At 63.3% G+C, this 55,248-nt stretch carries 54 protein-coding genes and 1 pseudogene (2 of these 55 running past the window's edge); 23 read left to right on the forward strand and 32 right to left on the reverse strand.

Annotation, left to right across the window (positions count from 1 at the left end; all coding sequences use genetic code 11):
- Positions 1-153 carry the 5' end (the start) of a hypothetical protein gene (locus tag ACN9MY_RS24470; RefSeq protein ID WP_426318931.1) on the reverse strand. Its footprint begins 210 nt before the window's first position, so the window shows 153 of its 363 coding nt (coding positions 1-153); its start codon is at positions 151-153; its stop codon lies beyond the left edge, outside the window.
- 21 nt (positions 154-174) lie between these two features.
- A complete protein-coding gene (gene rpiA / locus ACN9MY_RS24475; protein WP_426163610.1) occupies positions 175-852 on the reverse strand; it encodes a ribose-5-phosphate isomerase RpiA in 678 nt (225 codons plus the stop codon).
- 67 nt (positions 853-919) lie between these two features.
- On the opposite strand from rpiA, the gene ACN9MY_RS24480 reads away from it, so the two are divergent.
- The 3 genes from ACN9MY_RS24480 to ACN9MY_RS24490 are packed head-to-tail and all read left to right on the forward strand — an operon-like array spanning position 920 to position 2,870.
- Positions 920-1,285, forward strand: a complete 366-nt coding sequence (locus ACN9MY_RS24480; protein WP_426163613.1) for a response regulator — start codon at positions 920-922, stop codon at positions 1,283-1,285.
- 2 nt (positions 1,286-1,287) lie between these two features.
- Positions 1,288-1,917, forward strand: coding sequence for a chemotaxis protein CheC (locus ACN9MY_RS24485; protein WP_426163617.1), 630 nt, complete (start codon positions 1,288-1,290; stop codon positions 1,915-1,917).
- Positions 1,914-2,870: a diguanylate cyclase domain-containing protein gene (locus ACN9MY_RS24490; protein WP_426163620.1), complete on the forward strand. Its 957-nt coding sequence runs from the start codon at positions 1,914-1,916 to the stop codon at positions 2,868-2,870. Before ACN9MY_RS24485 ends, ACN9MY_RS24490 begins: the two co-directional genes overlap by 4 nt.
- A 14-nt stretch (positions 2,871-2,884) precedes the next feature.
- Here ACN9MY_RS24490 and ACN9MY_RS24495 read toward each other — a convergent pair whose 3' ends face one another.
- From ACN9MY_RS24495 to edd, 10 genes are all read right to left on the reverse strand, one after another.
- Entirely contained in the window at positions 2,885-3,235 is a 351-nt protein-coding gene (locus tag ACN9MY_RS24495) for a DUF3147 family protein (RefSeq protein WP_426336265.1), read from the reverse strand.
- A gap of 9 nt (positions 3,236-3,244) precedes the next feature.
- Complete coding sequence (locus ACN9MY_RS24500; RefSeq protein ID WP_426336266.1) at positions 3,245-3,625, reverse strand: hypothetical protein; 381 nt, start codon at positions 3,623-3,625, stop codon at positions 3,245-3,247.
- Complete coding sequence (locus tag ACN9MY_RS24505) at positions 3,622-4,677, reverse strand: acyl-CoA dehydrogenase (RefSeq protein WP_426336267.1); 1,056 nt, start codon at positions 4,675-4,677, stop codon at positions 3,622-3,624. Before ACN9MY_RS24505 ends, ACN9MY_RS24500 begins: the two co-directional genes overlap by 4 nt.
- On the reverse strand, positions 4,671-6,005 hold the full coding sequence (locus ACN9MY_RS24510; protein ID WP_426336268.1) for a hypothetical protein: 1,335 nt from the start codon (positions 6,003-6,005) through the stop codon (positions 4,671-4,673). Before ACN9MY_RS24510 ends, ACN9MY_RS24505 begins: the two co-directional genes overlap by 7 nt.
- A complete protein-coding gene (locus tag ACN9MY_RS24515) occupies positions 6,002-7,240 on the reverse strand; it encodes a DUF3667 domain-containing protein (protein WP_426336269.1) in 1,239 nt (412 codons plus the stop codon). The genes ACN9MY_RS24510 and ACN9MY_RS24515 overlap by 4 nt, the downstream gene beginning before the upstream one ends.
- Before the next feature lie 22 nt (positions 7,241-7,262).
- The gene (locus tag ACN9MY_RS24520; RefSeq protein ID WP_426336270.1) at positions 7,263-7,820 is read right to left on the reverse strand and encodes a cysteine hydrolase family protein; all 558 of its coding nucleotides are present in this window, start codon (positions 7,818-7,820) and stop codon (positions 7,263-7,265) included.
- A gap of 93 nt (positions 7,821-7,913) precedes the next feature.
- A complete protein-coding gene (locus tag ACN9MY_RS24525; protein WP_426163635.1) occupies positions 7,914-8,522 on the reverse strand; it encodes an RDD family protein in 609 nt (202 codons plus the stop codon).
- Between the two features lie 26 nt (positions 8,523-8,548).
- Positions 8,549-9,061: a Rhs element Vgr protein gene (locus tag ACN9MY_RS24530; protein WP_426163637.1), complete on the reverse strand. Its 513-nt coding sequence runs from the start codon at positions 9,059-9,061 to the stop codon at positions 8,549-8,551.
- Positions 9,061-9,681, reverse strand: a complete 621-nt coding sequence (gene eda, locus ACN9MY_RS24535; protein WP_057261271.1) for a bifunctional 4-hydroxy-2-oxoglutarate aldolase/2-dehydro-3-deoxy-phosphogluconate aldolase — start codon at positions 9,679-9,681, stop codon at positions 9,061-9,063. The genes ACN9MY_RS24530 and eda overlap by 1 nt, the downstream gene beginning before the upstream one ends.
- Before the next feature lies 1 nt (position 9,682).
- A complete protein-coding gene (edd, locus tag ACN9MY_RS24540; protein WP_426318941.1) occupies positions 9,683-11,605 on the reverse strand; it encodes a phosphogluconate dehydratase in 1,923 nt (640 codons plus the stop codon).
- A 187-nt stretch (positions 11,606-11,792) separates the two neighbouring features.
- Here edd and pgi point away from each other — a divergent pair, with 187 nt between their 5' ends.
- From pgi to ACN9MY_RS24565, 5 genes are all read left to right on the forward strand, one after another.
- The gene (gene pgi / locus ACN9MY_RS24545; protein WP_426337662.1) at positions 11,793-13,442 is read left to right on the forward strand and encodes a glucose-6-phosphate isomerase; all 1,650 of its coding nucleotides are present in this window, start codon (positions 11,793-11,795) and stop codon (positions 13,440-13,442) included.
- Positions 13,439-14,332: an SMP-30/gluconolactonase/LRE family protein gene (locus tag ACN9MY_RS24550; RefSeq protein ID WP_426336271.1), complete on the forward strand. Its 894-nt coding sequence runs from the start codon at positions 13,439-13,441 to the stop codon at positions 14,330-14,332. The genes pgi and ACN9MY_RS24550 overlap by 4 nt, the downstream gene beginning before the upstream one ends.
- A 32-nt stretch (positions 14,333-14,364) precedes the next feature.
- Complete coding sequence (zwf, locus tag ACN9MY_RS24555; RefSeq protein ID WP_426163646.1) at positions 14,365-15,837, forward strand: glucose-6-phosphate dehydrogenase; 1,473 nt, start codon at positions 14,365-14,367, stop codon at positions 15,835-15,837.
- On the forward strand, positions 15,837-16,691 hold the full coding sequence (locus tag ACN9MY_RS24560; RefSeq protein WP_130310897.1) for an SIS domain-containing protein: 855 nt from the start codon (positions 15,837-15,839) through the stop codon (positions 16,689-16,691). The genes zwf and ACN9MY_RS24560 overlap by 1 nt, the downstream gene beginning before the upstream one ends.
- 92 nt (positions 16,692-16,783) lie before the next feature.
- Positions 16,784-19,450 carry a polysaccharide deacetylase family protein gene (locus tag ACN9MY_RS24565; protein WP_426336272.1) on the forward strand — a complete coding sequence of 889 codons (2,667 nt, stop codon included), beginning with the start codon at positions 16,784-16,786 and terminating at the stop codon, positions 19,448-19,450.
- Positions 19,451-19,549: 99 nt separating this feature from the next.
- Here the strand turns inward: ACN9MY_RS24565 and ACN9MY_RS24570 are convergent, their stop codons facing one another.
- Positions 19,550-19,954, reverse strand: a complete 405-nt coding sequence (locus tag ACN9MY_RS24570; RefSeq protein ID WP_426336273.1) for a hypothetical protein — start codon at positions 19,952-19,954, stop codon at positions 19,550-19,552.
- Between the two features lie 72 nt (positions 19,955-20,026).
- Between ACN9MY_RS24570 and ACN9MY_RS24575 the strand changes: the two genes are divergently transcribed.
- On the forward strand, positions 20,027-20,977 hold the full coding sequence (locus tag ACN9MY_RS24575) for a diguanylate cyclase domain-containing protein (protein WP_426318945.1): 951 nt from the start codon (positions 20,027-20,029) through the stop codon (positions 20,975-20,977).
- Here the strand turns inward: ACN9MY_RS24575 and ACN9MY_RS24580 are convergent.
- The 3 genes from ACN9MY_RS24580 to ACN9MY_RS24590 form a co-directional block, all read right to left on the reverse strand.
- Positions 20,974-21,249, reverse strand: coding sequence for a DUF4242 domain-containing protein (locus ACN9MY_RS24580; RefSeq protein ID WP_426163655.1), 276 nt, complete (start codon positions 21,247-21,249; stop codon positions 20,974-20,976). The two genes, ACN9MY_RS24575 and ACN9MY_RS24580, sit on opposite strands and share 4 nt — an antisense overlap.
- Positions 21,250-21,326: 77 nt before the next feature.
- Positions 21,327-22,583: a D-amino acid dehydrogenase gene (locus ACN9MY_RS24585; RefSeq protein WP_426336274.1), complete on the reverse strand. Its 1,257-nt coding sequence runs from the start codon at positions 22,581-22,583 to the stop codon at positions 21,327-21,329.
- A 15-nt stretch (positions 22,584-22,598) separates the two neighbouring features.
- Complete coding sequence (locus ACN9MY_RS24590) at positions 22,599-22,973, reverse strand: hypothetical protein (RefSeq protein WP_426163659.1); 375 nt, start codon at positions 22,971-22,973, stop codon at positions 22,599-22,601.
- A 117-nt stretch (positions 22,974-23,090) separates the two neighbouring features.
- Between ACN9MY_RS24590 and tal the strand changes: the two genes are divergently transcribed.
- From tal to ACN9MY_RS24620, 6 genes are all read left to right on the forward strand, one after another.
- Positions 23,091-24,020 carry a transaldolase gene (gene tal / locus ACN9MY_RS24595; RefSeq protein ID WP_426163661.1) on the forward strand — a complete coding sequence of 310 codons (930 nt, stop codon included), beginning with the start codon at positions 23,091-23,093 and terminating at the stop codon, positions 24,018-24,020.
- A 130-nt stretch (positions 24,021-24,150) separates the two neighbouring features.
- On the forward strand, positions 24,151-25,344 hold the full coding sequence (locus tag ACN9MY_RS24600; RefSeq protein ID WP_426163663.1) for an efflux RND transporter periplasmic adaptor subunit: 1,194 nt from the start codon (positions 24,151-24,153) through the stop codon (positions 25,342-25,344).
- Between the two features lie 12 nt (positions 25,345-25,356).
- Entirely contained in the window at positions 25,357-28,503 is a 3,147-nt protein-coding gene (locus ACN9MY_RS24605) for an efflux RND transporter permease subunit (protein ID WP_426163665.1), read from the forward strand.
- Complete coding sequence (locus ACN9MY_RS24610; RefSeq protein ID WP_426336275.1) at positions 28,500-29,999, forward strand: efflux transporter outer membrane subunit; 1,500 nt, start codon at positions 28,500-28,502, stop codon at positions 29,997-29,999. Before ACN9MY_RS24605 ends, ACN9MY_RS24610 begins: the two co-directional genes overlap by 4 nt.
- Positions 29,999-31,072 carry a patatin-like phospholipase family protein gene (locus ACN9MY_RS24615; protein WP_426163669.1) on the forward strand — a complete coding sequence of 358 codons (1,074 nt, stop codon included), beginning with the start codon at positions 29,999-30,001 and terminating at the stop codon, positions 31,070-31,072. Before ACN9MY_RS24610 ends, ACN9MY_RS24615 begins: the two co-directional genes overlap by 1 nt.
- A gap of 89 nt (positions 31,073-31,161) precedes the next feature.
- Positions 31,162-32,949, forward strand: a complete 1,788-nt coding sequence (locus ACN9MY_RS24620) for a methyl-accepting chemotaxis protein (protein WP_426163671.1) — start codon at positions 31,162-31,164, stop codon at positions 32,947-32,949.
- Positions 32,950-32,961: 12 nt separating this feature from the next.
- Here the strand turns inward: ACN9MY_RS24620 and ACN9MY_RS24625 are convergent, their stop codons facing one another.
- The 4 genes from ACN9MY_RS24625 to ACN9MY_RS24640 all read right to left on the reverse strand — a co-directional run bounded on the left by ACN9MY_RS24625 (position 32,962) and on the right by ACN9MY_RS24640 (position 36,644).
- Complete coding sequence (locus ACN9MY_RS24625; RefSeq protein ID WP_426336276.1) at positions 32,962-33,597, reverse strand: hypothetical protein; 636 nt, start codon at positions 33,595-33,597, stop codon at positions 32,962-32,964.
- Between the two features lie 191 nt (positions 33,598-33,788).
- The gene (hemW, locus tag ACN9MY_RS24630) at positions 33,789-35,024 is read right to left on the reverse strand and encodes a radical SAM family heme chaperone HemW (RefSeq protein ID WP_426336277.1); all 1,236 of its coding nucleotides are present in this window, start codon (positions 35,022-35,024) and stop codon (positions 33,789-33,791) included.
- Positions 35,021-35,608, reverse strand: a complete 588-nt coding sequence (gene rdgB / locus ACN9MY_RS24635) for an RdgB/HAM1 family non-canonical purine NTP pyrophosphatase (protein WP_426318951.1) — start codon at positions 35,606-35,608, stop codon at positions 35,021-35,023. The genes hemW and rdgB overlap by 4 nt, the downstream gene beginning before the upstream one ends.
- A 31-nt stretch (positions 35,609-35,639) precedes the next feature.
- Positions 35,640-36,644: an NADP-dependent oxidoreductase gene (locus ACN9MY_RS24640; RefSeq protein WP_426336278.1), complete on the reverse strand. Its 1,005-nt coding sequence runs from the start codon at positions 36,642-36,644 to the stop codon at positions 35,640-35,642.
- A gap of 99 nt (positions 36,645-36,743) precedes the next feature.
- Here ACN9MY_RS24640 and ACN9MY_RS24645 point away from each other — a divergent pair, with 99 nt between their 5' ends.
- Positions 36,744-37,625 (forward strand): LysR substrate-binding domain-containing protein, encoded by an 882-nt coding sequence (locus ACN9MY_RS24645; protein ID WP_426336279.1) that lies wholly within the window; start codon positions 36,744-36,746, stop codon positions 37,623-37,625.
- Between the two features lie 59 nt (positions 37,626-37,684).
- Here ACN9MY_RS24645 and rph read toward each other — a convergent pair whose 3' ends face one another.
- The 3 genes from rph to ACN9MY_RS24660 are packed head-to-tail and all read right to left on the reverse strand — an operon-like array spanning position 37,685 to position 40,352.
- A complete protein-coding gene (gene rph / locus ACN9MY_RS24650; RefSeq protein WP_426163683.1) occupies positions 37,685-38,413 on the reverse strand; it encodes a ribonuclease PH in 729 nt (242 codons plus the stop codon).
- Between the two features lie 7 nt (positions 38,414-38,420).
- Positions 38,421-39,353: a PP2C family protein-serine/threonine phosphatase gene (locus ACN9MY_RS24655; protein ID WP_426163685.1), complete on the reverse strand. Its 933-nt coding sequence runs from the start codon at positions 39,351-39,353 to the stop codon at positions 38,421-38,423.
- Between the two features lie 12 nt (positions 39,354-39,365).
- A complete protein-coding gene (locus tag ACN9MY_RS24660; protein ID WP_426172292.1) occupies positions 39,366-40,352 on the reverse strand; it encodes a serine/threonine protein kinase in 987 nt (328 codons plus the stop codon).
- 97 nt (positions 40,353-40,449) lie between these two features.
- Here ACN9MY_RS24660 and ACN9MY_RS24665 point away from each other — a divergent pair, with 97 nt between their 5' ends.
- Positions 40,450-41,340, forward strand: a complete 891-nt coding sequence (locus ACN9MY_RS24665) for a YicC/YloC family endoribonuclease (protein WP_426163688.1) — start codon at positions 40,450-40,452, stop codon at positions 41,338-41,340.
- A gap of 84 nt (positions 41,341-41,424) precedes the next feature.
- Here the strand turns inward: ACN9MY_RS24665 and ACN9MY_RS24670 are convergent, their stop codons facing one another.
- Entirely contained in the window at positions 41,425-42,726 is a 1,302-nt protein-coding gene (locus ACN9MY_RS24670) for a M20/M25/M40 family metallo-hydrolase (protein ID WP_426318954.1), read from the reverse strand.
- Positions 42,727-42,777: 51 nt separating this feature from the next.
- Here ACN9MY_RS24670 and ACN9MY_RS24675 point away from each other — a divergent pair, with 51 nt between their 5' ends.
- Positions 42,778-43,527: a DUF72 domain-containing protein gene (locus ACN9MY_RS24675; RefSeq protein WP_426318955.1), complete on the forward strand. Its 750-nt coding sequence runs from the start codon at positions 42,778-42,780 to the stop codon at positions 43,525-43,527.
- On the opposite strand, the gene ACN9MY_RS24680 is transcribed toward ACN9MY_RS24675, so the two are convergent.
- Together ACN9MY_RS24680 and ACN9MY_RS24685 are read right to left on the reverse strand one after the other, a co-directional pair.
- Positions 43,524-44,408, reverse strand: a complete 885-nt coding sequence (locus ACN9MY_RS24680; protein WP_426163695.1) for an alpha/beta fold hydrolase — start codon at positions 44,406-44,408, stop codon at positions 43,524-43,526. The genes ACN9MY_RS24675 and ACN9MY_RS24680 overlap by 4 nt on opposite strands.
- Positions 44,405-44,986: a TetR/AcrR family transcriptional regulator gene (locus tag ACN9MY_RS24685; RefSeq protein WP_426163697.1), complete on the reverse strand. Its 582-nt coding sequence runs from the start codon at positions 44,984-44,986 to the stop codon at positions 44,405-44,407. The genes ACN9MY_RS24680 and ACN9MY_RS24685 overlap by 4 nt, the downstream gene beginning before the upstream one ends.
- Positions 44,987-45,108: 122 nt before the next feature.
- On the opposite strand from ACN9MY_RS24685, the gene gmk reads away from it, so the two are divergent.
- From gmk to ACN9MY_RS24700, 3 genes are read left to right on the forward strand one after another with little or no spacing between them, the layout of a single operon-like run.
- Complete coding sequence (gene gmk / locus ACN9MY_RS24690) at positions 45,109-45,750, forward strand: guanylate kinase (protein WP_426163700.1); 642 nt, start codon at positions 45,109-45,111, stop codon at positions 45,748-45,750.
- Between the two features lie 40 nt (positions 45,751-45,790).
- The gene (rpoZ, locus tag ACN9MY_RS24695; RefSeq protein WP_005665923.1) at positions 45,791-45,994 is read left to right on the forward strand and encodes a DNA-directed RNA polymerase subunit omega; all 204 of its coding nucleotides are present in this window, start codon (positions 45,791-45,793) and stop codon (positions 45,992-45,994) included.
- Between the two features lie 24 nt (positions 45,995-46,018).
- A complete protein-coding gene (locus ACN9MY_RS24700) occupies positions 46,019-48,298 on the forward strand; it encodes a RelA/SpoT family protein (protein WP_426163704.1) in 2,280 nt (759 codons plus the stop codon).
- Between the two features lie 6 nt (positions 48,299-48,304).
- Here the strand turns inward: ACN9MY_RS24700 and ACN9MY_RS24705 are convergent, their stop codons facing one another.
- The 6 genes and pseudogenes from ACN9MY_RS24705 to greB all read right to left on the reverse strand — a co-directional run bounded on the left by ACN9MY_RS24705 (position 48,305) and on the right by greB (position 53,533).
- Entirely contained in the window at positions 48,305-48,940 is a 636-nt protein-coding gene (locus ACN9MY_RS24705; RefSeq protein WP_426163706.1) for a transposase, read from the reverse strand.
- 110 nt (positions 48,941-49,050) lie between these two features.
- Positions 49,051-50,274, reverse strand: a complete 1,224-nt coding sequence (locus tag ACN9MY_RS24710) for an ABC transporter permease (RefSeq protein ID WP_426163708.1) — start codon at positions 50,272-50,274, stop codon at positions 49,051-49,053.
- A 178-nt stretch (positions 50,275-50,452) separates the two neighbouring features.
- Positions 50,453-50,911: pseudogene (locus ACN9MY_RS24715) on the reverse strand (ABC transporter ATP-binding protein); the annotation flags it as partial.
- 32 nt (positions 50,912-50,943) lie between these two features.
- A complete protein-coding gene (locus ACN9MY_RS24720) occupies positions 50,944-52,161 on the reverse strand; it encodes an efflux RND transporter periplasmic adaptor subunit (protein WP_426318957.1) in 1,218 nt (405 codons plus the stop codon).
- 7 nt (positions 52,162-52,168) lie between these two features.
- Positions 52,169-52,849 carry a YIP1 family protein gene (locus tag ACN9MY_RS24725; protein WP_426318958.1) on the reverse strand — a complete coding sequence of 227 codons (681 nt, stop codon included), beginning with the start codon at positions 52,847-52,849 and terminating at the stop codon, positions 52,169-52,171.
- 120 nt (positions 52,850-52,969) lie between these two features.
- Positions 52,970-53,533 carry a transcription elongation factor GreB gene (gene greB, locus ACN9MY_RS24730; protein ID WP_426318959.1) on the reverse strand — a complete coding sequence of 188 codons (564 nt, stop codon included), beginning with the start codon at positions 53,531-53,533 and terminating at the stop codon, positions 52,970-52,972.
- A gap of 39 nt (positions 53,534-53,572) precedes the next feature.
- On the opposite strand from greB, the gene ACN9MY_RS24735 reads away from it, so the two are divergent.
- Together ACN9MY_RS24735 and ACN9MY_RS24740 are read left to right on the forward strand one after the other, a co-directional pair.
- Complete coding sequence (locus ACN9MY_RS24735; protein WP_426318960.1) at positions 53,573-54,154, forward strand: hypothetical protein; 582 nt, start codon at positions 53,573-53,575, stop codon at positions 54,152-54,154.
- A gap of 14 nt (positions 54,155-54,168) precedes the next feature.
- On the forward strand, positions 54,169-55,248 hold the 5' portion of the coding sequence (locus tag ACN9MY_RS24740; protein WP_426172293.1) for a histidine kinase. The gene runs 12 nt beyond the window's last position; only the first 1,080 of its 1,092 coding nucleotides appear in the window; it begins with the start codon at positions 54,169-54,171; its stop codon lies beyond the right edge, outside the window.

Genomic DNA, 55,248 nt, shown 5'->3' on the forward strand with positions numbered 1-55,248 from the left:
TTCCACCGGCACGCCATCGATCATCGATCGCTTGGCAATAGCTTCCGCCTCCAGCACAGATTTACGCTTCACAGGCGCCTGGGCCACCTGTTTTTTGGTTGCACAAGCACTCAGTACACCAGCAGCAAGCAATAGCAGGAACAGTCGTTTCATGGGTTCTTTCTAAGGGAAGAATCAGTATTTGACGGTGCGCACGCCGTCGGGAGTACCCAGCAGGCACACATTGGCGCCACGGGCAGCGAACAGGCCAACGGCGACCACGCCGACGATCTGGTTGATACGGGTTTCCAGCGCGACCGGATCGGTAATCGACATGCCTGCTACGTCGATGATATTGCCGCCATTGTCGGTCACGAAGATCTCGTCGGAACCGGCCTTGGTACGCACCTTCGGCTGGCCGCCCAGGGCCGCCAGCTGGCGCATCACCGCGTTACGGGCCATCGGCAGCACTTCCACCGGCAGCGGGAACTTGCCCAGCGTTTCTACCAGTTTGGAACCATCGGCGATGCAGACGAATTGCTTCGATACCGAGGCCACGATCTTTTCGCGGGTCAATGCCGCGCCGCCGCCTTTGATCATGTGGCCTGCCGCATTGATCTCGTCGGCGCCGTCAATGTACACCGCGATTTCCGAAACCTCGTTAAGATCGTAGACAGGAATGCCGTGACCGGCCAGGCGCGCTGCAGTCGCTTCCGACGAGGCAACAGCCCCCTTGATGCGGTGCTTGATCTTGCCCAGTTCATCAATGAAGAAATTCGCAGTGGAACCGGTGCCAACGCCGATGATTTCGCCGTCGATCACATACTCGATCGCCGAAATAGCAACAGCCTGTTTCAATTTGTCTTGCGTCATAGTTACAATGGATTCAATAAAGGTTGCCTATTTTATCCGAACTGCCAACTAAGCCGGGAAAAACGACATGAAGCCAAGTACCGTATTAATCGTGGATGACAGCCGCGTGTCGCGCATGCTGACGCGCCAGCACATCCAGGTGCGCCATGCCGACTGGGTGGTGGAAGAAGCCGCCAACGGCGACGAAGCGATCGCCAAGGCCCAGGGATTGCAGCCCGACCTGGTCTTGCTGGACGTGAACATGCCGGGCATGAATGGCGTTGATGCCGCCGCCGCGCTGCGTGCCATGCTGCCCAATGCCCACATTTCCTTGCTGACTGCCAATGTCCAGGCCGCAACCCGCCAGCGGGCGGAAGAAATCGGCGTGGGTTTCATGGAAAAACCGATTACCGCCGAGCGCATTGCGCAGCTGATTGCGCCGCTGGAAGCCTGACCATGGTCCGGCTCACCGAACTGGAGCACGACGCCCTCGTCGAGCTGTTCAATATTGGCGTCGGCCAGGCTGCTGCCGCCATGAGCGAGATCGTCAACGAAACGGTCACCATGTCGGTGCCTGCCATCAGCTTCCTCACCCGTGCCTCCGCCGCCAAATTGCTGGCCAGCCGCAGCACCGGCAACGGCCGCCTGTGCGGCATCAGCCAGCACTACAGCGGCGCCTTCGACACCGAAGCGATCCTGATGTTCCCGGAAGAGAAGAGCCAGGAAATCGTGCGCCTGATGGTGGGCGAAGCGATGCCGCTGGCTGAACTGTCGGCCATGGAACAGGAGGCGATGAGCGAGATCGGCAATATCCTGCTGAACAGCTGCGTCGGGTCGCTGGCCAACCTGCTCGGCCACGAGCTGCATGGCTCGCTGCCGGATTACCACCTCGGCTACGGCGAAGAGATCCTGGCGCTGGCCGGCAGCGGCGAAACCGCGGTGCTGATGCTGCATATCGAATTTGTCATCGAGCGCCAGCAGATTGCCGGGGACGTCGCCTTCATCATGGACATGACGGCGCTGCACGACCTGAAGCAGCATGTGGCAAACTTCCTCGACCGGTCCATCGGCGGAGCGCAGCCATGAAATCTTCGATCGAGTCCCTGCCGCTCCTGCAGGGCGTTATCGATTGCATCGACGTGGGTACCCTGGTCCTCGACGCCAGCGAACGCGTAGTGTTGTGGAACCGCTGGATGGACCAGCACTCCGGCGTATTGGGCCCCGAAACGCTGGAACGCAGCTTCTTCGACCTGTTCCCCGAGCAGCGCGGCAAGCGGCTGGAGGCGGCCATCGGCCAGGCGCTGCGCAACAACCTGCCTTCCCTGCTGTCGCAAACCCTGAATCGCTGGCCATTGCCGCTCTACGCCAACAAGTCCGCCGCCGAAAAAGGCGAGCGCATGCAGCAGCAGATCACGGTCACGCCGCTCAACCTGGGCAACAACGAACGCTATTGCCTGATCCAGGTCAGTGACGTGACAGCCGCGGTACAGCGCGAGAACCTGCTGCGCGAACAGGCCGTAGCCTTGCGCTCGCAAACCTTGCTGGACGACCTGACCGGCGTCGCCAACCGCCGCCACTTCGACATGGCGATCGACCGCGAAACCCGGCGCGCGCGGCGCATGGGCACGCCGCTGTCGCTGATGATGCTCGACATCGACTATTTCAAAGCCTATAACGACCATTACGGTCACCAGCAAGGCGATGCCTGCCTGGAAGCTGTGGCTTCCGCGCTATCGACCATGCAGCAGCGCCCGGCCGACCTGTTCGCGCGCTACGGCGGTGAAGAATTCGCGGTAATCCTGCCCGACACGCCCGCCGATGCAGCGGTGATGATGGCCAACGCCATGTGCCGCAAAGTGCGCGACTTGCGCATTCCGCACCAGGCCTCGCGCACGGATGAACGCATCGTCACCATCAGCATCGGCGTTGCCAGCAGCGACAGCAGCAATGCCGGCGAAGTGTATGACCTGATCAACGCAGCCGACCGCGCCCTCTACCAGGCCAAGGCATGCGGCCGCAACCGGGTGCACTCGTTATGAGCGCATCGGCCTGATCAGAGCAGTTCGATGCCGAAGCGCCGCACGCACGCGGCAAACAGGGCAAAGCAGGCAATCGTCAGCAGCACGCTCGCGCCCAGCGTCGGCCAGAACCCCAGGCGCGGCAGCAGCCACGGGAAGACCAGGAACATCGGCAGCGTTGGCACCACATACCAGAAGGTGTACCAGGCGTGGTTGGCGATCTTTTCCTGCGGTTGCCGTTCAACGTACAGCCAGACCAGCGCCAGCACGGTCACCATCGGCAGCGCAGCGATCAAGCCGCCCAGGCGGTCGCTGCGTTTTGCAAACTCCGACACCGCAACCACGACGCCTGCCGTGACCAGGTATTTGAAGATCAGCCAGGCCATGATGCCCTCCTACCGTGCAAAAACAAAACGAACCAGCGCCAGGGACAGCGCAAAGACATAGCCATATGCGAAGCGGTCGATGCGCAGCAGGGTGTCGCCGCGGCGCACGCGCCAGGCCCCCATCAGGCACATCAAGCCGCCGGCAGCCAGCGGGGTGACCAGCAAGTTAACCTTGCGCAGGACTTCGTTGCGTACCAGGTGATCCGGCAGCAGCCAAAGCGTTATTCCGCCGGCAATGGCGCCGAACAAGGCATAGCCAACGCCTGCCAGCCACGGGTTGGCCTTGTAGCTGCGCGCATCGGACAGCGAATGCATGCCTGCCTCCGCTGCCGCTTCGGCGATGAACTGGACGATGATCTCGCCAATCAGCTCAAACAGGAACTCGATCATGGTGTGAACAAGGCATGCTGGCTGGCGGTATGAAAATCGCGCCAGACGCGGTTGATGTCGGAGTCTTCTTGCGCGGCACGCAAGCCGCAATAAGGATAAGTATCGCCCACCGACCGGCGCGCAGAAAGCACCAGCGCCATCGATGCCTCGCGCAGCTGGGCGTCAAGCTCCCCGGCAATGCTGCCTATCTCGCCCTCTGCCTGCGCCCAGGCCTGGTCAAGCAGGGCGTACATGCGTTCACGGGCGCCTTCCAGCGCCACGGCAGCTTGCGCCACCGCGTCCTGCGCACTGGCCGACGGCTGGCGGCGCGCAGCAACGGTCTCCTGTGCCAGCTGCAGGAAGTGGCGCGCCAAGCCGGACAGGTTGGCCGCCAAAGTCACCCACGCCAGCAACATGAAGGGGAAGCGATACAGGGTACCTGGCGCCGTTGCATGAGCGGGATCAATCGTGAAGCCGGAGCTTGCCGGCACCCAGGCCCCTTCGACGCGGTAGCTGTGCGACGCAGTGCCCTTCATGCCAAAGCTGCGCCAGGTCGGCTCAACCACCACTTGCGCGGCAGGCACGATAAAAGCGCGTATCCGCGGCGCACCATCTTCCCCGGCCAGAGCCTGGCCGTTCTCGCGCAACACTGCATTGAGCGTGAAATGCGTCGCCATTGGTGCTCCGCTGGCGATGTCCCAGCGCCCGGCAATGCGATAACCTTCGCCTTCCTTGTCGGCGAAACCGGTCGGTGCGCCGCTGCCTGCGAGGCAAACATCCGGGGTCGAGATGATTTCGCGCGCCGTTTCGGGCGGCAGGAAGCCGGCAAACCAGCCGGCGCCGGCGCACAGGGTGACCACCCACCCCATGCTGCCATCCGCTTCCGCAATCGCCTCTTCCAGTCGGACCACTTGCGGCAAGGGCATCTCCGCCCCACCCGCGGCGCGCGGCGCTAGCATCTTCAGCCAGCCCTGCCGGTGGACCAGCGCCTGCTGGCCGGGCAGCAGGAACCCAGCTGCTTCAGCGCCGGCGGCATCGCCGGCAATCAAGTTCTTCTGCTGCTCATTCAACATTTCGCGATTAAATCCAGCTCGTAGTGCAAGACGTCCCTGCTTCCGTCAAACAGCCGTTCCAGCGCTTGCACCATTCCGGGGGCGAGCAGGCGATCTCGCTGCCGCTCGTCCGGGCGCTCGTAAGAATGGCCGGCATGCGCCAGCCAACGCACCATATTAATATGCAGCGCGTCCCACGCCATGCTTCCTCGCTCGGCTTGCGCCGCCTCAAGCGCAATCGTCTCCAGCCAATCCCACTTCCTCAGGCGCGCAAAAGCCAGCAAGATTGATAGATCCGCCTTGTCGCGCAAGACTTCCTTTACTCGTTCAAAGGGAACGTACGCGCCTTGCCGTGTCGCCATCTGCGCCGCCAGCCTGCGATTCGCGCGCCCCTCGTCAGAAAGCGCCGCAAGCGCGATTGCATCCTTGTCAGAGGGGGCCAATTTCAGCCACGCGAGAAATGCAGCGCCGCGTATCGATGGGAACGGCGACTCGCTCATCTCCCGCAACAAGGCGATATCCCCCGCCCCTCCCATGCTTCCCAGTGCGGCAAGGGCCATGCAGGCCTGATTGGTCCTGGCGTGCCTGTCCTGCAGGAGCTCACGATAATAAGGCGCGAGATCCACTCCATTGCTGCGCAAATAGTACTGGGCGAGAGACCTTGCCGACCCTTGCGGGTCCAGCAAAGCGCCGCGGGCAATTTCCGCCGCGTCGGGAGCACACCCCAGCAGGCCGCGCAAGGCATGGGTGCGGACCACGCCGAAATGGGATTTCATGCCGCCCCGCAAGACGGCAATCCGGTCTTCTTCTAGAAGCGACAGGGCCAACACGGCAGCCTGGCGCGACATGACGATGTCCTTGCCCGATTCGACAGCAAGGGTCAACAGTTCAACGCGCGGGATGAGTTCACGCTCCAGGAGCATGAAGAAACTGCCGCGAGCGACCATGGGATGGCGCGAGCATAAGGCTTCACGCAATTGATCGAACGTGAGCCGGCGGGCAAGTTCGGCCTGCGCGCTGGAAATCCAGGCAGAATGATTCAGCCTTGAGAAATGGCGTAACCGCCATGTGAATCCGACGACCGCCAGCAAGTCTTCGTGTCCGGCGGATGGCAGTAAGGCCTGTATAGCCCGGCGTGCAGCGGCGCGTACCTCCGGCACGAAATCGTTCAAACGGGGCATGATGGCCGGTATCGCACCGTCACCGCCTAAAGCCATCACCCTGTCAATCGCAGCTTCGCGCGCATACCCCGATCGCTGGGCCAGCAAAGCCTTCAATTCTTCAAGGCTGGTGCAAGCGCTGGCCTGAAGTACCGGATCGTCGCGCTGGAGTGTCGTAAACAGGCTCACGTTGCAGACAGCGCCAACACGACCAGGGCGTACATGGTCAGCACAATGACTGTCATGAACAGCAGGAAGCAGGTGCGCCACAAGGCGCCGTAGCGCGACAGGCCGTAGGCGCCACGCAATTGCAGGAACATGTGCACCGGCGGGATGAAGGCGAACAGGCAGCCTGCCAGGCCGCCGAATTCAAAGTAGCTCAGGGTCGCGACAAGGGTGAACAGCAGCGACATGAACGACAGCGAATACAGCGAGAACACGGCGTGGTCATACATCGTGACGCCACGGCGCCAGAAGAACATCAGCCAAAGGAATGGTAGCGAGATCGGCACCAGCAGGAAGGAGTATTTGTAGGCCGCGTTCTTCAGCTTGTACTGGGCCAGTTCAGGATTATCGACAGCGTGCCGGATGCCCTTGCCGATCCAGCCGGAGCTCGAATGCCTGGCGTCCTTGCCGCCAGCCGCATCCGCGTCGGTCATCCCTTTGGTAACGTCCTGAACTATTTCCTGAATGATGCCCGGCTCTTTCGTATCCGCGCTTTCCTTACCCTCGTCGCTCGCAGCCTCCTTGCCGGTATCCCTGGCAGCGGGCTTGATCGTTTCAGTAAACTTGGCGGTGCCGGTCATGGCAACTTTGCCGGCTGCCAGGGCGCTATTCAGGCCGTCGAGCGTTTTCTTCGCTTCATCAAGCCGGTGTTGGGCCTTCGGCACCTCCGCCGTGCCTGGCTCAGCTTCCTTGAGTTCTTCCTCTGCTTCGGCGATCAGCTGTTTCTGGTCGGAGATCTTTTCATTCATCTTCTGCTCGAATGCGGCCTTGCCATTCTTGCCTTCGACGACCTTGCCCGTACTCGGACCGGAGCTGGTGCCCATCGTCAGCGAGAAGACGAAGAACATGAAGAACATCATGAACAGGAACAGCGCCAGCGGCGATACAAAGCGCGTCCGCTGGCCGTCGATGTAGCGGCGCGTCAGCTGGCCCGGGCGGGCAACCAGCAAGGGCAAGGTGCGCCAACCCTTGGTATCGAAGTGAAGCAGGCCATGGATCAACTCCTCGCCCAAATGCAGCACGGATTTGTGCAGGTGGCCCTTCTGGCCGCAGTTGCCGCAATAATTGGCGGTGACTGGCGTGCCGCAGTTGGCGCATGCTGCGCCGTGGGCGTGCTCGCCGGTCTTGCCGGCATCGCCTTCAACTTCCCTGGCCGCCAGGCTGGCTGTCACCAGGTCGCCTGCTGCTTCGATCTCCATCCCCATCGTTTTCCCCGCTCGCTTATTTGAATAGTAATTGTGAAATGGCGTCCCGCGCCTGGATGACGGTGGCATATTCCCCGTGCAGGTTGGACAAGGCCATTGCATGAACTTCCTGCGGGCTGCGCCGCACGCCGTCGAAATCGGTCTGTGCATAGGCATAACAGCCATCTGCTGCAACATACGTCTTGAAGCCGAGGTTGCCCGCCGTACGCGCTGTCGCTTCTACCGAATTATTGGTGCTGACGCCAAGCACCAGCACGGACGAAATGCCGCGCGCATGCAGCCAGCGTTCCAGCCCGGTATTGATAAAGGCGTCCGGCACATTCTTTTCCACGATGTGTTCGCCCGCAACCGGGGCCAGCGCCGGCTGGAATTCAGCTCCTCGCTGGCCCGGCCAGAATGGCGATCCCGGAGTGCGCGACATATGGCGGATATGGACTACCGGGGCGCCGTGCTCGCGCCACCGCCCGAGCAGGCCGGCGATGACCTGCTCCGCCTGATGGTTGTTACGCTCGCCTGGCGCCGGCCAGCTCATGCCGACCTGCATGTCGACGATGATCAGCGCAGTGTTCTGCATTGAGAGTGATGTGGAATCTACGGGGCAATAAAGATATCACATCATTGGCAAATCAACAGCCCCGGGGGCCGGCGGCGGCAATCCAATCGCTCATCAGCTCTTTCGCTCCAGTTTCACGACGACGGTGCCGGCCAGGAAGTCATGCACGGCGCGGCGGCGCGAATTCAGCAGCATGACGATTGCACCAAGCCAGGTCCATCCCTGCATGCTCCAATTGACCGCCGTCAGCCAGCCAGGGCCCGATGCCATCAAGGCTTCGCTGCGCGCCAGGAAGCCGTAGTTCAGGTAGGTGGCGTCATCCATCGACAGGGCCGAGAGGCCAAGGCCCAGATTGATCACGGCACCCAGAAGCATCACCGGTGCTTCCCGAATCAACGCTGCCGTAAGCGAGACTGGCGCACCATCTTTCATCTGGACGCGCAACTTCATCACGAGCTTGCCTGGCGTGCCGCCATAGCGACGCACCAGGTAGACCGAGTAGAGAAGGCCGGTAACGATGCCGGGAACGATCCAGGACAGGTAGAAACTGCGAGAAATGGTGCTGAGCCAATACGTCAGCCCAACCAAGGGCAGCATGATGACGAAGTCCAGAAGCTTGGCAGCAACGCGCAGCCAGAAGCCGCCAACCTGCGGGTCTGCATTGCTGCCGTCTTGCACAGGGAGATCGAGGTTGGCAACTGGTGCCTGGTATGGATTGGTCATGGCTGGTAACGTGTGCTTTAAAGCAACTACGATAGCACACTGTTAGCAAAAAATATACGCGGCAGGTTGTCGCGGGATGAGGGATCGCGCAGGAAATCGCGCAGCATGTCGCGATAAAGGCCGGCCTCCTGTTTGTGCAGGCAGGCCATGGCGAAGTAGTCGGCCAGAATTTCGGCCTGCGCCTCCATATTGAAGTCGCACAAACGCCGCTCGGGCGACACTTCGTAGTCATAGCTCAGGCCAAGCCGGATCGCGCCGCGCCACATCACGGGGTAGCCAAGCTGGTATTGCCATACGTGGGCCATCTCGTGCATGAACCAGTGCTGTTCCGCCTCGGTAGCGAGCGAGAAGTCCGGGCGGTAGCGGGAGATATGGAAATACAGTTCGCCGTTGGGCGTGATGCAGACGTCTTTACGCTGCAGGAAAGGAATGAAGCGGGTGTTGTGGATGCGCACCCGCTGGTAGTCGATCGCGCCGCCGAACACCAGCCGGGCCAGCGCGATCTCACCCGACGTCAACGGCCGGGCGATGACTTCCATCAGTGGCGCAGTGCGCTGGCCGCCTTGGCGATGGCGGTGATGCGGTCCCAGTCGCCCGCCTGCATGGCGTCCTTCGGCGTCAGCCAGGAACCGCCCACGCAAGCCACGTTCTTCAGCGACAGGAAGGCAGGCGCCGTATCTTGCGAAATGCCGCCGGTCGGGCAGAACACCACGTCCGACAACGGGCCGGCAATCGCATTCAGCATGCCGACGCCGCCGGCCGGAACCGCCGGGAACAGCTTCAGTTGCTTGAAGCCCTGCTCGCGCGCCTTCATCACTTCCGAGGGGGTCATCACGCCCGGCAGCAGGGGCAGACCGCTGGACTTGGCGGCGCCGATCAGCGCATCGGTCAGGCCCGGCGACACGCCGAACACCGCACCCGCATCGCGCGCAGCGGCAAATTCCTCAGGCTGGGTCAGCGTGCCGACGCCGACGATGGCGCCCTCCACCTGGCTCATGGCGCGGATGGCGCCCAGGCCGTGCTGGGTCCGCAGGGTCACTTCCAGCACGCGGATGCCGCCTGCCACCAGGGCTTTCGCCAGCGGCACGGCGTGGTCCGGGTCGTCAATCGCGATCACAGGGATCACGGCCGAAGTACGCATAATCTCGAGCAGGGTCATATCAGGCTTTCTTTGCGAGGAAATCTTCATCGGAACCGGGCATGGTGTTGCCCACATTGTCTTCGCCGTGCAACGGCACGGTCGTCTGGATCGGCGACGGCAGCGGGAAGCTGGTCGCGCCCTGCTCCGCTGCGCACACGGTATTGCGGAACATGGAGAACAGTTCGCGGCCCATGCCGATCTGGTTTGGCGACAGGTCGGCTTGCGCCATCGAACGGCCATGCCAGACATCGGAGGAAACCAGCGCTTCCAGCGTGCCCGAGGCAGCGTCGAGGCGGATGATGTCGCCGTCGCGCACCAGGCCCAGCGGACCGCCCGCCAGGATCTCGGGCGAAACGTGGATCGCGGCAGGCACCTTGCCCGACGCGCCGGACATGCGCCCATCGGTCACCAGCGCCACCTTGCGGCCGGCGTCCTGCAGGTTGGCCAGCGCCGGGGTCAGGGCGTGCAGTTCCGGCATGCCGTTGGCTTTCGGCCCCTGGAAGCGGATTACGGCCACAAAGTCGCGATCAAGCTTGCCGGCCTTGTAGGCTGCCATGAAGGCTTCCTGCGAATCGAACACCAGCGCCGGCGCTTCCACCGTGCGGTGCTCTTCCTTGACGGCGGACACCTTCATGATGGCCCGGCCCAGGTTGCCCTGCACCAGCACCATGCCGCCATCTTTCGAGAACGGGTCGGCGGCGCCGCGCAATACTTTCTCGTCGGCGCTCTTCAGCGGGGCTTCCTTGAAGATCACGCCGGATGCATCGTCGTTCAGGAACGGCTCGGCGCAGTGCGCGCGCAAGCCCTTGCCCAGGATGGTATTCACATCGTCGTGCAGCAGGCCGGCATCCAGCAGTTCGCGGATCACAAAACCGGTGCCGCCGGCAGCGTGGAAATGGTTCACGTCCGCATCGCCGTTAGGATAGATGCGGCACAGCAGCGGCACCACGGCCGACAGTTCGTTGAAATCGTCCCAGTCGATCACCACGCCGGCCGCCTTGGCAATCGCCACCAGGTGCAGGGTGTGGTTGGTCGAACCGCCGGTGGCCAGCAGGCCCACCACGGCGTTGATGATGGACTTCTCGTCCACGATATGGCCGACCGGGATGTACTCGCTGCCCATCTCGGTGATCTGCGCTGCACGCTGTGCGGCGGCGGCCGTCAGCGCATCGCGCAGCGGGGTGCCCGGATTGATGAAGGCGGCGCCCGGCAAATGCAGGCCCATGATCTCCATCAGCAGCTGGTTGGAGTTGGCAGTACCGTAGAAGGTACAGGTGCCGGCGCCGTGATACGACTGGGCCTCCCCTTCCAGCAGTTCTTCGCGGGTCGCCTTGCCTTGCGCGTAGCGCTGGCGGATCGCCGCCTTCTCCTTGTTCGACAGGCCGGAAGTCATCGGGCCGGCCGGCACGAACACCGCAGGCAGGTGACCGAAGTGCAACGCGCCGATCAAGAGGCCCGGCACGATCTTGTCGCATACGCCCAGGTACAGCACCGAGTCGAACATATTATGGGACAGGCCGATCGCCGCCGACATCGCAATCGCATCGCGCGAGAACAGCGACAGTTCCATGCCCGGCTGGCCCTGGGTCACGCCATCGCACATGGCCGGCGTGCCGCCCGCGTACTGCGCCACCGCGCCAACCTTGCGCACCGCATCCTTGATGATGGCGGGGAAGGTTTCGAACGGCTGGTGCGCCGACAGCATGTCGTTATAGGCGGAGATGATCGCCACGGAAGGCTGCTTCACCTCTTTCAGGATCAGCTTATCGTTCGCCGGGAACGCGGCAAAACCGTGCGCCAGGTTGGTGCAGGACAGGGTTCCGCGCTGGGTGCGGCCTTTGACGCGGGCCGCCTGGAGGTGCGCCAGGTAGGCCCCGCGGGAAACGCGGCTGCGCTGGATGACGCGTGCGGTGACTTTTTCCAGGACTGGATGCAACGGCATGATCGTTCCTTTTCAATGAATTTACGGAAATTTTACTACAAAATTTCCGACTGCGAGCGCTCCCATCGCGCCCATTCACGCTCAAAAGCCCCGCAATTGACCAGCGCGACAAAAGATTTGTAGTGAATTTACCTGTTTTTGCTGTATAGTTAAACACAATTCATAAAACCATATGCCACCGGACATTATGCGCTTGCCCGCCCTGACTTCCACCGCGGCCTACCAGGCCCTTGAAATCCACGCCCACGACGCCCGCGACTGGCAGATGCGCCAGTTGTTCCAGAAAGACCCCGGCCGCTTCCCGCGCATGACGGTCGATGCGGCAGGCCTGTTCCTGGATTACTCCAAGAACCGCGCCGACGACGAGACCATCAGGCTGTTGGTGCACCTGGCCCGCACGCGCGGCGTGGTGGAACAGCGCGATGCCATGTTTGCCGGTGAAAAAATCAATATTACCGAACGCCGTAGCGTACTGCACACCGCCCTGCGTATGCCGCGCGGCAAGGCGCAGAAGGTCGACGGCCAGGACGTGAATGCCGACGTGCACGCAGTGCTGGACCGCATCAAGGCCTTCACCGACAAGGTGCGCAATGGCGGCTGGCTGGGCCACACGGGCAAGCCGATCACCGATGTGGTGAATATCGGCATTGGCGGCTCCGACCTGGGTCCGAAAATGGCCGTACTGGCCCTGCGCTCCTACTGCCACCCGCGCCTGAAGATGCACTTCGTCTCCAACGTGGACGGCCACGATATGGACGCCGTGCTGGCGCAAGTGAATCCCGAAACCACGCTGTTCATCGTCGCATCGAAAACCTTCACCACCGCCGAAACCATGCTGAACGCGCAGACTGCGCGCAACTGGTTCCTGGGCCGCGCGCGCGAGGCTGACTTGCCGCGCCACTTTGTCGCCGTATCCACCAATACCGATGCCGTGCGCGCCTTCGGCATCGATCCGGAAAACATGTTCCCGTTCTGGGACTGGGTCGGCGGCCGCTATTCGGTATGGTCGGCCATCGGCCTGTCTGTTGCGATCGCGATCGGCTTCGGCTACTTCCAGGCCTTCCTGGAAGGCGCGCACGCCATGGATGAACACTTCCGCGAAGCGCCGCTGGAAGCGAACATGCCGGTGCTGCTGGCCCTGATCGGTTTCTGGAACCGCCAGTTCCTCGGCGCCAGCTCGCTGTCCATCGCCCCTTACCACCAGGACCTGAACCGCTTCCCGGCCTACCTGCAGCAGCTCGACATGGAAAGCAACGGCAAGCGCGTGACCAGGAACGGGCAGCCGGTGGACACGCCGACCTGCCCCATCGTCTGGGGCGAGTGCGGCACCAACGCGCAGCACGCCTACTTCCAGCTGCTGCACCAGGGCACCGACGCGACGCCGATCGATTTCATCGCCGCCTTGCGCGCAACCCACGACCTGCCGGGCCACCACGACGCCCTGCTGGCCAACTGCTTCGCCCAGTCGGAAGCCTTCATGAAAGGCAAAACCGAAGACGAAGTGCGCGCCGAGCTGAAAGGCGCCGGCCTGCCGGCTGCGGAAATGGAGGAAATGGTTCCGCACAAGACCTTCCCCGGCAACCGCCCGTCCAACACCATCCTGATGGACCAGCTCACGCCATCCACCCTCGGCGCCCTAATCGCGCTGTACGAACACAAGACCTTCGTGCAGGGCGTGATCTGGAATGTCGCCAGCTTCGACCAGTGGGGCGTGGAACTGGGCAAGGTACTGGCCAGGAAGATCCAGGCAGAACTGACCGGCAAGGTCGATCCGGAAGCGCATGACAGCTCGACCAACGGCCTGATCGTGATGGCCAAGGCGGTGCAAATCCAATGAACAGCTACCAGATCGAAGTCGCCTGCGACGCCACCATGACCGTGGGCGAAAGCCCGTTGTGGGCGCCGGACGAGAAAGCCCTGTACTGGGTCGATATCGAAGGCTTTGCCATCCACCGCCTGTGCACGGCTACCGGCCAGCACGAACAGTGGAAGGTCGACAGCGAGGCATCGTCGCTGGCGCGCGCCGCGAAAGGCGGCCTGATGGTCGCGCAACGCCGCGGCTTTTCCCATTTAAATCCCGATACCGGCGAATTGAAGCTGGTGGCCGAAGCGCCGTTCGACCAGTCCACCACCCGCTTCAACGACGGCAAGTGCGACGCGGCGGGCCGCTTCTGGTGCGGCACCATTTACGAGCCGCGCGACAAGCCGGCGGCGGAAATGTACGTGCTCGAACGCGGCCAGGTGCGCAAGGTCTGGTCCGGCGGCATGGTCAATTCGAACGGCCTGGGCTTCAGCCCGGACAACAAGACCATGTTCCACGCCGAAACAGCCAGCCACCGCGTGACGCGCTTTGCCTTCGACCTGTTGTCCGGCACTGTCAGCGACGAGCGCGATGTGCGCCGCTTCAGCACCGACAAGTCGGCAGCCGATTACGGCGGCCGTCCGGACGGCGCTGCAGTCGACAGCGAAGGCAATTACTGGATCGCCATGTTCGAAGGCGGCCGCATCCTCAAGCTGTCGCCGCAGGGCGAGCAGTTGGACGAGATCCGCCTGCCCGTGCGCTGCCCGACCATGGTGGCGTTCGGCGGCTCCGACCTGCGCACCCTGTACATCACCACGGCCGGCAAGCGCCCGGCCGAGGAGCTGGCGGCCCACCCGCTAAGCGGCAAAGTGCTGTCGGTGCGCATGCCGGTGGCCGGCCGCATCGAACCTGCTTATGTAGACTGAAGTAAAACCCTGTAACTCACCTGAAGACGATTATGGCTCTCTCTGATTTCGACCTGGTTCTGTTTGGCGGCAGCGGCGACCTCGCAATGCGCAAATTGCTGCCTGCTATGTTTAGCCGCGATATTTGCGGCGACCTGCCGCCGACCGCGCGCATCGTCTGCGTCGGCCGCCAGGAGAGCACCCAGGATGAGTTCATCAATATGGTGACGACCACCTCGCGTCCCCATATCAAATCAGCCAAGGCCACCGACGAAAACTGGGACCGCTTCATCGCGCGCATCGTCTACGTGTCGCTGGACGCCACCGATTCCGCCACCTACAAAGGCCTGGTCGAAGCCCTGCGCACCGATCCCGCCATCACCCGCGTCTACTATCTGGCCACACCGCCGGCCCTGTTCTCGCGCATCTGCGACAACCTGAAGGACAACGGCCTGGCCACCGCCAACTCGCGCGTGGTGCTGGAAAAGCCGCTGGGACGCGACCTGGCGTCGGCCAAGCAGATCAACAAGGAAGTGGGCAAGGTCTTCGAAGAACAGCAGATCTACCGTATCGACCACTACCTCGGCAAGGAAACCGTACAGAACCTGCTGGCCCTGCGCTTCGGCAACATCCTGTTCGAACCGCTGTGGCGCCGCGAGTGGATCTCCGACGTGCAGATCACCATCGCCGAGAAGCTGGGCGTGGGCAACCGCATCGGCTACTACGATACCTCCGGCGCGCTGCGCGACATGCTGCAGAACCACCTGCTGCAGCTGCTGTGTATCGTCGCCATGGAACCGCCGACCTCGATCGCGCCGGACGCAGTGCGCGACTCCAAGCTGCAGGTGCTGCGTTCCCTGAAGCGCTTCACCCCGACCACGCTGGCGCAGAACATCGTGCGCGGCCAGTACCGCGCCGGCCACGTGGAAGGCAAGGCCGTGCCAAGCTACCGCGACGAACCGGAAGCGCCGCAGAACTCGAAGACCGAAACCTTCGTCGCCATGAAAGTGGAAATCGACACCTGGCGCTGGGCCGGCGTGCCGTTCTACCTGCGCACCGGCAAGCGCATGGCCGACTCGCTGGCCGAGATCGTGGTGCGCTTCAAGCAGATCCCGCACTCGATCTTCAACCAGCCGACCTCCAGCTTCCAGCCGAATTCCCTGGTGATTCGCCTGCAGCCGGACGAAGGCCTGCGCATGAACCTGATGGCCAAGACCCCGGGCGAAGGCATGCGCCTCAAGCCGGCGGAGCTGGAACTGGACTTCCGCGAAACCTTCAAGATGCCGCGCATGGACGCTTACGAGCGCCTGCTGCTGGACGTGCTGCGCGGCCAACTGACCCTGTTCATGCGCGGCGACGAACTGGAAGCGGCATGGGATTGGGTCGAACCTATCCTGAACAACTGGGAGCAGGACGATTCCGCGCCGCTGCCATACGCCTCCGGCACCTGGGGCCCGGCTGCCGCCAGTGCCCTGATCGGCCGCGACGGGCTACAATGGCGTGAAGAAGCCTTGCCTGAAGACTAATGCTGCTCGACTCCATCCGCACCCAGCTCGACTCGCTCTCCAAATCGGAGCGCAAGGTCGCGCTGGCCGTGCTCGACAACCCGGCCCGCACGGTGGGCGCCAATATCACGGCACTGGCCAAGAGTGCGCAAGTGTCGGAGCCGACCGTGGTGCGCTTCTGCCGCACGCTCGGCTACGACGGCTGGCATGAATTCAAGCTGAAGCTGGCGCAGGGCCTGGCCCTCGCCCTGCCCGGCCTGAACGACCAGCCGGCGCAGGACGACCTGGCGTCCGACCTGGTGAACAAGATCTGCAGCCGTTCCATCAACACGCTGCTGGACTTGCGCAACAACCTGAATGCGGAACCGGTGCAGAAAGCCCTCGACATCCTGTCGCGCGCGCGCAAGATCGAGTTCTACGGCCACGGCACCTCCGGCATCGTGGCGGCAGACGCGCAGCACAAGTTCTTCCGCTCCGGCGTGCCCACCGTGGCCTACGCCGACCCGGCGATCCACAGCATTTCAGCAGCCCTGCTGCACGAAGGCGATGCGGTCGTGGCGATTTCCCAGCGCGGCAACAGCCCGGCTCTGGTGCGCTCGGCCAAGCTGGCCAAGGAAGGCGGCGCCGACGTCATCGTGCTCGCCCCCTCCGGCACGCCGCTGGCGGAAACGGCCACGGTACTGATCCCGATCGACCTGATCTTCAACACCGACCCCTACACGCCGATCTCCGCCCGCCTGGCCTACCTGGTGGTAATCGACGTGCTGGCCGTTGGCCTGGCCCTGAAACGCGGCCCCGAATTCCGCAAGAAAATGCAAAACGCCCAGAAAGCGCTGCAGGAATTCGACATGCAGTTCGACTCCTTCATCGGCTGACGCTGCATTGCGGCCGAGGCAGAATGCCGCGCAAATGGGCGTCGGCGACGCCGATGGGCTAGAATTGCATAATTGCAATTAATTTCCCAAAAATGAAGCTTTCCAAACCCCTGCTGGCCGGCGCTGGCCTCATCGCCTTGGCAGCGGCAGTCGGCGCTGTCTATTTCAAACCAGGCACGCAACCGCGCGGCACTCCTGCGGCAGCCAGCGCTGCCGCTCCCGTCGAGGCGCATGCGCCGCTGCAGGCCGAGATGAAAGAGATCCTGGCCAATTACCGCAAGATCATCATCCTGCTGGCCGACGAACAATCGATGTCGGCGCTTGACCGCAAGGCCGCTGGCCAGGTCGGCCAGTTGCTGTTCCACGAGAACGTCGAACGCCTTGGCAAGGCGCGGCAACTGCTGGCCCAGCTGCAGCAAGCGCCATCGGCCCAACGCGATGCGGCCTACGACACCCTGCTCACATATATCGAATCCGCCTCCGACCTGTTCGACGCCGACCGCCTCGCCTTTCGCGAATTGCTGGTCGAAATGAAGGCGCAGGCCGCCGCCAACCAGACCCTGCCCGGCATCAAGCTGCACAAGCGCGTGAGCGAAGACCTGACCGCGCTGGAGGACATTGAGCGCCAGTACGACAAGGAGTTGAGCGGCATCTTCGCCCGCTTCGACCAGCGCGCCATCCTGCCCAAGCGCGAGCGCTGGGAAGACTATGTCGCACACCTGAAGCAGCTGTTCAGCCGCGACCAGATCATGAAGGACTACGGCGTGATCGTGCCGTATCCCGAAAAGCCAGGCGCCGACGAAGCGGAGAAAGAGATCTTCGGCAAATCGCTGCCGCCAAAAACCGTGGTGCTGACCTTCGACGACGGCCCGCACGCCACCTATACCGATGAAGTGGCGGCCATCCTCAAGCAGTACGGCGTGCCGGGCGTGTTCTTCCAGGTCGGCAAAAACCTCGGTGAAGTCAGCGCCCAAGGCAAGGAGGCACTGAACAAGCAGTCTGCCGCCAGCCGCCGCCTGCTGGAAGGCGGCAACGTCCTGGCCAACCACAGCTACAGCCATGCCCTGCTCTCGAAGGAAAAAGGCGAGCAGTTGTACGGCGAGATCGCCCAGGCCGACCAGTTGCTGAAGGCGGTCGACGCGCGCCGCTCGGCATTGTTCCGCTTCCCCTATGGCGCGCACAATGCCGAAGGCCTGGAATTGCTGAAGAAACTCGGCCTGCGCTCGGTGATGTGGAATATCGATTCGCTGGACTGGGCCGACCCGGTGCCGACCTCGATCGCCAACCGCGTGCTGGGCTCCCTGGAAAAGGAAAAGCGCGGCATCATCCTATTCCACGACATCCACGAGCGCACCGTCAAGACCCTGCCGCTGGTGCTGGACAAGCTGGTCGCCGACGGCTACAGCTTCGCCACCTGGGATGGCAACGACTTCACCATCGCCAAGGCCGGCAAGCCGGAACCGGACAAGGTTGCCATCAGCACCGGCTATGCCAACAGCTACGCCGTGGTCATCGGCATCAACGACTACCAGAAATGGCCCAAGCTGCAGTATGCCGTGCAGGATGCGAAGGCGATCCGCGACACCCTGGTCAGCCGCTTCGGCTTCGATGGCGCGCGCGTGTTCACCCTGACCAATGGCGATGCAACCCGCAACAACATCCTCGCGCTGTTCCATGACAAGCTGGCGGAAGCCAAGCTGAGAAAGGACGACCGCATCTTCGTCTTCTTCGCAGGCCATGGCGCAACACGCCAGCTCAGCTCCGGCCGCAGCCTGGGCTACATCATCCCGGTCGACTCCGACCCGCAGCAAGTGAGCGTGGACGCGATTCCGATGACGGATTTGCAGAACATCGCCGAAAGCCTGGATGCCAAGCACCTGCTGTTCGTGATGGATGCCTGCTACAGCGGCCTGGGCCTGACACGCGGCGGCGGCACCACCGCCTTCCTGCGCGACAATGCACGCCGCATCGGCCGCCAGATGCTGACCGCCGGCGGCGCCGACCAGATGGTGGCCGACGGCGGCCCGAACGGCCACTCGGTCTTCACCTGGACCCTGCTGCAAGCGCTGGGCGGCAAGGCCGACCTGAACGGCGACGGCATGATCACCGCCACCGAGCTGGCCGCCTACGTGGCGCCCGCCGTGTCCAGCGTATCGCAGCAGACGCCGGCCTTCGGCAGCCTGCCCGGTTCCGAAGGCGGCGAATTCGTCTTCCAGCTGCCTGCCGAAGCGGAATTCCTGAGCGAGAACAGCACCCAGCTGTCGCAGGACGCGATCGCCCTCAACAAGAAGCTCGATTCCGGCCGCAATAGCCAGGCCGAAGGCAACGCCACGGTCGTGAAAGACCTGCAGGGCGAAGAGCAGAAGCTGGCCGCGCCAAAGCCGGTCGACGCTTCCAGCCGCCAACTGGCCCAGCGCGCCAACGACCGCGGCCTGCAGCTATATAAAGAAAAGCAGTACGCGCAGGCAGAAGCAGCCTTCACCGAAGCGTTGAAATACCGCCCCGACTTCGGCCTGGCCGCCAACAACCTCGGCTTCATCTACTTCAAGCAGGAGAAATACGCGGAAGCCGCGCGCTGGTTCGAAAACACCATCCAGATCGACGCCTCCCGCGCCATCGCCTACCTGAACCTGGCAGACGCGCGCCAGCGGCAGGGCGAGCAGGAAAAGGCCAGGAAAGCCTACACCAGCTTCCTCGAGCTGGCGCCGAACCACCCGAACGCCGCCTATGCGCGCGAACAGTTGAAAAAATTGGGGTAATACATACCCGCCCGACCACAACCGGTGCGTGCATTGGGCACACCGGAAGGCGGAGCGCTGACCGCCGTAAAGGCAGTCAGCGTGAACGCGACAGTCCTGTCAGAGGCCTTCGCGCAGCATCTTCTCCATTGCCGCGCGCGAAACGTGCGGCGTGTCCTTGCCGGCTTCCACCGACCACTGGCCGCCCTTCTGCAGCACCACATACTCGACTTGCGCGCTGCCGCCTTTCGGATGCGGCACGGCCTGCTCCATGTCGAGGCCCGTGGTCGGGGTATAGGTAAAGGTGACGGTTGCCTTGCAGCGCGCGCCGTCGCAGCTCACGGCGTCGGTCCTCCAGCCGTCGACCAGGTGAACCTGTTCGTAATAGCCTTCCGTATCGTTGTGGAGGCGTCCGCCATCCAGTTCGAACTTCAGGAATTGATCGAGCGCCGCTTGCGGCGTGGCTTCCGCGGCGTGCGCGGAGATGGCGGCGCACAGCGCGGCCAAAATAGTAAGTTTTTTCATACCGGTATTATATTTTTCTGTAGAGCAATCACTCAACACGAAAATCCGACGCAAGGCTCTAAAATCCATATAATGCCTTTCATGCAAGAATCGACACTATCCGGGCGCATTCTCGGCCTCGCCAACCTCGGCTTGATGGTACTGGATGCCGACCAGCGCATCATTTTCTGGAATCAATGGCTGGCCAGCCGCTCCGGCATGGCTGCCTCCCGCGTGCAAGGACTGACCCTGGTGGAAGCTTTTCCCGAGCTGTCCGGCAAGCGCATCGAGCAGTCGGTGCACACCGCATTGGCCAACAACCTGCCATCCGTGCTGCCGCAAAACCAGGACCGCACGCCTTTCCCGCTATTTGCCGCCGGCACCTGGGGCGGCGAACGGATCGAGCAGGCTGTCAGCCTGACGCCTTTCAACGAAGGCAAGGAACGCTTTTGCCTGGTCGAAGTGGCGGACGTCAGCAACACCGTGGGCCGTGAACGCCAGCTGCGCGGCCAGGCGGAAGCCCTGCGCGCGCAATCCTATGTGGACGGCCTGACCGGCATCGCCAACCGCCGCCATTTCGACGTAGCGCTGGACCGTGAACTGCGCCGCGCGCAGCGCCAGGGCGCCAGCCTTTCGCTGCTGCTGATGGATATCGACTCCTTCAAGGCCTATAACGACCATTTCGGCCACCTGCAGGGCGACGCCTGCCTGACCATGGTGGCGGAAGCCTTTGCCTCGCGCCTGCAACGCCCGGCCGACCTGGCCGCCCGCTACGGCGGCGAAGAGTTTGCCGCCATCCTGCCCGACACCACGCCGGAGCAGGCCGCCCGGCACGCCGAAGTGATCCGCGCTTACGTGGAATCGCTGAACATGGCGCACGCGCCCAAGGCAGTGCATTCGCACGTTACCCTGAGCATTGGCGTCGCCAGCTTCGACAAGGAGCGCCTGAACGACGCCAAGTCCTTGCTGGAAGCTGCCGACCGCGCGCTCTACACCGCCAAGCGCGAAGGCCGCAACCGCGTGGTCGTCGGGCAGCCCGCCTAACCCTGGTAGAAATAGGGGTCGAGCGCGGTTACCTGCGTGATCTTGTCCACCGGCAGGTGGTTCATTTCCGCCGTCTCGCGGATCGCTTCCGGCGATGGCGCCTCGTACAGGCAGTAAGTCTTGCGCAAGTCGTCGCTCACATAGGAGTGGATCCAGGTGACGCCGCTGCGGGCATTGGTGCCGATGACGAGATCGCAGGCCTTGGCGCCGTCTGCATTGACGGGAATGTGCAAGCCTTCCGGGAAAGTGCGCTCAACAATATAGCGTGGCATGGTGGTCTCCTTGAGGGTCCGTGGTTCGCGGCCGAGCCGCCAGTCTTCACCATAGACCATCCTGCCGCACTGTCCAGTCAAGCCGCCACGGGTGTACCCCTGCGCTGCACGCCCGGCACGAGCGCCGCCTCCACTGTTCCCGCGATGAGCTCAGCAGTAGCGGCCGACATGGTCCAGCCCAGGTGGCCATGGCCGGTGTTGTAGAACACGCCAGGGCGCCTGCCCGGCCCGACGCGCGGCATGAGGTCCGGCATCATCGGCCGCAAGCCGGCCCACGGCACCACCTGGCGCGTGCAGACGCCGGGGAAGCACTGCTGCACCCAGTTCACCAGCGGCGCAATGCGGTCGGCGCGGATATCGCGGTTAAAGCCGTTGAACTCCGCCGTGCCCGCCACGCGGAAGCGGTCGGCGCCCAGGCGGCTGCTGACCAGCTTGGTGGCGTCATCCACCAGGCTGACTTTCGGCGCCGCGGCCCGGCTTTGCGCATCCTCCAGCATCACCGTGATCGAATAGCCTTTCACTGGGTAGACATTGAGCCGGTCGCCCAGCATGGCGGCAAACTCGCGGCTGGCCGTGCCGGCGCAAATGACGAGGGCGTCGAAACGCATCGACTCCTGCGTTTCGTCCAGCGCGAAGGTGACGCGGGCGCCCCCTTTCCCCGCGTCCAGGCCAAGCACATCGGCGCCGCACAGCATTTGCACGCCGCGCGCTTCAGCCGCCTGCGCCAGCCCAACCGTGAACTTGTGGATGTCGCCCGTGCTATCGCTCTCGGTAAAGAAACCGCCGTAGAACTGGCCTTCGAGCGTCGGTTCGATGGCATGCATTTCCTCGGCCGTCACGGCGCGCCGCTGCAAGCCGCCCTGCGCCAGCAGCCCGGTCACCTGCGCCGCATGGTCGAAACCCGCCTTGTCGCGGTAGACATGCAGGATGCCTTCATGCCGCGCGTCGAAATCGATGCCCTCTTCGCGCGCCCAGCCAAACAAATGCTCGCGCGCTGCAATTGCGAGGCGCGTGCTGGCGATGGTATTGCTTTCATAGCGGGAAATGGCGGCAAGGAATTCGGCGAACCAGGACAGCTTGTGCCAGCCCGGCCTGGGGTTGACCAGCAGCGGCGCATCGCTGCGCAGCATCCATTTCAAGCCTTTGCCGACGGTGCTCCAGCTGTTCCACGCCTCGGCATGCGAGGCCGATAGCTGCCCCCCATTGGCGAACGAGGTCTCCATTGCCGGGTAGCGGTGGCGTTCAAACAAGGTGACCCGCAGGCCGCGGCGCGCCAGCGCATAAGCTGTCGTGACGCCGGTGACGCCGCCGCCGATCACTGCGACTGATTTCATGAACAGGCCCGCTTCTTACTGCGCCGCCACCCTTCCGTGCGAAGCGGCGCCGGTAGCGCCCAGCACACCGGCAATCAGCAATACGTACCACAGCGCACCAGTACCGCCATGCAGCGCCATCAGGGCAGTGGCATCGGCCACCAGTGCAGCAGCGCAGCCCAGCGCCAGCAACAGCAAGGCGATCGACACGGCAAACGACAGCGCGCGGAAATTGGCCACGCGCGCGCCGGTGGCGAACAACAGGTAGCCCGCCACGCTAAACAGCGGGAACATCAGCCACAGCGAAACGCCAGCGGCCAGCCCGCCTACGCCCAGCTGGGCCAGTACCAGCGCGGCTCCGGAAAACAGGCCCAGCGCCAGCAGCAGCGCTCCAACAATTGCCAAAATCATGGCTAACTCCTCAGACCAAAATATGAGAATACTAATAATCCCCATTGTAAACGCAACATGGCGGGCCGCGCCGATTTAGTACAATAGGTTTTTTCGTCCCCCACATCCAGGACTGCAATGAATCAGCTCGAACAGCTCAAGCAATACACTACCGTTGTTGCCGACACCGGCGATTTCCAGTCGATCAAGGCGTATGCGCCGCAAGACGCAACCACCAATCCATCGCTGATCCTGAAAGCGGTGCAGAAGGATGAATACAAGCCGCTGCTGGAAAAGGCAGTACGCGACAACCCGAATGCGTCTACCGGCGAGATCATCGACAAGCTGCTGATCGCCTTCGGCACCGAAATCCTGAAATTCGTTCCAGGCCGCGTTTCGACCGAAATCGACGCCGCGCTGTCCTTCGACGTGGCCGGCAACCTGGCCAAGGGCCGCGAGCTGATCGCCCTGTACGAGCAAGCCGGCATTCCACGCGAACGCGTGCTGATCAAGATCGCCTCCACCTGGGAAGGCATCCGCGCTTCCGAGCAACTGGAGAAGGAAGGCATCCGCACCAATATGACCCTGCTGTTCTCGCTGTGCCAGGCCATCGCCTGCGCCGAAGCAGGTTCCCAGCTGATTTCCCCGTTCGTCGGCCGCATCTACGACTGGTACAAGAAGTCCACCGGCATCGACTACCAGGGCGCGGAAGATCCGGGCGTGCAGTCCGTCAAGCGCATCTACAACTACTACCGCAAGTTCGGCTACAAGACCGAAGTGATGGGCGCGTCGTTCCGCAACACCAGCCAGATCCTGGAACTGGCAGGCTGCGACCTGCTGACCATTTCGCCGGACCTGCTGCAAAAGCTGGCCGACACCCAGGCCGCGGTCGAGCGCAAGCTGTCCCCGGCCGATACCGGCACCGCCGTCAAGATCTCGATGGACGAAAAGACTTTCCGCTTCATGCTGAACGAAGACGCGATGGCGACCGAAAAGCTGGCCGAAGGCATCCGCGCCTTCGTGGCCGACTCGAACAAGTTGAAGCAGATGATCTCGGCCATGCGCTGAACACGACCCGTTTCACTGCGGAAAAGGACGCTTCGGCGTCCTTTTTTGTTATTTGGGCCTATACAAAACGTTACAATTGACAGTGTTATACAATTTTCGGCGCAGTCCCCCTTCACAGAACGAGACGCCAATGAAACCTGTATTGCGCACCCTGCCGCTGGCAATTGCCCTGTCGCTGCCGCTCACGGCATGCGGCGATAAAAAAGACGCCAGCAAGGCGGCCCCGCCCCCTCCCACCGTTTCCATCATCACCGCCGCCAGCGGCGAAGTCACCATCACCAACGAGCTGCCGGGCCGCGTCGAAGCTTCGCGCATTGCCCAGGTGCGGGCGCGCACCCCAGGCATCGTGCTGCAGCGGGTGTTCAAGGAGGGCGGCGACGTCAAGGCGGGGGAAGTCCTGTTCCGCATCGATCCCGCGCAATTCCAGGCCAATGTGGAAAGCGCCGATGCCGCCATTGCGCGCGCCGAGGCCAACCTGGCGCAAGCCGACCTGAAAGCCAAGCGCTACAAGCCGCTGCTGGCGGCGCAGGCGGTCAGCCAGCAGGAATACGACGACGCGGTTACCGCGCAAAAGCAGGCCGGCGCAGAACTGCAGTCGGCCCGCGCCGCGCGCAAGAACGCCGGGCTGACCCTGGGCTATGCCACCGTTACCGCGCCCATCTCCGGCCGCGTGGGCCGCGCCCTGGTCACCGAAGGCGCGCTGGTCGGACAGAATGAAGCGACGCCAATGGCGACCGTGCAGCAGCTGGACCCGATCTACGTCACCATTACCCAGTCTTCCGCCGAGCTGCTGCGCCTGAAGCAGGCGCTGGCCGCAGGCACGCTGAAAAGCGCCGGCAAGGACCAGGCGCGCGTTACCCTGCTGACCGAGGACGGTCAGGAATATGCGCGTCCCGGCAAGCTGCTGTTCTCCGATGTCGCAGTCGACGAATCGAGCGGCTCGGTATCGATGCGCGCCGAATTCCCGAACCCCGAACGCAACCTGCTGCCGGGCATGTACGTGCGCGCCCGCCTTGAACAAGGCGTCAACGAATCGGCCATCACGGTGCCGCAGCAGGCCGTGGTGCGCGGCGCGGAAGGCGCCTCGGTGCTGGTGGTCGGCGCCGACAACAAGGTCAGTTCGGTGCCGGTCAAGGCCGATGCCGCAGCCGGCGGCAAATGGGTGGTCAGCTCGGGCCTGAAAGGCGGCGAGCGCATCATCGTGGAAGGCTTCCAGAAGACCAAGCCAGGCGGCACCGTCAATCCGGTGCCGTGGAAAGGCCCGGCATCCGGCCCTGCACCGGCGGGCGCCGCGCCTGCCGCATCCGCCCCGGCGGCCAGGTAAAGGGGCCGCCACATGGCAAAGTTCTTCATCGACCGCCCCGTATTTGCGTGGGTGATCGCCCTCTTCATCCTGCTGGGTGGAGCGCTGGCCATCACCACGTTGCCGGTGGCGCAATATCCCACCATCGCACCGCCATCGATCGTCGTCAGCGCCACCTATCCTGGCGCAACCGCACAGGTACTGGACGACTCCGTCACCTCCGTCATCGAACAGGAGATGAATGGCGCCGACGGCCTGCAATACGTCGAGTCGCAAAGCGATTCGAGCGGTTCGGTCAGCATTACCGTCACGTTCCAGCCGGGCACCAATCCGGACCTGGCAGCGGTGGACGTACAGAACCGCATCAAGCGGGTGGAATCGCGCCTGCCGCAAGCGGTGATCCAGCAAGGCGTGCAGGTCAACAAGGCGCGCTCCAACATCCTGATGTTCGTCGGCGCCTACTCGACCGACGGCAGCATGGACCCGACTGCGATCGGCGACTACCTGGCGCGCAACGTGCTCAACGAGATCAAGCGACTGCCGGGCGTGGGCCAGGCCCAGTTGTTCGGTACCGAGCGCTCGATGCGCATCTGGGTCGATCCCGACAAGCTGACCGGCTACAAGCTCAATATGAGCGACGTCACCACCGCGATCCGCCAGCAGAATGCCAACGTGGCCGGCGGCACGGTGGGCGATCTGCCCAACACCCGTGCCCAGGCCTGGTTCGCGCCGGTGGTGGTAACGGGCCAGCTGACGTCCATCGAGGAATTCGGCAAGATCGTGCTGCGCGCCAACCGCGACGGCTCCCTGGTGCGCCTGCGCGACGTGGCCCGCATGGAGCTGGGCGGCTCCAGCTACAGCATCAGCGCGCGCCTGAACGGCCAGCCTTTCGTTGCCATCGCCGTGCAGCAGTCGCTGACCGGCAATGCACTGGCCACCGCCACCATCGTGCGCGAGAAGATGGACGAGCTGCAGAAGTACTTCCCACCGGGCCTGAAGTACACCGTGCCTTACGACACCTCGCTGTTCGTCAAGATCTCAATCGAGGAAGTGGTCAAGACCCTGCTGGAAGCGGTCGCCCTGGTGTTCCTGGTGATGTACGTGTTCCTGCAGAACTTCCGCTACACCCTGATCCCGACCATCGTGGTGCCGGTGGCGCTGATGGGCACTTTCGCCGCCATGCAGGTGTTCGGCTTCTCGATCAACGTGCTGACCATGTTCGGCATGGTGCTGGCCATCGGCATCCTGGTGGACGATGCGATCGTGGTGGTGGAAAACGTCGAGCGCATCATGAGCGAGGAAGGCCTGTCGCCGCGCGAGGCGACGCGCAAGGCCATGTCGCAAATTACCGGCGCGATCATCGGCATCACGCTGGTGCTGATCGCCGTGTTCATCCCGATGGCCTTCTTCGGCGGCGCCGTGGGGGCGATCTACCGCCAGTTCTCGCTGTCGATGGTGTCGGCCATGGTGTTCTCCGCGCTGATGGCGCTGTCGCTGACGCCGGCCCTGTGCGCGACCATGCTGAAGCCGGTCGAGGCGGGCCACCATCATGCCAAGACCGGCATCTTCGGCTGGTTCAACCGCGGCTTTGCCGTCACCGCGACCCGTTACCAGGGCTGGGTGGCGAAGATCCTGACGCGCACCGGGCGCTTCCTCCTGGTCTTCGTGGCGCTGCTGGGCATCGTGGCCTGGCTGTACGTGCGCCTGCCCTCCTCCTTCCTGCCGAACGAGGACCAGGGCTATATCATCGCCAACGTCCAGTTGCCGCCGGGCGCCTCGCGCAACCGCGCCGAGGCCGTGCTGGCCGAAGTGGATGCCTACTTCCGCGCCCAGCCGGGCGTGGCGCGCACCATTGCAGTGGCGGGCTTCAGCTTCTCCGGCAACGGGCAGAACGCCGGCCTGGTGTTCGTGCCGCTGAAAGACTGGAAAGAACGCGGTCCCGACCAGTCGGCGGAAGCGATTGCCGGCCGCTCCTTCGGCGGCCTGGCGCATATCCAGGATGCGCAGGTGTTCGCACTGAGTCCGCCGCCGATCCGTGAGCTGGGGAACGCCACCGGCATCACGGCCCGCCTGCAAGACCGCGGCGGGCTTGGCCACGAAGCCTTGCTGGCGGCGCGCAACCAGCTGCTGGAGCTGGCGGGCAAGAGCAAGATCCTGACCGGCATGCGCCCGGAAGGACTGGAAGATGCGCCGCAACTGCAGGTCGACATCGACCGCGAGAAGGCCAACGCGCTGGGCGTGTCGTTCGCCGATATCACCGCCACGCTGGGCACGGCGTTCGGCTCGTCGTATGTGAACGACTTTGCCAGCAGCGGGCGCCAGCAGCGCGTGATCGTGCAAGCGGACCAGCAACGGCGCATGCAGCCGGAGGACATCCTGCGCCTCAACGTGCGCAGCAGCACTGGCACGATGGTGCCATTTGCCTCGTTCTCCAGCACCCGCTGGGTGACCGGCCCGATCCAGCTGGTACGCTACAACGGCTATCCTGCCTACCGCCTCAGCGCCGGCGCCGCACCGGGCCATTCCACCGGCGAGGCCATGGAGGAGCTGTTGCGCCTGGCCGAGCAACTGCCGCCGGGCTTCGGCATCGAATGGACCGGCCAGTCAGCCGAGGAACGCCTGTCCGGCTCGCAGGCGCCGGCGCTGTTTGCGCTGTCGATGCTGGCCGCCTTCCTGGTGCTGGCTGCGCTGTACGAATCGGAATCGATCCCGGTCGCCGTGCTGCTGGTGGTGCCGCTGGGCGTGCTCGGCGCCCTGCTCGGCGCGCATATCCGCAGCCTGCCGAACGACGTGTACTTCAAGGTGGGCCTGATTGCGATCATCGGCCTGTCCGCCAAGAACGCGATCCTGATCATCGAGTTTGCCAAGGACCTGCAGGCGCAGGGCAAGGGCCTGATCGAGGCGACACTGGAGGCAGTGCACCTGCGCTTCCGCCCGATCATCATGACCTCCCTGGCCTTCATCCTCGGCGTGCTGCCGCTGGTGATTGCCTCCGGCGCCGGTTCGGCTTCACAGCGCGCCATCGGTACCGGCGTGATGGGCGGCATGATCACTGCCACCGTGCTGGCGGTGTTCCTGGTGCCTGTGTTCTTTGTGGTCGTGCGCCGCATCTTCAAGGGCAGCGAACGCCAGCGCCGCCTTGCCGCGCATGAACTGGATCTTCCGGAGTCGAAGCAATGATGAAGCCCAACCCTTCCGCCCAACCGGCCTTCCGCGCGCTTGCCGCTGCCCTGCTGCTGGCTGGCGCCGTGTCCGGCTGCTCGATGGCCCCAACCTACCAGCGTCCAGCGGCACCGGTCGCTGACGCTTTCCCCGCCGTGCCGCCTGCTGCGGGCGCTGCCGGCGGCGAAGCGCCCACCGGCGCAACGCAAACCGCCGTCGAAACCGGCTGGCGCAGCTTTTTCCCTGATGGCCGCCTTCAGCAATTGATCGCGGCAGCCCTGGAGAACAACCGCGACCTGCGCATCGCCGCCCTGCGCATCGAAGAAGCGCGCGGGGCCTACCGCATCCAGCGCGCCGACCGCCTACCGACGCTGAACGCCACGCTCAGCGAATCGCGTGGCCGTACGCCCGGCTTCGCCAACGCCAGCGGCCAGCCCCAGATCGGCGAACGCTATGACGCCGGTCTCGGCATCTCCGCCTTCGAACTGGACTTCTTCGGGCGCGTCAAAAGCCTGAGCGATTCCGCTCTCGCCACCTACCTGGCCACCGAAGAAGCCAAACAGGCCGCCCAAATCAGCCTGGTCGCCGAAGTTGCCAAAGCCTACTACACCGAGCGCGCCTTCGCCCAACAGCAAGCGCTGGCCGAAAGCACCTACAACGCCCGCAAGCGCACCTTCGACCTGACGAAGCAGCGTGTGGAAGGCGGCGCTTCGTCGCGTCTCGACCTGCGCTCCAACGAGCAGCAGATGGAAACCGCGCGCGCCTCGGCCCTGGCCCTGACCCGCCAGCGTGCGCAAGCGGCCAACGCGCTGGCACTGCTGGTCGGTCGGGCACTGCCAGGCGGCAGTGGGCAAGGCAGTGCACAAGGCAGCGCGGCGCCGATGCCGGCCACGCTGGAGGCGATGAGCGACGCAGAGGCCGACGCCATGTCTAGCCTCACAGCGGGCTTGCCTTCCGACCTGCTCGCCAACCGCCCCGACATCCGCGCCGCCGAGCAGCGCCTGAAGGCCGCCAACGCCAACATTGGCGCCGCCCGCGCCGCCTTCTTTCCACGCATCTCGCTGACCACTTCGATCGGCAGCGCCAGCCGCGATTTCAGCGGCCTGTTCGACAGCGGCAGCAATACGTGGAGCTTCGCCCCGCAGCTGGTGCTGCCGATCTTCGACACCGGCCGCAACCTGGCCAACCTCGACGTCAGCCACGCCCGCAAGAATATCGCCGTCGCCGATTACGAGAAGACCATCCAGCAAGCCTTCCGCGAAGTCGCCGACGCCCTGGCCGCCCGCACCTACCTCGGCGAGCAGGTCGCTGCCCAGCGCGCGGTGCAGGACGCCCAGGCCGAACGCCTGCGTCTATTACAATTACGCTTTGAAAACGGGGTCGCCAGCTCGCTCGACGTGCTGGACGCCCAACGCGAATTGTTCACCGCGGAGCAGGCCCTGGTCCAGGCACGCCTGCTGCGCACAAGCAGCGCCATCGACTTGTACCGGGCGCTTGGAGGAGGCTTGAAGTAGTGGATTCACCGATCAGTATCCGGCTTGGCCAGCGCGCCCGCCAGCGCATCGAGCGCGAAGGCTTGCAGGCCGCCGACATCGCCATCATCCCCGCCGCCGCGGGCGGCCCAAAAGGCCTGATCCTGAACGGCATCGACCAGTGGATGTTCGGCGAATGGCTGAAACAGGCGCCGCGCCAGCGCCGCCTGATCGGCGCCTCGATCGGCGCCTGGCGCATGGCAGCCGGCGCCTTCCACGACCCGGTGGCCGCGCACAAGCGACTGGCCCACCACTACACCCACCAGACCTACCCGGACAAGGTAGATGCCGCCTATGTCAGCCGCGTCATCCGCAGCCTGCTCGATAGCGTGCTTGATGGCCGCGGCGGGGAAATGCTCACCAATCCCGACTACCTGCTGTCGGTGATCACGGTACGCGGCATCGGCCCGCTGGCCCGCACGCGCGGGGTCCGCTGGCGCGAAATGGCAGGCTTCCTGCGTGCTGCTGCCGGCAATGCGCTCTCACGCAGCCGCCTGGCCGGCGCGATGGAACGGGTGGTCTTCCACGATACCCGCGACGATGCAACCTGGCTGCGCGCCAGCTTCGACGCTTTCGCCTCGCATTACGTCGGCCTGTCGGAACAGAACCTGCGTTCCGCCCTGCTGGCCTCCGGCTCGATCCCGCTGGTTCTGCAGGCGGTCAGCGACATTCAAGGCGCACCGCCGGGCGACTATTGGGACGGCGGCCTGATCGACTACCACCTGCACCTGCCCTACCAGCGCGACCAGGGCCTGGTGCTGTACCCGCACTTCACCGACCACATCGTGCCGGGCTGGCTCGATAAATCGATGCCCTGGCGCCGCGCCCGCGATAGCGCGCTTGAGAATGTGATCCTGGTCTCGCCGTCGCCATCCTTCGTGGCGCGCCTGCCCAACCGCAAACTGCCCGACCGCACGGACTTCAAGCACTACGGCCAGGACCATGCCGCCCGTATCCGCGACTGGACCTACGCCATCGGCGAAAGCCAGCGCATGGCCGACGCGCTGGCGCAGTGGGCTGAGAAGCCCGACCTGCGTTTAGCCCAGCAGTTCTAATCCTCTGCTTCCTGTTGCAGCCTTGCAACGGGATATCTACCACGCAACTATTAGGTGCATACTAGTGCCCTAACCTACTGGAGGTTTGTATGCAATTCCTGTCCCAGCTCCGCATCGGGCCCCGCCTCGCGGCGGGCTTCGGCATCGTCCTGCTGCTGTCGGCCATCGGCACCAGCTATGCCCTGTACCACTCCAACGATACCGCCAACGCCACGCGTGCCATGATGGAGCGCCCGCTGGCCAAGGAGCGCATCGTATCGGACTGGTATGTGCTGATCTATTCGGCCATCGCGCGCACGCAACTGATCGCGCGCAGCAGCGATGCTGAACTGTCGACCACCTTCGCTACCGTGATTGCCGACAGCGCCAAGCGCGGCGCCGAGCTGCTGAAGTCCGTCGAAGGCCTGCTGGAGACGGACGAGGAACGCAAGATCTACCAGGACGCGGTCGCCATCCGCAACAAATACCAGGACGCGAAGAACCAGGTGATGAACGCCAAGAAGGCCGGCGATGCGGCAGAGGGAGAACGCCTGTACCGCGAAGTCTTCGAGCCTGCCGCCAAGGCCTACCAGGAAAAGGTCAATGAACTGCTGGCGCAGCAACGCAAGTCCATCGACGCCACGGCCGCCAGGATCAACGAAGCCAACGCCCGCAGCACTCGCCTGATGCTAACCCTCGGCATCTTGCTGCTGGCCTTTGGCGCCTGGGCCGCCTGGGTCATCTCGCGCAGCATCACCGTGCCGCTGAACTCCGCCCTCGGCATCGCCAACACCGTGGCCGAAGGTGACTTGACCACGCACTTCGAAGAGCAGACTGCACGCGATGAAATCGGCGACCTGATGAAAGCCCTGCGCGGCATGAACGACGCGCTGCGCCGCGTGGTGAGCCAGGTGCAGACCGGCACCACTGCCATCGCCACCGCCTCCAGCGAAATCGCCGAAGGCAACCTTGACCTCTCCTCGCGCACCGAACAGCAAGCCAGCTCGCTGGAAGAAACGGCGTCCTCGATGGAGGAATTGACCTCCACCGTGCGCCAGAATGCCGACAACGCCAACCAGGCCAACCAGCTGGCGCAGGCCGCTTCCGACGTCGCAGCACGCGGCGGCGAGATCGTCGGCCAGGTGGTGGAAACCATGGGCTCCATCGACGCCTCTTCGCGCAAGATTGTCGACATCATCGGCACTATCGACGGCATCGCCTTCCAGACCAATATCCTGGCGCTGAATGCCGCCGTGGAAGCGGCACGCGCCGGGGAGCAAGGCCGCGGCTTCGCGGTCGTCGCGTCCGAAGTCCGCAACCTGGCACAACGCTCAGCCGCTGCAGCCAAAGAAATCAAGGAGCTGATCGACAACTCCGTGGTGCAAGTGAATGCCGGCACCTCGCTGGTGCAGCAGGCCGGTACCACCATGGGCGAAGTGGTGACCAGCGTGCGCCGTGTGACCGACATCATGGGCGAGATCACCTCGGCCAGCCGCGAGCAAAGCGTCGGCATCGATGAAGTGAACCAGGCCATCGGCCAGATGGACCAGGTGACGCAGCAGAACGCCGCCCTGGTGGAAGAAGCCGCCGCCGCTGCCGCCAGCATGCAGGAACAGGCCGCCCAGCTCGCGCAAGTCGCCGCCTCCTTCCGCCTCGGAACGGAAGCAGTGGCGCGCTGGAGCGCCCAGCCCCGCCGTGTCGCAGGCGACAGCAGCGTTGTCGCGGTAGAAGCTGCGCCTGCAAAACGATTGGTGGCGCCGGATGCCCGCACCAAGCCGCGTGCCGCGGCGCGTGCGACGACTGACGACGCGGCGCCCGCGGATCGCAGCAGCGAGCGCCGCACGAAAACCGAACGGCGTGCCCCCGTCGCGAGCAATGACGAATGGGAAGAATTCTGAGCGGCGCCCCGTTCAGCCAGCCCTGCTAAATAGTCGCGAAAACAGACTGTTCTTGCGCGTAATACCGACTTCGCCTGATGCCGGGCTTGCCCTTTGCACCAGGCGGTCATCATAAGGCCAAAGGTCGTCGTGTGGCTTTCCGCACCTGACAAAGCAGCGATGCGTCACGAGTTCAACCCGCTCACCATGGGTCAGGCCGGACTCGTCATCATCATCGCTCGCCAGGTCTTTCTTGCCATCGACATTGAAATAGAAAGTATCGCCTACGACAAAATCACGGCGAAATTCCGTCCGCCATTGCGAGTTGCGCCCCCAACCATGTGATAAGTCCTGGTGGGGCCGATTGCTCCGCAAGTACGTCCAGTACAGTGTCGACGCATCCGCGATTCCCGCGACAAGCAACTGGGCTCCGGCAGAGACGCGGACACCAGCCCTGGAAACCATCATGTTCCCGAGCATGACACACGGCCATTCGAATTCCACGATGGCGACGGGACTGAATGGCGAGGCGGCCCGCTCGACCCGTACCACCTCATGGTAGAAGGGCGAAAATTGCTGCGGCTTGAGCACAGTCATGCCGAGTGCTTCAGCGAATGCAGCATACTCTTCGAGGGAAATCGGCACCTCCTCCCGCAGCAAGAAGCGCATACAAGGTCCACGATTCCTCAACCTCGATTGGTGGAACGGGATTGCCCTCGCGCTGCCCAAGCAATAGCAGCCACTCCCGCGCGTCGTTATGCTCGCTTAACCACGGTTCCAGTACCTCCGCAAAAACGGCATGCCCCTGGTAATTCGACAAGGCATGAAACAGCCGGTGGAAGGCATTCCAGGCATCCATCTCAAAGGAACATCTGCTGCAGGTCGTTGAGGAAGCGCTGGCCCAATTCGGTCGGCTTGATCAGCATGTGGTCGCGGTACAGCAGGCCTTTGGCTTCGGCCGCATTCAATTGCTTCTCGATGGTGTTCAACGCCACGCCGGTGCGTTCGGCGAACAGGTTCGGCTCGAAGCCGGCTTGCAGGCGCAGGGCGTTCAGCATGAACTCGAAGCCCATTTCGTCGCGCGACAGCTCGCGTTCTTCCTGCACCGGATTGCCGGCGGCTACGGCATCCATATACGACTTGGGCTGCTTGTAGCGCGCCTGGCGCAGCACGCGATGCGGGAAGGACAGCTTGGAGTGGGCGCCGGCGCCGATGCCGAGGTAGTCGCCGAACTGCCAGTAATTCAGGTTGTGGCGTGCCTGGTGGCCCGGCTGGGCGTAGGCCGACACTTCGTAGTGGCCATAGCCGTTCGCGGTGGTCAGCTCGGCGATCATGTCCTGCATGTCGGCGCTCAGGTCGTCGTCCGGCAGTTGCGGAGGATATTTGGCGAACAGCGTGTTCGGTTCCATCGTCAGGTGGTACAGCGAGAGGTGCGGCGGCTTGAAGCCGATTGCGGTCTCGATATCCTGCCGTGCCTGCTCCAGCGTCTGGGTCGGCAGGGCATACATCAGGTCCAGGTTGAAGTTGTCGAAGTTCGCCAGTGCGATTTCCACTGCGCGCTTTGCTTCGCCGTCATCGTGGATGCGGCCCAGCGCCTTCAGGTGTTCGCCGTTGAAGCTCTGGATGCCGATCGACAGCCGATTGACGCCGCTGTCGCGGTAGGAGCGGAATTTCTCCGCCTCGAAGGTGCCGGGATTGGCCTCCATCGTGATCTCGCAGGCGCCATCCAGCGGCAACAGGCTGCGCAGGTCCGACATCAGGCGGTCCATGCCGGCTGCGGACATCAGGCTCGGCGTGCCGCCGCCGATGAAGATGGTGTAAATCTTGCGGCCCCAGATCAGGGGCAGCGACATTTCCAGGTCGCGCCGCAGCGCATCCAGGTATTCCTTCTCGGGTACCTCGCCCTTCGCCTCGTGCGAATTGAAGTCGCAATAAGGGCACTTGCGCACGCACCACGGCCAGTGGATGTAGAGCGACAATGGCGGCAAGGCTTGCAGGTTCAGGGCGCCCGGGCGCAAATAGGTTGCAGCGACGCCGGCGGCGCTGTCGATGGTGCGGCTTGGTACGGCATTGCCGACCGGCTTAATCGGAATCATTTCTTCAGCTTCTCTACCAACGCACGCAGGGCCTGGCCGCGGTGGGACAGGCGGTTCTTCTCTTCCGGGGCCAGCTCGGCGACATGCTTGCCCAGCGACGGGATCAGGAAGTAAGGATCGTAGCCAAAGCCGCCTTCGCCGCGCGCTTCGGCCGAAATCACGCCCTCCCAACGGCCATCGGCGATCACGGGCTGCGGGTCGTCGGCATGGCGAACGAACACCAGCACACAGTAATAGTAGGCCGATTTGTCGGCATGTGCAGCCAGGTCGGCGATCAGCTTGTCGCTGTTGCGCGCATCGGACTTCGGTTCGCCGGCGTAGCGCGCCGAATATACGCCGGGCGCACCGCCCAGCGCATTGACGCACACGCCAGAATCGTCGGCCAGGGCCGGTAAGCCGGTCAGGCGAGACGCATGACGTGCCTTGGCCAGTGCATTTTCGACAAAAGTGTGGAAAGGCTCTTCCGCCTCCGGGACGTTGAATTCGCCTTGCGGATGAGCGGAAAGCCCGATGGTCGAGAGCAGCTCGTTGAATTCCTTGAGCTTGCCCTTGTTGTTCGATGCGAGAACGATGCGCTGTGTCATGAATGTCGGCTCTTTTAAGGGAGCCGACATTTTAAACCACTTGCAGCACCAGCTTGCCCTGGTTGGCGCCCGTGAACAGCTTGGCAAAAGTCTCGGGGAAGGTGTCCAGGCCCTGCACCACGTGCTCGCGGGTCTTCAGCGTGCCGGCCTGGATCCAGCCGCCCATGGTGGTGATGGCTTCCATGGCACGAGGATAGTAGTCGGCCACCATCACGCCGCGCATGGTGGCGCGCTTGACCAGCAACTGCAGGTAGTTCGACGGGCCGGACACCGCTTCGGTACTGTTGTACTGCGAGATCGCGCCGCAGATCACCACGTGGGCGCCGTGCGCCAGGTTGGCCAGTGCGGCGTCCAGGATGGCGCCGCCGACGTTGTCGAAGAAGACGTCGATGCCCTTCGGCGCATGCTGGCGCAATGCGGCCGCCACATCTTCCGACTTGTAATCGATAGCGGCGTCGAAGCCCAGTTCTTCGACCAGGTAGCGCACCTTGTCCGCGCCGCCGGCAATGCCGACCACGCGCGCACCTTTGATTCTGGCGATCTGGCCTACCAGGGCACCCACTGCACCAGCGGCGCCGGATACTACTACGGTATCGCCTTCCTTCGGCTGGCCCACGTCCAGCAGGCCGAAATAGGCGGTCAGCCCCGGCATGCCCAGCGCGCCCAGGAACAGCGGCAGCGGCGCCAGCGCCGGATTGACCTTGTTCAGGCCAACGCCGTTGTGGATTGCGTATTCCTGCACGCCCAGGAGGCCGCTCACATGCTCGCCCGCCGCAAAGCCGGGATTGCGCGATTCGACCACGCGGCCGACCGCGATGGCCCGCATGACCTCGCCCAGTGCCACTGGCGGCATATACGACTCGGTGGAGGCGTTCATCCAGCCGCGCATGGCCGGGTCGAGCGAAATGTGCGACACGTGGATCAGGACTTCTCCCTCTTCCAGCGCCCGCAGCGGCACGGTGACGAAGTCGAAATCGGAACGCTGGACGGCGCCGTTTGGGCGGCGGGCCAGCAGGAATTGACGGTTACTGGTCATGTTGCTTCCAAAAGAGTGTTGAATGCTGCCAGTGTACGGAGCCGAGGCTTGCTTGATAAGTCAACGATCAGGCATTACATTGTTGACCATGGAGGAACAATGAACCCGCAACGCCTTGCCATTTTCACCAACATCATCCAGGCCGGCACCATCAGTGCCGCCGCGCACAAGCTGGGCTGCGGCAAGTCCGTCGTCTCGCGCCAGCTCGCGCAACTCGAAAATGACCTTGGCGCGCGCCTGATCCAGCGCTCAACGCGCCAGCTCGCGCTGACGGAAGTGGGCCAGCTGGTGCTGGAGGAAGCCCGCCAGATCGAGCGCTCGCTGGACAAGATCGCTCACCTCGCCGACAGCTACCAGCAGCAGGTGCGGGGCCTGCTGCGCGTGTCCTGCTCCCTGGCCGGACGCCGCGTGCTGGTGCCCTTGCTGGCCGAATTTACCGCGCTGTACCCACAGGTGAAGGTGGCGCTGCAACTTGACGATGCGATGGTGGACCTGATTGCGCAGCAGGTCGACGTGGCGATCCGTACCTCGGCGCTGGTCGATTCGACGCTGGTGGCGCGCAAGCTGGCCGAGAGCGCCAACGTGGTGTGCGCCGCCCCGTCCTATCTGGCCAGGTGTGGTACGCCGTGTACGCCGCAGGAACTGCAGCAGCATGCCTGCCTGCTGTACGCGGTGGGCGCCCGTGTGTATGACGAATGGAATTTCGGCGAGGCGGGCATCTTCCGCGTCGACGGGCCGCTGCAGATGAATGACGGCGGCGCGCTGGTCACGGCTGCGGCTGGCGGCGCGGGCATTATCAAAGTGCCTTTGGCCATCGTCGCTGACGAACTGGCCAGCGGGCAGTTGGTGCGCATCCTGGAAGATGTGGTGCTGCCGCCGGGGCCTGCTACCTATGCGGTTTATCCGGCGCGGGAGTTTCTTCCGCTGAAGACTGCGGCGTTTGTGGAATTCTTGCGGGAGCGTATGGGCCAAAACCGGTAAACCTGGGTCAGGCCCAAGGGTCTGCCCCTGTTACGCGGCGGCCGCATGGCGGGTCTGCATTACAGGCCGAGCGCCTGCTTCTGCAGCTTGACCAGGTCGCGGATGCCGCCTTCTGCCAGGTCCAGCAGACGGTTCATCGCCGCACGGTCGAAGGCCGCGCCTTCTGCCGTGCCCTGCACTTCGACGAAGGCGCCGGCATCGGTCATGATCACGTTCATGTCGGTGTCGCAGTCCGAATCTTCCAGATAGTCCAGGTCCAGCACAGGAACGCCCTGGTACACGCCAACCGAAATCGCTGCGACGAAATGCTTGACCGGGATGGTTTCGATCATGCCCCGTGCCTTCAGCTTGGAGAAGGCGTCGTAGGCCGCCACCATCGCGCCGGTGATCGAAGCGGTGCGGGTGCCGCCATCGGCCTGGATCACGTCGCAGTCCAGTTGCAAGGTGCGTTCGCCAAACGCTTCCAGGTCAAAGGCAGCGCGCAGCGAACGGCCGATCAGGCGCTGGATCTCCTGGGTGCGGCCGCTTTGCTTGCCTTTTGCCGCCTCGCGGTCCATGCGTGAATGGGTGGAGCGCGGCAGCATGCCGTATTCCGCCGTCATCCAGCCCTGGCCCTTGCCCTTCAGGAAACCGGGCACGCGCTCTTCGATGCTGGCCGTGCAAATCACCTTGGTGTCGCCGCACTCGATCAGTACCGAACCTTCGGCGTGCTTGGTGTAGTCGCGGGTGATGCGGATATTGCGCAGCGCATCGACAGCGCGGCCGCTCGGGCGGTTCACAGTGGTCATGGAATTCCTATTTCAGTAACTGGGTAGATTTCTCGATGGCGCCGCGGATTTCCGCGATCGCCTTTTCAATTTCGTCATCGTCGAACACGTCGACTTCGGTCTTGGCGCCGTGGATGGTGGTGCTGACCACATCGTCCGGCAACTGCTCGGTCGAAATCACGGTCGAACCGCCGTGGGTGGTCGGCGTGCCATCGGCCACCAGCGCTCCCTGCCACATGATCGCCAGCGCCGTCACATTGTCGCTGGTATCGCCGGCACGGCGCAGCGCGGTGGCCAGCATGTCAGGCACCGCCCGCACCACGGTCTGGGTGGTCAGCATCTGCACCAGTTCTTCATCGGTGCACATCGACCACAGGCCATCGGAGCACAGCATCAGCGTATCGCCCGGCAGCAGGTTGGCGCGGCCGGAGATCTCGATGCGTGGCGCGCTGCCCGCGCCAAGGCAGGCATACAGCTTGTTGCGGTCCGGGTGGGTATTGCGTGCCGACGCCGGGATCAGGCCCTTCTCGATCATGTTCTCGACATGCGAGTGGTCGCGCGTGCGGCCGTGCACCTGGCCATTGCGCACCCAGTACAGGCGCGAATCGCCGCAATGCGCCCACACGGCGGTATTGTGCTGCACCAGGCAAGCCACAATGGTCGTGCGCGGCGACTCCGGCATGTTGTGGGTCATCGTGTAGGTGTGGATGTCGTTGTGCGCAGCCGCCAGCGCCTCTTCGAGGAAGCGCTCCGCCCCTTTCACGTAAGGCGTGGCCTGCTGCTGGAACATCTGGGAAATGGTGCGGGTGGCGATGGAGGCGGCGATTTCACCGCGGGCATGGCCTCCCATGCCGTCGGCCAGCACCAGCAACAGCGCGTCGCGCGTGAAGCTGTAGCCCATCCGGTCCTGATTGACCTTGCGCCCCCCGATATGCGTTTCCTGGTAAACGGCGAATTGCATGGCATGGGCTCCTTATTTCGGTGTGCGCGGGGCCGCGTGGCGGCCGAATCCGAGCTTGCCTGCCAGCTTGCCCAGCTTTTCCAATGCCCCCGGCGGAGGCGGCGGTTCTTTCGGTGCCGGCGCCTGCGCCAGCAGTTTTTGCAGTTCGAACAGGCTTTGCGGACGGGCCAGCGGATCGATGTCCAAAGTCCATCGTACCAGCTTCACCAGCTCCGGCGAATAGAGGATTTCCAGCTTCTGGAAATGCGGCTCCATCTTGTCTTCCTTGCGGCGCTGGTCTGCCGGCTGCGGCGGTTGGCCGAGCATGCAGGCAAACATCGAGGCGCCGATCGAATAGACGTCGGTCCACGGGCCCAGCGCCTCAGTCTTCGAATACAGCTCGGGCGGCGCGAAGCCGGGGGTGTACATCGGCATCAGCTTCGGGCTGTCGGTATTGACGGTCTGGCGCGCCGCGCCAAAGTCCAGCAGCATGGGCGTGCCGTCCGTGCGCAGGTAGATATTGGCCGGTTTCAGGTCCAGGTGCAGCAGCTTGTTGGTGTGCACCTCCCGCAAGCCTTTCAGCACCTGCGTGAAGATCTGGCGCACGAACGCCTCGCTGCAATTGCGGCCCTTGCTGCGCTGGCGCTGGATGTGGTCCTGCAGGGAATGGCCCGACTCGTAGGCCATTACCATATAGACAGTTTCGTTGGCACGGAAGAAATTCAACACCCTTACAACATTTGGATGCGAAATCTTTGCAAGTGCACGACCCTCTTCAAAAAAGCACTTCAGCCCGATCCTGAAGACCGGCAAGTTTGCTTTTGTAACCACAGGCACCATCTCGCCCTCTTGACGCAATGCAAGGCTGCTTGGTAAATATTCTTTAATTGCTACTGCATTACCTTCGGCGTCGTAGGCCAGGTACACAATACTGAACCCGCCTGACGCAATTTTCTTTACAATGCGGTATCCAGCAATTTCCAGACCATCCGGTAATGGAGCGTTGTTCTGAGCTGCCATAAGTTTCCTCGCTTCAACTAAACCGGATTGTGTGGGACAAAGCAATATATTGTAAAGACAAAGACAAAATCGGGGATATCCTTTGAGCATTTCCAGCATGACTGGCTACGCAGTGGCCACCAGCGAAAGCGCGGCGGGCACGCTGACAATTGAGATCAAGAGCGTCAATTCCCGCTTCCTTGACCTTCAATTCCGAATCAACGACGATCTCCGCGCGCTCGAACCCGATTTGCGATCTGCCATCATGGGCGCCATCACCCGCGGCAAAGTGGAGCTGCGACTGAGCTTCGGCCGCAAGGCAGTAGCAGCAGGCACCCAGGCCCTGAATGTAGCCCTGCTCAACGAACTGGCGCGCCTGCAAGGCGAAGTCAGCCAGCATTTCAGCGGCGCGACACAGATGAGTGTTGCTGAACTACTTCGCTGGCCAGGGGTTGTCGAAGAAGCACAAATCGGCCAGGAGTCGCTTCAGGCCGATGTTTCCGCCCTGATGACCCGGACCCTGGAAGCCTTTGTCCAGAGCCGCCAGCGCGAAGGCGCGGCGCTGGAAGCGATGCTGGTTTCGCGCATCGAAGCGATGGAAGCCATCGTTAAACGAATTACCCCACTAATTCCTCAGGTAGTTGCACAATTCCAACAAAAAGCCGTGGAGCGCATGCAAGAGGCGCTCGGTTTGGCCTGCCAGGGATCGAACACCGCCATGTCGCGCCAGGACGCGATGGAGCGCATCCGCCAGGAAGTGATCCTGTACGGCATCCGCATCGACGTGGCCGAAGAGCTGGGCCGCCTGTCGGCCCACCTGGGCGAAACCCGCCACATCCTGAAAAAAGGCGGCCAGGTCGGCAAGCGCCTGGATTTCATGATGCAGGAGCTGAACCGCGAAGCGAATACCCTCGGCGCCAAAGCCTCGGTCAAGGAACTGGCCGACGCCTCGATGGAGCTCAAGCTGCTGATCGAGCAGATGCGCGAACAGGTCCAGAACCTAGAATAAAGAAAGTCGGGGTCAGGTCTGGCAATCCGCCACATTTTTCGCTATGCGAAAAATGTGGCGGATTGCCAGACCTGACCCCGACTTTTATCTTGTGAGGCGGTACAGCAGTATCGCCGTCCGAATCGCTCCCTGCTCGATCGAGCGCACTTCCAGGTCTTCTCCCGGCGCGTGGGCGCCTTTGCCGGTGGCGCCGAGCCCATCCAGGCTGTCGACGTAGGGTGCGACGAATTGCACGTCGCCTGCGCCACGCAGGCCGGGTGGCAGCGCGGCGATCGGCCCCTGGCCGGCATCGGCGCTGGCTTTGGAATACATCTCCAGCACTTTCAGGTTGCCTTCGGTTGGCGCCATGGGTGGGTAGCCGTCTTCGAAGCGGATCTCGGCGCTGGTGCCGGGCAAACTCTGCGCGACGATTGCGCGCATGCGGGAGCGTGCCTGCTCGCCCTGTTCCGGCGTCAGGAAGCGCAGGTCGCCTTTCACGATCGCGCTATTGGCGATGACATTCGATTTGCCGAAAGCCGTGCCTTTGGCTGCGGCGCCGTCATAAGTGACTTCGGTTCCACCCAGGATCAGGCCGGGGTTGTAAGTCAGGTTCGGTTCCTTCAATTGCTGGCGGAAGGCGTCCAGGATGCGTGCCGTTTCGTACACGGCGCCATACCCGGCATTGGCGTTGAAGATGCCGGAAGAGTGGCCTTGCTTTCCCTTCACTTCCAGCCGCCAGGACGTCGAAGAGCGGCGGCCGATGGTGCCGGTGGCCTTGCCGTTTTCGTCGAGCACCGTCGCCTCAAACGCCAGCGCGACGTCGCTGCGCTTGGCCAGGTTGACCATGTCGCGCCGCGAGATTTCTTTCGGGTCTCCCGCGTTTTCTTCGTCGCCGGTGAACATCACGCTGATGGTGGTATTGTCCAGCGCGCCCGCCGCATGCAGCGCGCGCAGCGCTTCGATGATGATGACATCTCCGCCTTTCATGTCGTTGACACCCTGGCCAGTGGCCCGGTCGCCCTGGCGCTCCCATTTCTGCATCGGTGTATTCGCTTCAAACACCGTGTCAAGGTGGCCGATCATCAGCACTCGCTTGCCTTGCTTGCCTTCGCGCGTGGCGACCAGGTGGCCGGCGCGCTGCATCGCTTGCGGCATGTCGACCCACTGCGTCTTGAATCCCAGCTTGTCCAGTTCAGCCTGGAAGACCTTGCCGACTTCGCGCACGCCTTTGTGATTCATGGTGCCGCTGTTGATGTTGACCGTCTTTTCCAGCAGCGCCAGCGCCTTGCCCGAATTGGCCTTGACCAGGCCGACGATGCGTTCTTCTTCAGGTGACAGCGATTGCGCGGCGGCGCCTCCCATCAATCCGGCGGCGAGCAGCGAAACGAACAGGCGGGATATTCGCATTTCTGGCATCCTCCTTGAAGTGTGTTCGAAACTCTACTACGGAAAATCGAAATGAACATCCGCGTTGGCATCGGCGGCTGGGACTACGCTCCCTGGCGAGAAACCTTCTACCCTCCCGAGGTGCCGCTCAAGCGCGCGCTGGAATATGCAAGCAGCGTGCTGACCAGCATCGAGATCAACGGCACCTTCTACCGCAACGCCAAGCCGGAGCACTTTGCCGGCTGGGCCGAGCGCACGCCGGACGATTTCGTGTTTGCGGTGAAGGCTTCGCGCTACGCCACCAACCGCAAGGTGCTGGGCGAGGCGGGAGAGTCGATCGAGCGCTTCATGGATAGCGGCCTGGCCGAGCTGGGCGACAAACTGGGTCCCATCTTGTGGCAACTGGCCGCCACCAAGCGCTTCGATCCGGACGACCTGGAGGCTTTTTTCAAGCTGCTGCCCAAGAAGCTGGGCAAGCGCAAACTGCAGCATGTGCTGGATGCGCGGCATGACAGCTTCATGTGCCCTGAGTACCTGAAGCTGGCGCGCAAGCACAAGGTCGCAACGGTCATTACCGATTCGCCGAAGTACCCCAACTTCGCCGAAGTGACGGGCGACTTCGTCTACGCACGGCTGATGGATGCGCAAAGCGACATCACTACCGGCTACACCAAGCCCGCATTGAAGAAGTGGGCCGCACAGGCGCAGGAATGGGCCGAAGGCGGCAAGCGCGACGCCTTCGTCTACTTCATCAACGGCGCCAAAGAGCGCGCGCCGGCCGCCGCACAGGAATTATTGCGCGTGTTGGGCGCGAAGCGTTAACGTCCAAGGCCATCGAACCACTCCAGCGTGCGCGCCCACAAAGGCTCGGCGTGCTGGCGGAAGTAGCCCATGTGCCCCAGTTTGCCCAGCCCTGCGGCGGCCGGGTCGATATCCACGCCATGCCACGGCGCGTTGCGGTAGCCGGACATCAGCGCATCGCGCGACCGCGGCGGCGCCCACAAGTCGTCGGTAGCATTCAGCGCCAGGATCGGCGTGCGCACCTTGGCGAAACCGTCCGCAATTTCCGGCACTTTGGGGTCATCGAGGAAGTAGCGCGGGAATTTGCACCAGTGCTTCCACTGGCGATACACGCCCATCGGCAAATCCTCGCCCATGCCAAGCTTGCTCCAGGCCAGGCGCCCTTTCCAGCGCGTGACAATCGGGCCAACCACATGCCACATGGCCAGTACGCGCAAACGCTCCAGCCGCGGCATCCACCCATGCCAGCCGGCGCCGACACCGAACAGGTAGACGCCGGCGATCTTCTCATGGTTCGGCACCAGTCCCAGTGCGTGGCCGCCATAGGAATGCCCCACCATGTACAGCGGCGTGCTGTCGGAAGGCGCGAAGTATTCGATCACCGCGTTCAGGTCCAGCCGCGCCCAGTCGAGAAAGCTGGCCTCAAAGCCGCGCAGGGTTTTCGGCGCCGAACCGCCCACGCCGCGGTAGTCGAAAGTCAGCACGGTGTAGCCCTGCCCCGCCGCGAATTCGGCAAAGCGACGGTAGAAGCCTTGCGGCACGCCAGTGGCGCCGGCCACCAGCAGGCGAGCTTTCTCCGGGCCGCGGGCGCGATAGCACATGGCGGACAGCGGATAGCCGTCGACTGCGCGCAGTTCCAGTTTTTCCGCCAGGAGCAAGGCGGCGGCAGGCATATGGCTCATGTTTTTTTCTCCACTTTCAGCATTGGCATCAGAGCGTCCATGGTCTGCACCATCGGCGCGGTGTCGCCCGCCACGCGGGCTTGCAGCAGGCCGCCTTCGTAGGCGGCAAGGATCAGGGCGGCGATGCCCTCGGCACGGTGGCGTTCGTGGCCAGCCTGCACAAGGGCATCGGCCATGCGGCCACGCAGGTTGGCGAAGCCGGTTTTCAGCGCGTCGCGGATTTCGACGTCGTCCGCAGTGGACTCGAGCGCCACGGCGGCCAGCGGGCAGCCCAGTTCGAACTCGCTGTCGTCCAGGCCACGCAGCGCGCGCAGGATCCACGCTTGCAGCGCGGCCAGCACGTCGGGTTCGCGCTCCATGTAAGAGTCGAGCTTGTGGAGCAGGAAGCTGAAGGTGGCTTCGATGGCGGCCACGGCCAGTTGGTCTTTACCGCCGGGGAAATGGTGGTACATCACGCCTTTCGGCGCCTTGGCCGTGGCCAGGATCTCGCTCAGGCCTGCGCCGTGCAGGCCGCGATGCTGCAGCGTCGTGATCATGGCGTTGATCAGGCGCTCGCGGGTGGTCAGTTGGGTGTTCATGCGGTTTACTCTATAGACCGGTCGGTCCAGTGTCAAGAACTGCCTGCGCACCCGGTTTCAACTCTGCTTGCTCCTTGGTAAAATACCTCTTTGGGCGACAGCCCGGCTTTTGAGAATTGCAAATGAGCCAACATTTTTCCGGCAGCCTGTTCATGGTTGCTGCACCATCCGGCGCCGGTAAATCTACGCTGGTCAATGCCCTGCTGGCACAGGAACCGGCCATCAAGCTGTCGATCTCGACCACCACGCGCCAGCCGCGTCCGGGCGAGCAGCATGGCCGCGAGTACTTCTTCACCAGCGCCGAAGACTTCCGCAAGCGCGCTGCCGAAGGCGAGTTCCTGGAGTGGGCCGAAGTGCACGGCAATTACTACGGCACCTCGCGCATCTTCGTGGAAGAGCAAATGAAGGCCGGTACCGACATCCTGCTGGAGATCGATTGGCAGGGCGCGCGCCAGGTCAAGAAGCAGTTCCCGCAAGCGGCCGGCATCTTCATCCTGCCGCCATCGTTCGCGGCCCTGGAAGAACGCCTGCACAAACGCGGCCAGGATGAAGTCCACGTGATCAACCGCCGCCTGCTGGCGGCCGGCGGCGAAATCGCCCACGCGCCCGAGTTTGAGTATGTTATTATCAACGAAGAGTTCCCGGTCGCCTTGTCGGAGCTAAGCGCGATCGTCCGATCGGCCCGTTGCCGGTTTGCGCAACAAGCCGCCCGCAATGCCAGGTTGATGTCCGAACTGGGCATCCACGCCGACCACGCAGAATAATCACCGACGAATCAATACCGAATTTATCCAGGAGTTAAGCATGGCCCGTATCACTATTGAAGATTGCCTGAAGAATGTCCCTAACCGCTTCCAGCTGACCCTGGCAGCCACCTACCGCGCACGCCAGCTGCTGCAAGGCCACACCCCTAAGGTCGAAGCCAAGGACAAGCCAACCGTCGTCGCCCTGCGTGAAATCGCTGCAGGCAAAGTAGGCCTGGAAATGCTGAAAAAGGTCCCTATGTAAGCTGGGAACCTTCTTGTTCCCGATATGAACCTGACTTCCGCAGATCCCAACATCAGCGAACAGCCCGCACGGCGGGCACGGCGCCCGGCTAAGCAACAGCCGGGCGTTGACGTTTCTGCACCAACCGTTTCCACTTCTGCACTGGCGGCGCCTACCGTGGCCACTGGCGTCGCAACGATCACCCACCTGACCGAAAAGCTGTCCGAGTACATGGGCGAGGCCGACCTGAAAAAGGTCAAGGAAGCCTATCGCTTCTCGGACGAGATGCACCTGGGCCAGGTACGCAAGTCGGGGGAACCGTACATCTCGCACCCGATCGCGGTGGCCGAGATCTGCGCCGACTGGAAACTGGACGCGCAAGCCATCATGGCGGCGCTGCTGCACGATGTGATGGAAGACCAGGACGTCAAGAAGGACGAGCTGATCGAACGCTTTGGCGCGCCGGTGGCGCACCTGGTGGACGGCTTGTCCAAGCTGGAAAAAATCGAGTTCCAGAGCCAGATCGAAGCGCAGGCGGAAAACTTCCGCAAGATGCTGCTGGCCATGGCCTCGGACGTGCGCGTGATACTGATCAAGCTGGCCGACCGCCTGCACAATATGCGCACGCTGGAAGTGATGATCCCGGCCAAGAAGCGCCGCATCGCCGCCGAGACGATGGAAGTCTACGTGCCGATCGCGCACCGCCTTGGCCTGAACAACATCTACCGCGAACTGCAGGACCTGTCCTTCTCCCACCTGTACCCGGTGCGCTACCACGTGCTGGCCAAGGCCGTGAAAGCGGCACGCGGCAACCGGCGCGAAGTGGTGTCGAAGATCCTCGACGCGGTGAAGAACACGCTGTCCATGGCTGGCATCGAGGCCGAAGTCTATGGCCGCGAAAAGACCCTTTACGGCATCTACAAGAAGATGCGCTCCAAGCACCTGTCATTCTCGCAGGTGCTGGACGTGTACGGCTTCCGCGTGGTGGTCGACAGCTTCCCCAATTGCTATGTGGCGCTGGGCACCCTGCACTCGCTGTACAAGCCGATGCCGGGCAAGTTCAAGGACTATATCGCGATCCGCAAGCTGAACGGCTACCAGTCGCTGCACACCACCCTGATCGGCCCGTACGGCACGCCGGTGGAATTCCAGATCCGCACCCAGGAAATGCACCGCACCGCCGAATCGGGCGTGGCCGCGCACTGGCTGTACAAGAGCAACGACGCCAACATCTCGGACATGCAGCAGCGCACCCACGCCTGGCTGCAATCGCTGCTCGACATCCAGCAGCAGACCGGCGACTCGGCCGAATTCCTGGAGCACGTCAAGGTCGACCTGTTCCCCGATTCGGTCTATGTGTTCACGCCGAAGTCCAAGATCATCGCCCTGCCCCGCGGCGCTACGCCGATCGATTTCGCCTACTCGATCCACACCGGGATCGGCGACCACACGGTGTCGGTCAACATCAACGGCGAAGCCGCCCAGTTGCGCACCGAACTGCGCAACGGCGACATCGTCGAAATCGTTACCGACCCGAACTCCCGCCCAAGCCCGACCTGGCTGTCCTTCGTCCGCACCGGCAAGGCGCGCTCGGCGATCCGCCACCACCTGCGCACCATCAACCTGCCGGAATCGATCCGCCTCGGCCAGCAACTGCTGGCGCAGGCGCTGGATGCGATCAGCGTGCCGGGCGAGCTGCCGCCGCCGCTGATGGAACGCCTGCTGAACGAATCGTCGGCCAAGTCGATGGAAGAACTGTATGCCGACATCGGCATCGGCAAGCGCATGGCCGCGCTGGTGGCGCGCCACATCTTCGGCCTGCTGGGCGGAGAGTCGGCCAGCGCGCCGATCGAGCACACCAGCCCGAAAGAACTCGACCCGGTCACGATCTACGGCAGCGAAGGCGTGTCGGTGCAGCTTGCGCCATGCTGCCTGCCGATCCCGGGCGACCATATCGTCGGCCAGTTGCGCCGCGACCAGGGCCTGCAGGTGCACACCGGCGACTGCTCGGTGGCCAAGCGCTCGAAGCAGAAAGAGCCGGAGCGCTGGATCGCCGTCAAATGGGGCACCGAGATCAACCGCCGCTTCGACAGCCGCATCCGCCTGATCATCAACAATGAGAAGGGTATTTTGGCCCGGGTGGCCGCCGAAATCGGCGAAAGCGACGGCAACATCACCTTTGTCGGCATGGATGAAGACCGCGACCATGTGCTGCACCAGCTGCGCTTCACAATCCAGGTAAAAGACCGCGTCCACCTGGCAGCATTAATCCGCAACGTAAGAAAAGTGGCAGGCGTCAACCGCGTCACCCGCGAGCGCGCGTAGAAGGTGTCAGACCCTGCGGGTCTGACACCGGTTTACCGGTTTTAAAGCGGCATCCCCCAAAGTTGCAAACCGAATCCGCTCCAGGTCTTTTTCCGAAAATGGGGTATCAAAAAGCGCCCGATAAGCGCGCTGCCGCTCCAATGCATTCATCCCCAAGCCAAGATAAACCGAATGCTGGCACAGCAAATCATCCCTGACACCTTCTGCATTTGCCCGATAGCTCGACCACTTATAACCACCAGCAAACTCCACCATTCCAGCGCGAACTGGATTGAGTTCAATATAGCGCTGACACAAGAGCAAATATGCTTCGCTGTCGATTTGTGACGAGTGATATCGACCATCCCACATTGGACCTGTACCACCATGCCTGACGTGCCGCCAAAGTGCAGTGCGCTGCGCCAGCAACTTCATCATGTTCGCTTGCGCATTGCGTTCTCGCACTGTCACAAGTAAATGGAAATGGTTTGTCATCAACACATAGGCATGAACATCGCAGTGGGCTTTAAGACTATGTTCCTTGAGCAGGGAAAGGAAACCTCGCCGCTCGTCATCGTCATGAAAGCAACACTGGCCGTTGTTGCCACGCTGAACCAGATGGAGACAGGTGCCTGGTGGGTAATTGCGCAGTGGGCGGGGCATTTTCTCTCTCCTTTAAACCGGCAAACCGGTGTCTGACCCGCCGGGTCAGACACCGCCAGTTCAAAGGATAGCGATGTGGCGGGCGTGGGCTTTGTGCGGGCGCAATCAGCCTATTCGTAGCGCAGGGCTTCGATCGGGTCGAGCTTGGCGGCTTTGGCGGCGGGCAGCACGCCGAAGATCACGCCGACGCCGGCGGAGAACATCACCGACAACGCGACCGCCCACCAGGGCACGTATGCGCCGGGGAAGTCGGGAATCACGCTGGCGATCGCGTGGCCCAAGCCATAGCCGAGCAGGACGCCGATCGCGCCGCCCAGCATCGACAAGGTCACCGCTTCGATCAGGAACTGCATCAGGATGTCGCGGCTGCGCGCGCCGATTGCCTTGCAGATCCCGATCTCGCGCGTGCGTTCGCTGACCGACACCAGCATGATGTTCATGATCCCGATTCCGCCCACCAGCAGCGCGATGCCGACCACGCCGCCCATCACCAGCGTGACCGTGGTGGTCACCGTCTCAAAGCTCTTGAGGAACTGGTCGGAAGACTGGATCTCGAAATCGTCCTTCTGGTCCGCGTGCAGGCGATGCGCTTGCCGCATCACCGTGGCAATGCGCGCCTTGAGTTCTTCGGTGCGGCCAATGTCGCTGATCGACACCGTGATCGACATGCTCGGCTTGCGGGTGTTGCCGATGACGCTTTGACCGGTGCGGAACGGTACCAGCACCTGGTCGTCCTGCGACATGCCGAGGATTTCGCCCTTCTTCTCCAGCACCCCGACAATCTTGAACCACTCGCCCGAGAACTGGATGAACTCACCCAGCGGATTGTCGGGAAGGTGCAGCAGCTCGATCATCTTTTCGCCGATCACGCACACCCGCCTTGCGCTCGCATTATCGGACTCGCTGATGAAACGCCCCAGGCGGGGATAGCTGCCATTCACTTCCATGAAGGCCGCCGTCACGGCCAATTGCTGGCGGCTGGACGCAGTCTGGTTGCCGTAGCGGATTTCACTTCCGGGGAACATGAATGCCGGGCTCAATTCGCGGATGCCTTCCACGTGCCCGCGCAACTGTTCGACGTCTTCGAACTGCAGGTAATTGATCTTGCCCCGCATGACGTCCTTGAAGTCGTTCTTGGCATGCACCGTCAGCGCATTGCCGCCCAGGCCTTCGAACTGGCGCGTGATCGACTGCGACAAGCCCTGGATCAGCGAGATCACCGTAATCACCGACGCCACGCCGATGATGATGCCCAGCGAAGTCAGGAAGCTGCGCATGCGGTGCGCGCGGATGGCCGCCATCGCCGAGCGAAGCGCTTCGATAAAAATGTACATCGGCTAGCCTCCTGCCACGCACGCGCCCATCCTGCAGCCGCACGATGCGCTGGCATTGTTCCGCAATGTCAGGTTCGTGCGTCACCATCACGACCGTCTGGCCGTTCCGGTGCACGTCCTTGATCAAGGCCATGATTTCGCGCGTGGTGGCCGAATCCAGGTTGCCGGTCGGTTCATCGGCCAGCAGGATCGATGGCTTGCCCACCAGTGCCCGCGCGATCGCCACACGCTGCCGCTGGCCGCCGGACAGCTCGTTGGGCCGGTGATGCATGCGCTCACCCAAGCCGACGTGCTCCAGCGCCTCACGCGCCATGCGCTTGCGCTCCGATGGCGGAATGCCGCGGTAGATCAGCGGCTGCGCCACGTTATCCAGCGCAGTGTGGCGAGGCAGCAGGTGGAAGCTTTGGAAGATGAAGCCGATTTCCTCGTTGCGCACCTGGGCCAGGTCGTCGCTGGCCATGGTCGCCACGTCTTTGCCGTTCAGGAAATAGGTGCCTGCGCTCGGCCGGTCCAGGCAGCCGACGATATTCATCATCGTCGATTTGCCGGAGCCCGAAGCGCCGATAAACGCCACCAGTTCGTTGCGCTCGATGTGCAGGTCCACACCCTGCAAGGCATGCACGGTCTGGTCGCCCATCTGGTATTGCTTGGTGATGCCGGTCAGCGTGATCACGGCTTGCTTCCATCGGCGACCTTGAGGGCCTTGGGCTCCGCCACCTTGGCCTTGACGGCAGTTCCTTCACGCAGGTCGCGCAAGGTGCGCGCCGGCCCCACTGCAACGGTCTCGCCGAGCGCCAGGCCCTTGATGATCTCCTGGTTGCTGTCATCAGACAAGCCCAGTTCCACGGCGCGCTTCTTCGCCACGCCGTCGACAATCGCGTAGACATAATTGCTGCGCTTGCCCTTGCCTTCCGAAGCCTCGGTCAGTTGCACGGCCTGCAGCGGAACCACCGGCCGCGGCGCGCCGTCGCCGGTCACGATCTCGGCACGGCAGGTCATGCCGGAGCGCAGCGCAAGCTGGTGCTGCGCCAGCTTGACCTTGACCACGTAGCTGCGGCCCTGGCTCGCAGCCTGGCCCAGGCCCTGGGGCTTCGGCGCCAGCGAGACCGATTCCACGCTGCCGCTCAGCGGACGGTCGGCATAGGCCGAGGGGAAGATGCGCGTCTTCAGCCCCGGCGCGACGTTGGCGATATCGCCTTCGTCCACGTTTACCTCCGCGATCATGGAGCTGACGTCGGCGATCGTCATCAGGCTGGAGCCGGCAATCCCCGTAGCGCTGGCCACGGCCGTTTCACCGGCCTTGATCGAAACGCTGGTGGCGGTACCCGAAATCGGCGCCCGCACCTCGGTCTTGGCCAGGCGCTCCTGCGCCAGCGCCAGCATCGCCATCGCTTGCTGACGGCTTTCGCGCGCACTGCGCAGCGACACCACCGCCAGGTCCACCGCCAGCTTCGCATCATCGAGGCGCGACACATCGATGAACTTGGCAGCGGCCAGCTGGCGCGAGCGCTCCAGCTTGCGCTGCTGGTTTTCCAGGTCGATCTGGGCGCGGTCCACGCTGACGGCCGCGTTGCGCACCGCCGCTTCCTGCTGCGCCACATCGGCTTTGTAGGTGCTCGGATCGAGGCGCAGCACGACCTGCCCTTTTTCGATCTTGTCGCCCTCCTTCACCAGCACTTCCGACACCTTGCCGATCACTTCCGGCGACAGTTGCACCTCCTGGCGGAACACCAGGCTGCCGGACGCCAGCACCGCAGGATAAATCGCCTTGTTCTCGACCTTGGCCAGTTCGGCTTCGACCTTCGGCGGCGAGCCGCCGAACTTGACGGCGACAGGAATGCCGATGAAGGCCGCCACCACGGCCAATGCAATCAGTTTGCGTTTCATGCGCGCCTCATTTCTTGAACAGGATCCAGGCGGTCCAGCAGCCGTAGATCACGACATACGGCAGCGCCGCGATGATGGCGCAGGTCGTGGTGCTTTTACCGGTCCAGGTACGCAGGCCGATCGCGGCCAGCAGGACCACCCAGATATCGGTGAGCTTGAGTGCGCTGGCGATCCCTGCCCGTGGCGTATGCGGCGCAGCGTGCACCAGCAGGAAGTTCAGCGACAGCATGTCCGCTTGTTCGAGCGCCAATTGGCCCTTGCTGGTGATGATCTGCAGCGCCATCAGCGGCACGCCGATCAGGCCTGGCAGCGAGGCCCATGCCGCCAGCGAGAAGCCGGACTTGAAGCTCAGGTCCATGCTGGCCAGTTTCCCCGCCAGCCAGTAATACAGTCCCAGCAGGCAGTAGATGAACAGGGTGCCCACGATGATGCCCGCCACCCCCATTCCCATCATCACGCCGCGTGTCATGGTTTTGCTGGCCGCCTCGCGCTGGTCGGCGGGCATGTCCGGCGGGAAGGTGTTCATCATCATCCAGTCCCAGTCGACGGTCTGGAAATACCAGACCAGGATGCCGATACTGCTCACGTAAAGCAGCAGCAGCGGCAACCACGCCCGCGGGCGCTCCTTCAGCGCCGCGAACGCCGCGGATGGATCATAGAAGACCTGCGTCAGTTGAGCGAAAGCCATGCGCACACCTTGCCATAAAAGTAATTAAAAATTTATTATAACAACTTGGCAAAGTTGCACTGATAATACTTTGGCGATGAATTACTGCTGCAGGCCGCTATTGCGGTATCCCCGCCTTGCTCAGGCGTTCGGGGAGGGGTAGCTGACTTCCAGGATTTCCAGTTCTTCGGCGCCATTCGGCGTGTGCAGCAGCACTGTGTCGCCCTCGCGTGCTTTGGTCAGCGTGCGGGCGACCGGGCTGATCCAACTGACCTTGCCCTTCAGCGGATCGAATTCGTCGATGCCGACGATGGTGATGGTGTGTTCCTCGCCGTCGCGCCTGGCGTAGGTGACGGTGGCGCCGAAGAATACCTGGTCGTTGCCATGGTGGATGCTGGGATCGACTACTTCGGCCAGGTCCATGCGCTTGGTGAGGAAGCGAATGCGGCGGTCGATTTCGCGCAGGCGGCGCTTGCCATAAATGTAGTCGCCGTTTTCGGAACGGTCGCCGTTCGATGCGGCCCAGTGCACCACCTTCACCACCTCGGGACGCTCGACATCGATCAGCTGCAGCAGCTCATCCTTGATGCGCTGGTAGCCAGCCGGCGTAATGTAGTTCTTGGAGCCGGGAGGGATCGGCGGCGCACCTGGCGGCAGGTCGTCGTCATCGTCCTGCTCAGCCTCTTTGACAAAAGCTTTGTTCATAACCGTTTTCTAATTATTTGGTGCAATAATGGCACTCACATGAAGCGATTGTACACACTCAGGCGGCGCCTGTTCGCCCCCCTCGTCTACTGCGCAGCCCTGTTCCTGATCTTCGAGGAATGGCTGTGGGATCTCGGGGCGCGCCTGATGGCGATACTGGCTCGCTTCCCGCCGTTGCGGGCATTGGAGCGCATCATCTGCAGCCTCGGCCCCGCTGCCGCCATGGCCGTGTTCCTGCTGCCGGCACTGATGCTGTTCCCGGTCAAGCTGCTGGCCCTGTTCGCCATGGCGCGGGGCCATGCCTTCATGGGCATCAGCGTATTCGTGCTGGCCAAGGTAGCTGGCGCCGCCGCCGTGGCGCGGCTGTATGCCCTGACCCGCCCGTCGCTGCTGCGCCTGCGCTGGTTCGCCTGGCTGCACGGCCGCTTCATGGAATTGAAAGAACGCTGGATCGCGCGCCTCAAAGCCACTGCCGCCTGGCGTGAATGCCGCGCCCTGGTCGACCATGTGCGCGAACGGCTGCGCCGCTGGCGCGCCGGCTGGCGCCGCGGCCGTTTCGCCGCCCGACCGATGCGCGTGCTGCGCCGCTTCAGCGCGTTCTGGCGCATGCGCCGCCGCTGACAATCCAACCACATATGCGTCCAGCCTTGCCGACCGCCCTCCACCATATCGCCGCCAACGCTCCCGGACTGGTCTACCAGTTCCGCCGCCATCCTGACGGCAGCGTGTCCTTCCCCTATTTGAGCGATGGCTGCCTGGCCCTGCTGGGCATCAACGCCGCCGAACTGCAGGCCGAACCTGAGCGTTTCCTGTCGCTGGTGCTGCCGGAAGACCGCCCCGCCTACCTGGAGTCGATGCAGTCCTCGGCCAATTCCCTGTGGAGCTGGAACTGGGAAGGCCGCATCTGGGTCGAGGCCTGGAAAGACGTCAAGTGGATCAACCTGCGCAGCACCCCGCATGCCCTGCCCGATGGCGGCGTGCAGTGGGAAGGCATCATGTCCAACATCACGGAGAGCAAGCAGGAGCAGCTCGAAGTGCGCGCCAGCCGCGCCCGGCTGGCCGAGCTGACTGCCCATATCGAACGGGTCAAGGAGCAGGAACGCGAACGCATCGCGCGCGAAATCCACGACGACCTGGGCGGCAACCTGACTGCCATCAAGATGGCCCTGGCCATGCTGGCCGCGCGCCTGCCGGAAGGCGATGACACCCTGCAGCAGAAGGCGGCCTACGTCGACTCCCTGGTCGACCGTACCATCGATGCCGTGCATCGCCTGACGCTCGACCTGCGCCCCTCGGTACTGGACTTCGGCCTGCTGCCGGCGCTGGAATGGCAGGTCAAGGAATTCGAAGCCCAGGCCGGCATCGCCTGCACCCTGCAGGCCAGCATGAAGGAACTCGAACTGGACCCCGAACAGGCGGCAGCCCTGTTCCGCATCGCACAGGAAGCGTTGACCAATATCGCCAAGCACGCGCAAGCGAGCGCGGTCACCGTCAAGCTGACGCGCAGCCGCGGCGTCCTGACCCTGAAGATCATCGACAATGGCCGCGGCATCCGCCCGTCCGACCGCGCCAAGCCCGACTCCTTCGGCCTGCGCGGCATGGCCGAGCGCGCGCGCGCGCTGGGCGGCACGCTCAACCTGGGTCATGCAGCCGGCGGCGGCACCGAAGTGGCGATCAAAATCCGCCTCCCGGCCCACGCGCCAGACGTTACAATG

It is taken from the genome of Pseudoduganella sp. R-31 (genome assembly GCF_049913235.1).
In the GTDB taxonomy this organism is placed as follows: domain Bacteria; phylum Pseudomonadota; class Gammaproteobacteria; order Burkholderiales; family Burkholderiaceae_D; genus Rugamonas.

Bases quoted from the DNA above. Each gene is read 5' to 3' on its own strand.
- rpiA (WP_426163610.1), bottom strand. From the start codon at position 852: ATGACGCAAGACAAATTGAAACAGGCTGTTGCTATTTCGGCGATCGAG.
- ACN9MY_RS24480 (WP_426163613.1), top strand. From the start codon at position 920: ATGAAGCCAAGTACCGTATTAATCGTGGATGACAGCCGCGTGTCGCGC.
- ACN9MY_RS24485 (WP_426163617.1), top strand. From the start codon at position 1,288: ATGGTCCGGCTCACCGAACTGGAGCACGACGCCCTCGTCGAGCTGTTC.
- ACN9MY_RS24490 (WP_426163620.1), top strand. From the start codon at position 1,914: ATGAAATCTTCGATCGAGTCCCTGCCGCTCCTGCAGGGCGTTATCGAT.
- ACN9MY_RS24495 (WP_426336265.1), bottom strand. From the start codon at position 3,235: ATGGCCTGGCTGATCTTCAAATACCTGGTCACGGCAGGCGTCGTGGTT.
- ACN9MY_RS24500 (WP_426336266.1), bottom strand. From the start codon at position 3,625: ATGATCGAGTTCCTGTTTGAGCTGATTGGCGAGATCATCGTCCAGTTC.
- ACN9MY_RS24505 (WP_426336267.1), bottom strand. From the start codon at position 4,677: ATGTTGAATGAGCAGCAGAAGAACTTGATTGCCGGCGATGCCGCCGGC.
- ACN9MY_RS24515 (WP_426336269.1), bottom strand. From the start codon at position 7,240: ATGGAGATCGAAGCAGCAGGCGACCTGGTGACAGCCAGCCTGGCGGCC.
- ACN9MY_RS24520 (WP_426336270.1), bottom strand. From the start codon at position 7,820: ATGCAGAACACTGCGCTGATCATCGTCGACATGCAGGTCGGCATGAGC.
- ACN9MY_RS24525 (WP_426163635.1), bottom strand. From the start codon at position 8,522: ATGACCAATCCATACCAGGCACCAGTTGCCAACCTCGATCTCCCTGTG.
- ACN9MY_RS24530 (WP_426163637.1), bottom strand. From the start codon at position 9,061: ATGGAAGTCATCGCCCGGCCGTTGACGTCGGGTGAGATCGCGCTGGCC.
- eda (WP_057261271.1), bottom strand. From the start codon at position 9,681: ATGACCCTGCTCGAGATTATGCGTACTTCGGCCGTGATCCCTGTGATC.
- edd (WP_426318941.1), bottom strand. From the start codon at position 11,605: ATGCCGTTGCATCCAGTCCTGGAAAAAGTCACCGCACGCGTCATCCAG.
- pgi (WP_426337662.1), top strand. From the start codon at position 11,793: ATGCGCTTGCCCGCCCTGACTTCCACCGCGGCCTACCAGGCCCTTGAA.
- ACN9MY_RS24550 (WP_426336271.1), top strand. From the start codon at position 13,439: ATGAACAGCTACCAGATCGAAGTCGCCTGCGACGCCACCATGACCGTG.
- zwf (WP_426163646.1), top strand. From the start codon at position 14,365: ATGGCTCTCTCTGATTTCGACCTGGTTCTGTTTGGCGGCAGCGGCGAC.
- ACN9MY_RS24560 (WP_130310897.1), top strand. From the start codon at position 15,837: ATGCTGCTCGACTCCATCCGCACCCAGCTCGACTCGCTCTCCAAATCG.
- ACN9MY_RS24565 (WP_426336272.1), top strand. From the start codon at position 16,784: ATGAAGCTTTCCAAACCCCTGCTGGCCGGCGCTGGCCTCATCGCCTTG.
- ACN9MY_RS24570 (WP_426336273.1), bottom strand. From the start codon at position 19,954: ATGAAAAAACTTACTATTTTGGCCGCGCTGTGCGCCGCCATCTCCGCG.
- ACN9MY_RS24575 (WP_426318945.1), top strand. From the start codon at position 20,027: ATGCCTTTCATGCAAGAATCGACACTATCCGGGCGCATTCTCGGCCTC.
- ACN9MY_RS24580 (WP_426163655.1), bottom strand. From the start codon at position 21,249: ATGCCACGCTATATTGTTGAGCGCACTTTCCCGGAAGGCTTGCACATT.
- ACN9MY_RS24585 (WP_426336274.1), bottom strand. From the start codon at position 22,583: ATGAAATCAGTCGCAGTGATCGGCGGCGGCGTCACCGGCGTCACGACA.
- ACN9MY_RS24590 (WP_426163659.1), bottom strand. From the start codon at position 22,973: ATGATTTTGGCAATTGTTGGAGCGCTGCTGCTGGCGCTGGGCCTGTTT.
- tal (WP_426163661.1), top strand. From the start codon at position 23,091: ATGAATCAGCTCGAACAGCTCAAGCAATACACTACCGTTGTTGCCGAC.
- ACN9MY_RS24600 (WP_426163663.1), top strand. From the start codon at position 24,151: ATGAAACCTGTATTGCGCACCCTGCCGCTGGCAATTGCCCTGTCGCTG.
- ACN9MY_RS24605 (WP_426163665.1), top strand. From the start codon at position 25,357: ATGGCAAAGTTCTTCATCGACCGCCCCGTATTTGCGTGGGTGATCGCC.
- ACN9MY_RS24610 (WP_426336275.1), top strand. From the start codon at position 28,500: ATGATGAAGCCCAACCCTTCCGCCCAACCGGCCTTCCGCGCGCTTGCC.
- ACN9MY_RS24620 (WP_426163671.1), top strand. From the start codon at position 31,162: ATGCAATTCCTGTCCCAGCTCCGCATCGGGCCCCGCCTCGCGGCGGGC.
- ACN9MY_RS24625 (WP_426336276.1), bottom strand. From the start codon at position 33,597: ATGCGCTTCTTGCTGCGGGAGGAGGTGCCGATTTCCCTCGAAGAGTAT.
- hemW (WP_426336277.1), bottom strand. From the start codon at position 35,024: ATGATTCCGATTAAGCCGGTCGGCAATGCCGTACCAAGCCGCACCATC.
- rdgB (WP_426318951.1), bottom strand. From the start codon at position 35,608: ATGACACAGCGCATCGTTCTCGCATCGAACAACAAGGGCAAGCTCAAG.
- ACN9MY_RS24640 (WP_426336278.1), bottom strand. From the start codon at position 36,644: ATGACCAGTAACCGTCAATTCCTGCTGGCCCGCCGCCCAAACGGCGCC.
- ACN9MY_RS24645 (WP_426336279.1), top strand. From the start codon at position 36,744: ATGAACCCGCAACGCCTTGCCATTTTCACCAACATCATCCAGGCCGGC.
- rph (WP_426163683.1), bottom strand. From the start codon at position 38,413: ATGACCACTGTGAACCGCCCGAGCGGCCGCGCTGTCGATGCGCTGCGC.
- ACN9MY_RS24655 (WP_426163685.1), bottom strand. From the start codon at position 39,353: ATGCAATTCGCCGTTTACCAGGAAACGCATATCGGGGGGCGCAAGGTC.
- ACN9MY_RS24660 (WP_426172292.1), bottom strand. From the start codon at position 40,352: ATGGCAGCTCAGAACAACGCTCCATTACCGGATGGTCTGGAAATTGCT.
- ACN9MY_RS24665 (WP_426163688.1), top strand. From the start codon at position 40,450: ATGACTGGCTACGCAGTGGCCACCAGCGAAAGCGCGGCGGGCACGCTG.
- ACN9MY_RS24670 (WP_426318954.1), bottom strand. From the start codon at position 42,726: ATGCGAATATCCCGCCTGTTCGTTTCGCTGCTCGCCGCCGGATTGATG.
- ACN9MY_RS24675 (WP_426318955.1), top strand. From the start codon at position 42,778: ATGAACATCCGCGTTGGCATCGGCGGCTGGGACTACGCTCCCTGGCGA.
- ACN9MY_RS24680 (WP_426163695.1), bottom strand. From the start codon at position 44,408: ATGAGCCATATGCCTGCCGCCGCCTTGCTCCTGGCGGAAAAACTGGAA.
- ACN9MY_RS24685 (WP_426163697.1), bottom strand. From the start codon at position 44,986: ATGAACACCCAACTGACCACCCGCGAGCGCCTGATCAACGCCATGATC.
- gmk (WP_426163700.1), top strand. From the start codon at position 45,109: ATGAGCCAACATTTTTCCGGCAGCCTGTTCATGGTTGCTGCACCATCC.
- rpoZ (WP_005665923.1), top strand. From the start codon at position 45,791: ATGGCCCGTATCACTATTGAAGATTGCCTGAAGAATGTCCCTAACCGC.
- ACN9MY_RS24700 (WP_426163704.1), top strand. From the start codon at position 46,019: ATGAACCTGACTTCCGCAGATCCCAACATCAGCGAACAGCCCGCACGG.
- ACN9MY_RS24705 (WP_426163706.1), bottom strand. From the start codon at position 48,940: ATGCCCCGCCCACTGCGCAATTACCCACCAGGCACCTGTCTCCATCTG.
- ACN9MY_RS24710 (WP_426163708.1), bottom strand. From the start codon at position 50,274: ATGTACATTTTTATCGAAGCGCTTCGCTCGGCGATGGCGGCCATCCGC.
- ACN9MY_RS24720 (WP_426318957.1), bottom strand. From the start codon at position 52,161: ATGAAACGCAAACTGATTGCATTGGCCGTGGTGGCGGCCTTCATCGGC.
- ACN9MY_RS24725 (WP_426318958.1), bottom strand. From the start codon at position 52,849: ATGGCTTTCGCTCAACTGACGCAGGTCTTCTATGATCCATCCGCGGCG.
- greB (WP_426318959.1), bottom strand. From the start codon at position 53,533: ATGAACAAAGCTTTTGTCAAAGAGGCTGAGCAGGACGATGACGACGAC.
- ACN9MY_RS24735 (WP_426318960.1), top strand. From the start codon at position 53,573: ATGAAGCGATTGTACACACTCAGGCGGCGCCTGTTCGCCCCCCTCGTC.